This window comes from Gilvimarinus sp. DA14 (assembly GCF_024204685.1).
Lineage (GTDB): Bacteria > Pseudomonadota > Gammaproteobacteria > Pseudomonadales > Cellvibrionaceae > Gilvimarinus.
In genome coordinates, this window is record NZ_CP100350.1 from 3,635,753 (window position 1) to 3,693,423 (window position 57,671).

49 protein-coding genes, 1 tRNA gene and 1 other RNA gene (2 of these 51 running past the window's edge) are annotated in these 57,671 nt (G+C 54.7%); 22 read left to right on the forward strand and 29 right to left on the reverse strand.

Translation table 11 applies throughout. The annotated features are described in order from the left end of the window. From NHM04_RS15920 to NHM04_RS17410, 3 genes are all read left to right on the forward strand, one after another. Nucleotides 1–1,110 carry the 3' portion of a hypothetical protein gene (locus NHM04_RS15920; protein WP_254264744.1) on the forward strand. The gene continues 306 nt to the left of window position 1, outside the view, so only the last 1,110 of its 1,416 coding nucleotides appear in the window; the start codon falls outside the window, past its left edge; its stop codon occupies nt 1,108–1,110. A 381-nt stretch (nt 1,111–1,491) separates the two neighbouring features. Next, nucleotides 1,492–2,520, forward strand: a complete 1,029-nt coding sequence (locus NHM04_RS15925; RefSeq protein ID WP_254264745.1) for a family 43 glycosylhydrolase — start codon at nt 1,492–1,494, stop codon at nt 2,518–2,520. Nucleotides 2,521–2,860: 340 nt separating this feature from the next. After that, a complete protein-coding gene (locus NHM04_RS17410; RefSeq protein ID WP_371872604.1) occupies nt 2,861–3,070 on the forward strand; it encodes a nucleotidyltransferase family protein in 210 nt (69 codons plus the stop codon). A 26-nt stretch (nt 3,071–3,096) separates the two neighbouring features. Here NHM04_RS17410 and NHM04_RS15930 read toward each other — a convergent pair whose 3' ends face one another. The 4 genes from NHM04_RS15930 to NHM04_RS15945 form a co-directional block, all read right to left on the reverse strand. Continuing rightward, on the reverse strand, nt 3,097–3,468 hold the full coding sequence (locus NHM04_RS15930; RefSeq protein WP_254264746.1) for a type II toxin-antitoxin system HigA family antitoxin: 372 nt from the start codon (nt 3,466–3,468) through the stop codon (nt 3,097–3,099). Nucleotides 3,469–3,501: 33 nt separating this feature from the next. After that, nucleotides 3,502–3,804: a type II toxin-antitoxin system HigB family toxin gene (locus tag NHM04_RS15935; protein ID WP_254264747.1), complete on the reverse strand. Its 303-nt coding sequence runs from the start codon at nt 3,802–3,804 to the stop codon at nt 3,502–3,504. Between the two features lie 743 nt (nt 3,805–4,547). Next, nucleotides 4,548–4,938: a transfer-messenger RNA gene (gene ssrA / locus NHM04_RS15940) on the reverse strand. A gap of 202 nt (nt 4,939–5,140) precedes the next feature. Next, nucleotides 5,141–5,710, reverse strand: a complete 570-nt coding sequence (locus NHM04_RS15945) for a hypothetical protein (RefSeq protein WP_254264748.1) — start codon at nt 5,708–5,710, stop codon at nt 5,141–5,143. Between the two features lie 509 nt (nt 5,711–6,219). On the opposite strand from NHM04_RS15945, the gene NHM04_RS15950 reads away from it, so the two are divergent. The 4 genes from NHM04_RS15950 (at nt 6,220) to NHM04_RS15965 (ending at nt 12,312) form a co-directional block, all read left to right on the forward strand. After that, nucleotides 6,220–7,050 (forward strand): class I SAM-dependent methyltransferase, encoded by an 831-nt coding sequence (locus tag NHM04_RS15950; protein ID WP_254264749.1) that lies wholly within the window; start codon nt 6,220–6,222, stop codon nt 7,048–7,050. Between the two features lie 364 nt (nt 7,051–7,414). Next, nucleotides 7,415–7,759, forward strand: a complete 345-nt coding sequence (locus tag NHM04_RS15955) for a CopL family metal-binding regulatory protein (protein WP_254264750.1) — start codon at nt 7,415–7,417, stop codon at nt 7,757–7,759. Nucleotides 7,760–7,817: 58 nt separating this feature from the next. Then, a complete protein-coding gene (locus NHM04_RS15960) occupies nt 7,818–9,209 on the forward strand; it encodes an efflux RND transporter periplasmic adaptor subunit (protein ID WP_254264751.1) in 1,392 nt (463 codons plus the stop codon). Further along, nucleotides 9,202–12,312, forward strand: coding sequence for an efflux RND transporter permease subunit (locus NHM04_RS15965; protein ID WP_254266655.1), 3,111 nt, complete (start codon nt 9,202–9,204; stop codon nt 12,310–12,312). Before NHM04_RS15960 ends, NHM04_RS15965 begins: the two co-directional genes overlap by 8 nt. 140 nt (nt 12,313–12,452) lie before the next feature. Here the strand turns inward: NHM04_RS15965 and NHM04_RS15970 are convergent, their stop codons facing one another. Further along, complete coding sequence (locus NHM04_RS15970; protein WP_254264752.1) at nt 12,453–15,596, reverse strand: TonB-dependent receptor; 3,144 nt, start codon at nt 15,594–15,596, stop codon at nt 12,453–12,455. A gap of 305 nt (nt 15,597–15,901) precedes the next feature. Here NHM04_RS15970 and NHM04_RS15975 point away from each other — a divergent pair, with 305 nt between their 5' ends. Beyond that, nucleotides 15,902–17,089, forward strand: coding sequence for an endonuclease/exonuclease/phosphatase family protein (locus NHM04_RS15975; RefSeq protein ID WP_254264753.1), 1,188 nt, complete (start codon nt 15,902–15,904; stop codon nt 17,087–17,089). Nucleotides 17,090–17,155: 66 nt separating this feature from the next. Here the strand turns inward: NHM04_RS15975 and NHM04_RS15980 are convergent, their stop codons facing one another. After that, nucleotides 17,156–21,178: a CBM35 domain-containing protein gene (locus tag NHM04_RS15980; protein WP_254264754.1), complete on the reverse strand. Its 4,023-nt coding sequence runs from the start codon at nt 21,176–21,178 to the stop codon at nt 17,156–17,158. Nucleotides 21,179–21,986: 808 nt separating this feature from the next. Here NHM04_RS15980 and NHM04_RS15985 point away from each other — a divergent pair. Both NHM04_RS15985 and NHM04_RS15990 read left to right on the forward strand, forming a co-directional pair. After that, nucleotides 21,987–22,063: transfer RNA gene (locus tag NHM04_RS15985), tRNA-Pro, on the forward strand. A gap of 27 nt (nt 22,064–22,090) precedes the next feature. Continuing rightward, nucleotides 22,091–23,503, forward strand: a complete 1,413-nt coding sequence (locus NHM04_RS15990) for a lipopolysaccharide assembly protein LapB (RefSeq protein WP_254264755.1) — start codon at nt 22,091–22,093, stop codon at nt 23,501–23,503. 10 nt (nt 23,504–23,513) lie between these two features. Here NHM04_RS15990 and panB read toward each other — a convergent pair whose 3' ends face one another. The 9 genes from panB to dksA all read right to left on the reverse strand — a co-directional run bounded on the left by panB (nt 23,514) and on the right by dksA (nt 33,740). Next, nucleotides 23,514–24,338: a 3-methyl-2-oxobutanoate hydroxymethyltransferase gene (panB, locus tag NHM04_RS15995; RefSeq protein ID WP_254264756.1), complete on the reverse strand. Its 825-nt coding sequence runs from the start codon at nt 24,336–24,338 to the stop codon at nt 23,514–23,516. 18 nt (nt 24,339–24,356) lie between these two features. Next, nucleotides 24,357–25,040, reverse strand: a complete 684-nt coding sequence (locus NHM04_RS16000; protein ID WP_254264757.1) for a deoxynucleoside kinase — start codon at nt 25,038–25,040, stop codon at nt 24,357–24,359. Nucleotides 25,041–25,078: 38 nt separating this feature from the next. After that, nucleotides 25,079–25,576 (reverse strand): 2-amino-4-hydroxy-6-hydroxymethyldihydropteridine diphosphokinase, encoded by a 498-nt coding sequence (gene folK / locus NHM04_RS16005; RefSeq protein WP_256526853.1) that lies wholly within the window; start codon nt 25,574–25,576, stop codon nt 25,079–25,081. A gap of 2 nt (nt 25,577–25,578) precedes the next feature. Next, on the reverse strand, nt 25,579–26,910 hold the full coding sequence (gene pcnB / locus NHM04_RS16010) for a polynucleotide adenylyltransferase PcnB (protein ID WP_254264758.1): 1,332 nt from the start codon (nt 26,908–26,910) through the stop codon (nt 25,579–25,581). Between the two features lie 840 nt (nt 26,911–27,750). Then, a complete protein-coding gene (locus tag NHM04_RS16015) occupies nt 27,751–29,148 on the reverse strand; it encodes a sigma-54 dependent transcriptional regulator (protein ID WP_254264759.1) in 1,398 nt (465 codons plus the stop codon). Nucleotides 29,149–29,154: 6 nt separating this feature from the next. Beyond that, nucleotides 29,155–32,169: an ATP-binding protein gene (locus NHM04_RS16020; RefSeq protein ID WP_254264760.1), complete on the reverse strand. Its 3,015-nt coding sequence runs from the start codon at nt 32,167–32,169 to the stop codon at nt 29,155–29,157. Then, nucleotides 32,166–32,336 carry a hypothetical protein gene (locus NHM04_RS16025; protein ID WP_020208309.1) on the reverse strand — a complete coding sequence of 57 codons (171 nt, stop codon included), beginning with the start codon at nt 32,334–32,336 and terminating at the stop codon, nt 32,166–32,168. The genes NHM04_RS16020 and NHM04_RS16025 overlap by 4 nt, the downstream gene beginning before the upstream one ends. Beyond that, on the reverse strand, nt 32,333–33,253 hold the full coding sequence (gene gluQRS / locus NHM04_RS16030) for a tRNA glutamyl-Q(34) synthetase GluQRS (protein WP_254264761.1): 921 nt from the start codon (nt 33,251–33,253) through the stop codon (nt 32,333–32,335). Before gluQRS ends, NHM04_RS16025 begins: the two co-directional genes overlap by 4 nt. Before the next feature lie 43 nt (nt 33,254–33,296). Then, nucleotides 33,297–33,740: an RNA polymerase-binding protein DksA gene (gene dksA / locus NHM04_RS16035; RefSeq protein WP_254264762.1), complete on the reverse strand. Its 444-nt coding sequence runs from the start codon at nt 33,738–33,740 to the stop codon at nt 33,297–33,299. Between the two features lie 236 nt (nt 33,741–33,976). On the opposite strand from dksA, the gene sfsA reads away from it, so the two are divergent. Then, nucleotides 33,977–34,687: a DNA/RNA nuclease SfsA gene (gene sfsA, locus NHM04_RS16040; RefSeq protein ID WP_254264763.1), complete on the forward strand. Its 711-nt coding sequence runs from the start codon at nt 33,977–33,979 to the stop codon at nt 34,685–34,687. 2 nt (nt 34,688–34,689) lie between these two features. Here the strand turns inward: sfsA and NHM04_RS16045 are convergent, their stop codons facing one another. The 5 genes from NHM04_RS16045 to NHM04_RS16065 form a co-directional block, all read right to left on the reverse strand. Then, entirely contained in the window at nt 34,690–35,028 is a 339-nt protein-coding gene (locus NHM04_RS16045; protein WP_254264764.1) for a Rieske (2Fe-2S) protein, read from the reverse strand. Then, the gene (locus NHM04_RS16050) at nt 35,025–36,083 is read right to left on the reverse strand and encodes a S1C family serine protease (RefSeq protein ID WP_254264765.1); all 1,059 of its coding nucleotides are present in this window, start codon (nt 36,081–36,083) and stop codon (nt 35,025–35,027) included. Before NHM04_RS16050 ends, NHM04_RS16045 begins: the two co-directional genes overlap by 4 nt. Continuing rightward, nucleotides 36,080–36,973 carry a protease HtpX gene (htpX, locus tag NHM04_RS16055; protein ID WP_254264766.1) on the reverse strand — a complete coding sequence of 298 codons (894 nt, stop codon included), beginning with the start codon at nt 36,971–36,973 and terminating at the stop codon, nt 36,080–36,082. The genes NHM04_RS16050 and htpX overlap by 4 nt, the downstream gene beginning before the upstream one ends. Nucleotides 36,974–37,650: 677 nt before the next feature. Continuing rightward, a complete protein-coding gene (locus NHM04_RS16060) occupies nt 37,651–38,436 on the reverse strand; it encodes a Crp/Fnr family transcriptional regulator (protein WP_254264767.1) in 786 nt (261 codons plus the stop codon). An 81-nt stretch (nt 38,437–38,517) separates the two neighbouring features. Further along, entirely contained in the window at nt 38,518–38,796 is a 279-nt protein-coding gene (locus NHM04_RS16065) for a TfoX/Sxy family protein (protein ID WP_254264768.1), read from the reverse strand. 187 nt (nt 38,797–38,983) lie between these two features. On the opposite strand from NHM04_RS16065, the gene NHM04_RS16070 reads away from it, so the two are divergent. Genes NHM04_RS16070 through cysE form a run of 4 tightly spaced genes read left to right on the forward strand, consistent with a single transcriptional unit; the run spans nt 38,984 to nt 42,538 of the window. Then, entirely contained in the window at nt 38,984–39,682 is a 699-nt protein-coding gene (locus NHM04_RS16070) for a M15 family metallopeptidase (RefSeq protein WP_254264769.1), read from the forward strand. Beyond that, nucleotides 39,669–41,009 carry an MFS transporter gene (locus tag NHM04_RS16075; RefSeq protein WP_254264770.1) on the forward strand — a complete coding sequence of 447 codons (1,341 nt, stop codon included), beginning with the start codon at nt 39,669–39,671 and terminating at the stop codon, nt 41,007–41,009. The genes NHM04_RS16070 and NHM04_RS16075 overlap by 14 nt, the downstream gene beginning before the upstream one ends. A 14-nt stretch (nt 41,010–41,023) precedes the next feature. Further along, nucleotides 41,024–41,707 (forward strand): HAD family phosphatase, encoded by a 684-nt coding sequence (locus NHM04_RS16080; RefSeq protein ID WP_254264771.1) that lies wholly within the window; start codon nt 41,024–41,026, stop codon nt 41,705–41,707. 36 nt (nt 41,708–41,743) lie between these two features. Beyond that, entirely contained in the window at nt 41,744–42,538 is a 795-nt protein-coding gene (cysE, locus tag NHM04_RS16085; RefSeq protein ID WP_254264772.1) for a serine O-acetyltransferase, read from the forward strand. Here the strand turns inward: cysE and NHM04_RS16090 are convergent. Continuing rightward, nucleotides 42,524–42,748, reverse strand: a complete 225-nt coding sequence (locus NHM04_RS16090) for a hypothetical protein (RefSeq protein WP_254264773.1) — start codon at nt 42,746–42,748, stop codon at nt 42,524–42,526. The two genes, cysE and NHM04_RS16090, sit on opposite strands and share 15 nt — an antisense overlap. 205 nt (nt 42,749–42,953) lie before the next feature. Between NHM04_RS16090 and NHM04_RS16095 the strand changes: the two genes are divergently transcribed. Further along, on the forward strand, nt 42,954–43,667 hold the full coding sequence (locus NHM04_RS16095; RefSeq protein WP_254264774.1) for a hypothetical protein: 714 nt from the start codon (nt 42,954–42,956) through the stop codon (nt 43,665–43,667). Between the two features lie 92 nt (nt 43,668–43,759). On the opposite strand, the gene ppa is transcribed toward NHM04_RS16095, so the two are convergent. Further along, the gene (gene ppa / locus NHM04_RS16100; protein ID WP_254264775.1) at nt 43,760–44,290 is read right to left on the reverse strand and encodes an inorganic diphosphatase; all 531 of its coding nucleotides are present in this window, start codon (nt 44,288–44,290) and stop codon (nt 43,760–43,762) included. 155 nt (nt 44,291–44,445) lie between these two features. Continuing rightward, nucleotides 44,446–45,270 carry an FHA domain-containing protein gene (locus tag NHM04_RS16105; RefSeq protein WP_254264776.1) on the reverse strand — a complete coding sequence of 275 codons (825 nt, stop codon included), beginning with the start codon at nt 45,268–45,270 and terminating at the stop codon, nt 44,446–44,448. 108 nt (nt 45,271–45,378) lie between these two features. Between NHM04_RS16105 and NHM04_RS16110 the strand changes: the two genes are divergently transcribed. The 3 genes from NHM04_RS16110 (at nt 45,379) to NHM04_RS17415 (ending at nt 48,821) form a co-directional block, all read left to right on the forward strand. Next, nucleotides 45,379–45,684, forward strand: a complete 306-nt coding sequence (locus tag NHM04_RS16110) for a SelT/SelW/SelH family protein (protein WP_254264777.1) — start codon at nt 45,379–45,381, stop codon at nt 45,682–45,684. Nucleotides 45,685–45,750: 66 nt separating this feature from the next. Next, nucleotides 45,751–48,327 (forward strand): RND family transporter, encoded by a 2,577-nt coding sequence (locus NHM04_RS16115; RefSeq protein WP_254264778.1) that lies wholly within the window; start codon nt 45,751–45,753, stop codon nt 48,325–48,327. A 98-nt stretch (nt 48,328–48,425) separates the two neighbouring features. Beyond that, on the forward strand, nt 48,426–48,821 hold the full coding sequence (locus NHM04_RS17415) for a GNAT family N-acetyltransferase (RefSeq protein ID WP_371872557.1): 396 nt from the start codon (nt 48,426–48,428) through the stop codon (nt 48,819–48,821). A 213-nt stretch (nt 48,822–49,034) separates the two neighbouring features. Here the strand turns inward: NHM04_RS17415 and NHM04_RS16120 are convergent, their stop codons facing one another. From NHM04_RS16120 to leuS, 6 genes are all read right to left on the reverse strand, one after another. Continuing rightward, the gene (locus NHM04_RS16120; RefSeq protein WP_254264779.1) at nt 49,035–49,901 is read right to left on the reverse strand and encodes a DUF3014 domain-containing protein; all 867 of its coding nucleotides are present in this window, start codon (nt 49,899–49,901) and stop codon (nt 49,035–49,037) included. A 164-nt stretch (nt 49,902–50,065) separates the two neighbouring features. Beyond that, nucleotides 50,066–51,148 carry an SGNH/GDSL hydrolase family protein gene (locus tag NHM04_RS16125; protein ID WP_254264780.1) on the reverse strand — a complete coding sequence of 361 codons (1,083 nt, stop codon included), beginning with the start codon at nt 51,146–51,148 and terminating at the stop codon, nt 50,066–50,068. A 3-nt stretch (nt 51,149–51,151) separates the two neighbouring features. Further along, a complete protein-coding gene (locus NHM04_RS16130) occupies nt 51,152–51,889 on the reverse strand; it encodes a GDSL-type esterase/lipase family protein (RefSeq protein ID WP_254264781.1) in 738 nt (245 codons plus the stop codon). Between the two features lie 62 nt (nt 51,890–51,951). Beyond that, nucleotides 51,952–53,001 carry a DNA polymerase III subunit delta gene (holA, locus tag NHM04_RS16135; RefSeq protein ID WP_254264782.1) on the reverse strand — a complete coding sequence of 350 codons (1,050 nt, stop codon included), beginning with the start codon at nt 52,999–53,001 and terminating at the stop codon, nt 51,952–51,954. 3 nt (nt 53,002–53,004) lie between these two features. Then, nucleotides 53,005–53,499 carry an LPS assembly lipoprotein LptE gene (gene lptE, locus NHM04_RS16140; RefSeq protein ID WP_254264783.1) on the reverse strand — a complete coding sequence of 165 codons (495 nt, stop codon included), beginning with the start codon at nt 53,497–53,499 and terminating at the stop codon, nt 53,005–53,007. Further along, nucleotides 53,499–55,961 carry a leucine--tRNA ligase gene (leuS, locus tag NHM04_RS16145; RefSeq protein WP_254264784.1) on the reverse strand — a complete coding sequence of 821 codons (2,463 nt, stop codon included), beginning with the start codon at nt 55,959–55,961 and terminating at the stop codon, nt 53,499–53,501. The genes lptE and leuS overlap by 1 nt, the downstream gene beginning before the upstream one ends. Before the next feature lie 234 nt (nt 55,962–56,195). Here leuS and rplU point away from each other — a divergent pair, with 234 nt between their 5' ends. From rplU to cgtA, 3 genes are all read left to right on the forward strand, one after another. Beyond that, nucleotides 56,196–56,507 (forward strand): 50S ribosomal protein L21, encoded by a 312-nt coding sequence (gene rplU, locus NHM04_RS16150; protein WP_253966224.1) that lies wholly within the window; start codon nt 56,196–56,198, stop codon nt 56,505–56,507. Nucleotides 56,508–56,521: 14 nt separating this feature from the next. Then, entirely contained in the window at nt 56,522–56,779 is a 258-nt protein-coding gene (gene rpmA, locus NHM04_RS16155; RefSeq protein ID WP_254264785.1) for a 50S ribosomal protein L27, read from the forward strand. Nucleotides 56,780–56,902: 123 nt separating this feature from the next. After that, on the forward strand, nt 56,903–57,671 hold the 5' portion of the coding sequence (cgtA, locus tag NHM04_RS16160; protein WP_254264786.1) for an Obg family GTPase CgtA. It continues 422 nt past the right edge of the window; only the first 769 of its 1,191 coding nucleotides appear in the window; it begins with the start codon at nt 56,903–56,905; its stop codon lies off the right edge, out of view.

A 57,671-nucleotide genomic window follows, 5' to 3' on the forward strand; every position in this document is an offset into this window, starting at 1 on the left:
TCGTTTGCCGATACCGTATCAGCCCGCAACTTTCACGGTACCAATGAGTGCCATGGTTGGTTGGGTATTCGTTTTCAGGCGAGTCCGCTCGCGCCGCCCAGTGAAATCATTATTCATGTGCGCATGCTGGATAACGAAAACTCATTACAGCAGGAAGCCCTGGGTATTGTGGGCGTTAATTTAATATACGGTGCCTGTTTTTTAAGTGACGACCCGGAAAAGTTAGTGAAGTCTCTGCTAGATGGCTTAAGTACCGACCGCATTGAAATTGACATGGTGGAGTTTGTGGGCGATGCGTTTGCGGAGGTGGATAATAGAATTATCAGTTTGCGCTTAGTGCAGCTGGGCTTAAGCGGCGCGGCCATGTTTGCCGCCGATGGCAGTGTTTTACAGCCGTCTGAGCACTTGCGTAAGCGGCCGCTATTGGTTGAGCGCGGGCGCTTTAGGCCAGTGACCCACGTAAACCTGGATATGCTAAACGCCGCGCTTCAAGATTTTGAGAATGAAGAGGACATAGAGCCCGGCGAGACTTTGGCGATTATGGAAATCACCATGAATAACTTGCACACCGGCGATGAAATTGACCTGCAAGACTTTATCAGTCGCGCCGAGGTGTTAGAGGCGACGGGCTACACCGTGCTGATATCTGATTTTCCCGAATATTATCGCCTGGCGGCGTATTTAGCTCGCTACACCAATCGCCGTATTGGCTTAACCATGGGCGCGCATAGCTTGTGTGAGCTATTCCAGGAGCACTACTACGACCACTTGGCCGGTGGCATTTTAGAAGGCTTTGGCCGACTGTTTAAAAACAATCTTAAATTGTATATATATCCCTTCAAAGACCCGGAAACCGGCACGCTGGCTAAGGTAAACAACTTGCGAGTCCCAGAGAAGCAGAGCCCTTTGTATGACTACCTGGTCAATCGAGGTTGCATAGCCCAGATTGAGGGTTACAACGAGGAATACCTGTCGATTTTCTCGCCCGATGTGCTTAAGAAAATTGTGTGTCACCAGCCCGGTTGGGAAACCATGGTGCCTAAGGTAGTGGCGAAAAAGATTCAGGACAACAATCTGTTCCAGCACGCGGTAAAGTGCGATACGGATTAGCTGAAAACTCTTTTGAATGAAACCCTCGGTTAGGCGGGCCAGCGTAACGCTTTTGCGCCGTACTTGTGCTGTGATTCTGAGGACGGCTTAGTTAATTGCGCTTCAATACCATCGCGTTAAAGTTGAATAAGCTTTCCTCAGTATTCCGGCAGTATATAGCCGACCTGGCTTAATTCGCACTGCGCCCTCCCTAATTGCACTTTCAGCACATACGTTCTGCGGCGCACAGCATTGTCCTACCCTTCAAATCCTTATTCTTCAAAATAGTGGCTTAGGTAATCTCCTGAGTTTTGGCCTTATGGACGAAAAAGTGTCAATTTTCGATTAATTTCGTTACAATCATGAGTGGTCACATTCGGTCAATAATAAACATGAGCTGCCATGAATAAAACTATCTGCCTAGTCATCTGGATTTTCCTACTTTCTGCCTGTGCCCAAGTAACGCCTTCCGGCACCGATAAAATCGCTGATAAGCCTCTGTATCGCGATGCGACTTACGATGGCGCCGCTGATCCTTTGGTCATTTGGAATCATCAGGAAGAAAGGTGGTTTATGTTTTACACCAACCGCCGCGCGAGCATTTTGCAAGACAGCTCGGCTGAAGATAATAGCGTGGCCTGGGTGCATGGCACGCCCATTGGTATTGCCGAATCCACAGATGGTGGCGCCACTTGGAGCTATCGTGCCGACGCCAATATTAACTACGGTGGCGATGAGGTGACTTACTGGGCACCCGAGGTGATTCACCATGACGGTACTTACCATATGTACCTAACCATAGTGCCGGGCATTTTTAACGACTGGAATCACCCTCGCAACATCGTGCACCTTACCAGTCAAAACTTACTTGATTGGGAGTTTCAATCCGAACTGCCGTTGGTCCATAACAAGGTTATCGATGCGTCGGTTTACCAGCTGCCCAACGGCCATTGGCGCCTGTGGTACAACAATGAGAAAGACGGAAAATCCATTTACTACGCAGACAGCCCGGACCTTTACCAGTGGCAGGACAAGGGCAAAATAGGCGCGGATGTGGTGAGCCGAGGAGAGGGCCCCACGGTTTTCGAATGGCAAGACCGCTATTTTATGATTATCGACGAATGGAAAGGGCTGGCAGTCTATCACTCAACGAATTTGGTTGACTGGCAACGTCAACCGCAGCGCATTTTGGCGACCCCAGGTACGGGCCCTGAAGATGGCGTAAAAGGGCAACATGCCCATGTTGTCGTCAATAATGATCGCGCTTATATTTTCTACTTTGTACATGCCGGGCAAGCCGCTGATAACAAGAATGCGAGCGCGTATGAACAGGCGCGCACGTTAATTCAGGTGGCCGAGCTGCAATATGTCGACGGGGAAATAGTGGTCGATCGCAATGCGCCCGTAAAAATTAATTTAACGGCGCCTTAGGGGCTGTCTGTACGGTGGACGTGCATGGATGCAGGAGGTAGAGCAAAGCAGGAGCAGTTGCCGAGGCGGGGGAGTGCATGGCGCACGTCTGTGTGCGCCGCCCTTCGGGCAGCCTCATCGGCTGTGCAAAATGGCTGTCCTACCACTTTGTGACCGAAAATTGCTCCATGCATTTTCGGCATTTCCGCCATCCTTGGCGGTCAACCCCCGTCCTATTCAAAATACTATAGTTATTTGAAGAGACTTGTCGAAATCACTCTATGAACCGTGGAAAAGCCCTGAAATTGCTTGAATCTTGCAAAGCTGAGCTTAAAAGTCAGTTTGGCGTGAGTGGCTTTATCTGTTTGGCTCTACCGCCCGCGATGATGCTCACGAGAACAGCGACATTGATATTTTGGTCAACTTCGATGGACCGGCGACCGCTAAACGCTATTTCGGGGTCCAGTTCTTCTTAGAGGATTTATTTGGTTGTTCAGTAGATTTGGTCACGCAAAAGGCATTGCGTGCAGAACTGCGGCCTTATGTTGAACGCGAGCGAATTCATGTCTAGGTACGTTCCGGTTCGATTCGTATCAACTAAGACGCTCGTGCCTGCGGTGGCTTAATCAAAGATTCTGCCGGAATGCCCAATCCTTCATGCAATTTCCATATCATTTTTAGTGTGAGGGAGCGCTTATGATTGAGAATTTCGTAAACGCGATTGCTCTTACCAATCATGGGCTCGAGATCTTTCACAGTTAGCCCTTTGCGCTCCATTTCAAATTTAATTGCCTCCACAGGGTCGGGCAATTCCATAGGAAAGTGCCTGGCTTCATAGGCCTCAACAAGCGTCACCAGTACATCCAGTTTTTCACCTTCTGGCGTGTCTTGGTCTGCCATCATCAGACTTTCAATCTCTTTCAACGCCGCATGGTAGTCGGCATCAGTTTTAATTGGTTTGATGTCCATCGTGATTACCTTTGTTTCTACCGTTTAGGGCGGTTAGATCGTTTGTACGTCAATTTTGTCATACTGCTCATGGGTGCCGATAAATCGAATATATACGACTCGGTAGGCATAATTGATCCAGGCGACCAGTCGATACTTGTTTCCGGCAATATTGAATACTACGCGTCCATCTTTGAGGATGCTGGCATTACCAAATTCTTGCTTCAGATCTGCCGGGCTACTCCAGTCAGCCGCTAGCGTATGCCGGTACCAGGCAAGCGTTGGCTCTTTGGCATCCATGCACTCTGGGTAGTCTTCCCAAAATGCCCTTAGTGTGGAGAGGGCGATTATTCTCATAATATGAGTTTAGTCCCATTTTGGGACTATGGCAACAATAAGGATGGCACAGGTTGGATTAATCATGCCGATAGTAGACAAGCCGGGAGGCGGGGGGTGTACTTGGGTGCTCAGCCTAGGCTGCCCTCTCTGCCGCGGCGCGGCATTCACCTTGTCCTTGGCCCCAACCCTTCGGGCGTGTTCGCGGTACAAAATGTTTGACCACCAGGGACTAATCCGTCCGGAGCGGATGAGTGCAGCTTTAGCTGGCCGAAGGCTGAACCACATGGATGTGGTGAATACCCGTGGAAATGCAGATATTGCAGGAGCAAATCTCTGTCCGGCATTTTGTGGTCGCTCCTGCGCCCTTCGGGGTCGGCCCGCTAGCGTAGCTAGTGGTCGTTCGGCGGCGCAAAATGCGGCGCATATTAAACACTTGCCTCACCCTGCGCCCGCGACAAAGCTGGCTCCGCGAGCGTGCGAGTGTTTTGGGTCTTAGTGCTTCCATGCACGTCAAACACTCTTCGGGGGACACTCTTTACTCGCACCACAAACAAAAAAGGCCACCCAGTTGGGTGACCTTGTTTGTTTGGTGGAGGCGGGGGGAGCTCATAACGCACATCCATGTGCGTTACCCTTCGGGCAGCCTGTCCGGCTGTGCAAAATGGCTATCCTGCCATTTTGTGAACCCCCTACGGGGGTGCGTTTACCTTCCCCGCGACCAATAAAAAACCCCCAGATCTCTCGATCTGAGGGTTGTTTATTGGTGGAGGCGGGGGGAGTTGAACCCCCGTCCGCCGGCACTCCGCTCGCGGATCTACATGCTTAGGTTCCGTTAATTAATTTAACTCATCCGCGACCCAACGGGCAGGGTGCAGTGAGCGAGTTCGCTTTAGGTTTCGCAGTACTGCCACGATCCGAACAGTAAAGCTATCCAGTTCTATCTGACAGTCTGCAACGCGGTACTGGCACCTTGTTACAGACCGCTAGCGGCGTACCGCTAGAAGTGCTTCATCAACTGCTTACGCAGCTAATTGGGCACCGTAGTTGTCGTCGTTGGCAACTAATAAAATGCAGCTTGGGATTTACGTGATTCGCTACCATCACGACATGCACCTTGAGTTTTGTCACCGGCGTCGAATCCAAATCGCCCCCGTAACCGGGTGCGGCGGTAGCCGCGAAACTCGTTTGTGTGACAAGGCTGTGACAGCCAAGTTCCACACGGCCGGCTATTGTAGGGCCGGGGCGGGTTGGATACAAGGGGTGAAAATGGTCTGACGTTAGATGTCTGAAGTCTGATGCAAAAAGCGTCGGACGTCCGACTTCAGACATCCGACGGCTCTTTGATCTTATACGATCAAAGAGCTTCCAAATTCAGCGCTTCCCCATAGGCTTTCAGCTCATCCACGCTGGCGCCGCTGGCATGCAGTGTAAACATGGCGTTGGAGTCGACAATCAGGATGATCTCTGGGTCTTCCTCCTGGTCGTTAAGGATGGCTTTGTGCCCCTGGATTTTGATCAGCTTGCCGCCGTTCATGGTGATGAGCGAGGGGTTGTTGAGCATGCCCATCATGCTTTGCAGCATGGGTGAGTCGGTGACCAGGTCGATAGTGATGTAGGCGTCGCCTTTGCTGTACTCGCGCTCGGCGCTAATGCCGCCGCCCATCATCATGCCGCCTGCAGCTTCGCTGTCTATTTCACTCGCTTGCCAGCCGCTGAGTGGTTTGGGGAAGACGGCTTTGATGGCTTCGGCTTTTTGCTGGCGAATCAGGCCGGCGGCGTAGTCGAGTTGGCTCACGGCCTCTGATAGTTCGCCCTCTTTATAAGCGCTCATGGCTTCATCTACGGCGTCGGTAATGTCGTCGGCCTGGCTGAAAGGTGAAACCAGAATGGCGCTCAGGGCCAGTGCATAGCGTGTCTTGATCATGGGAGTCTCCTTCTCAAAAGTTAGGGAGCCTCTGATTAAGTCCCCAGTGGTCTCTGTGCGAGTCAAAACGTTCACTCCGCAAGGCGCGCTTCGCAGGCAATGGCCATAGTCCTTGGCAAGAAGTGCAACACAGCGGATGGACGTTTTGGCCGCACCCTTCGGGGCTTACAGAGCTTTTCGATCTCTGTGTTGGCTCTCCTCACCGGGCCTCGGCACGCCATCGGTTCGCCGCCTTGATCTCGAAGAGCTCTGTAAGCCAGAGGTCGCTGAGGACTTAATCAGAGGCTCCTTAGATTATGGCGCTTAGTTTGTGACTTTCTCAAGTCGGTCGCGGGCACCGGAGTAAAGTTATTGTGGCTTCAGTTTTAATCTGGCTATTTGCCCCCACATATGGACTTGGAATTTTGCGTCTACACAGGCGAAAATTTAACCATTATTCACCCAAAACATCTTCGCCGCCTGCGGACTGTGTGGTAGGTTATCGGCACGATTGATTTAAAGGAGTCATCATGGGTATAGCAACTGGGATCAAAACGGCTTTGGCCGTGTTAACCGTGACTGCCAGCAGTTGGGCGGCCGCCGACGACGAAGCTTTGCAGGAAGTGCTGGCCGGTGAGCACCGCGCCGAAAGCAGTGCCCGCGACGAATACCGCCACCCGGGTGAAACCCTGGCGTTTTTTGGTATTGAGCCGGATATGACCGTGGTGGAAATTTGGCCGGGCGGTGGTTGGTATACCGAAATTCTGGCCCCTTATTTACGCGATGAGGGCGTTTTTTACGCCGCCCACTTTAATCCCGACAGTGAGGTGGAATACTTTAAACGCTCGCGGGACAATTATGGCGAGAAACTGGCCGCTAACCCCGAGCTTTACGATGCCACCAAGGTATCGGTTTTTAATCCGCCAGATGAGTACGACATAGCCCCGGCTGGCAGTGCCGATATGGTGCTGACCTTCCGCAATGCTCACAACTGGTATATGCGCGGTGGCGGTGAGGAAAAGCTGCTGTCGGCTTTCTCGGCCTTCTACCGTGCCCTTAAGCCCGGCGGTATTTTGGGTCTAGTAGACCATCGGTTGCCCGAAAATCGCGACGATGAAGAGCAAGACACCAGTGGCTACATTAAACAGAGTACCGTTATCAGCGCCGCCGAAAAGGCCGGTTTTGTGCTCGCGGCAGAGAGCGAGGTAAACGCCAACCCGAAAGACAAAGCCAAATACCAGCACGGAGTGTGGACCTTGCCACCTTCGCTGCGCGGTGGGGATAAAAACCGCGATAAGTATATGGGGATTGGTGAAAGCGACCGCATGACGCTAAAGTTTGTAAAGCCTGAGCAAGACTAGGTTTACACTGAAACGCAGAACGCAGAACGCAGAACGCAGAACGCAGAACGCAGAACGCAGAACGCAGAACGCAGAACGCAGAACGCAGAACGCAGAACGCAGAACGCAGAACGCAGAACGCAGAACGCAGAACGCAGAACGCCGAACGCCGAACGCCGAACGCCGAACGCCGAACGCCGAACGCCGAACGCCGAACGCCGAACGCCGAACGCCGAACGCCGAACGCCGAACGCCGAACGCCGAACGCCGAACGCCGAACGCCGAACGCCGAACGCCGAACGCCGAACGCCGAACGCCGAACGCCGAACGCCGAACGCCGAACGCAGAACGCAGAACGCAGAACGCAGAACGCAGAAGTTAAAAAATGATTTTTCGGGTTTTAATTATTCTGGTATTGGTGGCGCAGGGGCTGGTTAGCTTTGCGGCGCCTGTGCCTGCGTCCGAAATATCTCAATCCTCTGCGCCTATGCCTGCTATGACAATGCAAGACTGCCATGGTCAGATGGACATGGCAGCTGCCAACACGAAGAAGGCTGATACTCACTGCACCGAAAACTGCTGTTGCCCGGGCGTGTGTAACGCCGCTGCCGCGTTACCCGGTGAAGCTTTCTCTGTTGTTTATCAGCAAGCTACAGCGGTCAGTTTTCTGCTGCCGCAATCATTGCCCAATCCCATTTCTCGCCTGTATCGCCCGCCCATTTTTGCCTGACACAAGACAGTTGCGCCCGTTAAACGGGTAAAAATTTTTGTGCACAGGTATCAATATCATGAAAACATTAATTGCCGTTGCGCTGGCAACGGTTTTGGGTTTGCTCAGCGGATGGCTTTTATTCGCGCAGCCCGAACATTCGGCTGCAGCAAAGCAGGTTGAAACGACTGCGAAGCAGCCCTTGTACTGGGTTGCGCCAATGGATTCCAGCTACCGCCGCGACGGGCCCGGAAAGTCTCCCATGGGGATGGACCTGGTGCCCGTCTATGCCGATAGCGAGCAAACACAGGCGGGCGAAGTCACTGTAGCTCCTAACGTGGTGCAGCAGTTGGGGGTAAGCACCTACGTTGTAGAGCGCCGGGCGCTTACACCGGCGTTGGACACAGTGGGTTTTGTCAGTTTCGATGAGCAGGCACTGGTGCACTTGCATTTGCGTGCAACCGGCTGGGTGTCTGGGCTTACGGTAAACTCGCTGGGTGATCCGGTGCGTAAAGGGCAAAAGCTATTCGACTTTTACTCGCCGGATATTCGCAATACTCAGCAGGAGTTTTTGCAGGCCCTGGCAGGGGATAACCCGCGCCTGGTCAAAGCATCGCGCGAGAAACTGCGCGCCCAGGGAGTGCCCGAAGCAGAGATTGCGGCGATTGAGAAATCCCGCCAGATTAAATCTGAAATTTCCTATTACGCGCAAAAGTCGGGGGTAGTGGCCAGCCTAAGTGTGGCCAATGGCAGTTACGTGACCCTGCAGGAAAATGCACTCTCTATTGGTCCTTTGGAACAGGTGTGGGTTATTGCCGAGGTGTTCGAAAGACAGGCCGGCCTGCTGGCTGAGGGGCAAGCGGTAACCTTGAGTACTCGCGCCCACCCGGGCGCAACCTGGCAGGGCCAGGTGGACTATGTGTACCCGGTGCTAAACCCGGCCAACCGCACCACCCGTGCTCGCATCGTGGTCGGCAATAAAGATGAACGCCTAAAGCCCAATATGCTGATGGACGTTCGCATTCAAGCCCAGCCGTTTGTCGCAGAGAACCTGGTGCCCGACAGCGCTGTTATTCGCACCGGCGCGGGCGTCAGAGTGGTGCGCGAACTGCGCCATGGCGTGTTTCGCTCGCAGGCGGTGACAACCGGTGCCAGTGCTCAGGGGTTTACCCAAATTCTCGAAGGGTTAAGCGAGGGGGATCGCGTTGTTACGCGAGCGCAATTTTTAATTGATTCTGAATCCAATGTTGCCGCTGAACTTGACCGTTTAGATGCGGGGGAAGCGCAGCCTTCCAGTCAGCACCAGAACCACAGCGAAATGGATCATCACGACATGGGTCATCACCACATCAACCATAGCGGAATGAATCACAGTGAGATGAACCACTCTGGCGAGCAGAAATCGTCGGCTCACAATCATGCCGTTCACTCATCCGGTGCTAACCAACCCGGGGGGCACGATCATGATTAACGCTGTGATTCTCTGGTCGATCAATAACCGAGTGTTAGTGTTGTTGCTCAGCGTTTTGCTGCTGGGCGGTGGGCTTTATTCCTTAAAACACACACCTGTCGATGCGATACCGGATTTATCCGATGTGCAGGTCATTGTGAAAACCCGCTATCCAGGCCAGGCCCCGCAAGTTGTGCAGGATCAAATCACCTATCCAATCACCACCGCCATGCTGGCGGTGCCTGCGGCGAAAACCGTGCGCGGGTTTTCTTTCTTTGGCGATTCCTATGTGTACGTGCTGTTTGATGAAGGCACAGACTTGTATTGGGCGCGCTCAAGAGTGCTGGAATACCTGAACCAAGTGAGTAGTCGCCTGCCGGATTCGGCCGAAATCGAATTGGGCCCGGATGCCACCGGGGTGGGTTGGGTTTTTAACTACGCGCTGGTTGATCGCACCGGCGCCAACGATTTGGAGGCCTTAACCCGGTTGCAAAACTGGTTTTTAAAATACGAGTTGCAAGCGGTTAGCGGTGTCAGCGAGGTGGCAACTATTGGCGGGATGGAGCGGCAATACCAGGTAGAAGTCAGCCCGCAGCGCTTGCGTGTCTATGGTGTTCCCCTGGCGCAGGTGCACACCGCTATTGCCCGTGCCAATGGCGAGACCGGCGCTTCGGTGGTGGAAATGGCCGAGGCCGAGTATATGGTGCGCACCACAGGTTACGTGCAGTCTTTGCAAGACTTGCGCGAGGTGCCGCTAGGGGTGAGCGATACGGGCACAGCGCTCACGCTCGCCGATGTGGCTGAGGTGAAATTGATGCCGAGCCCGCGCCGCGGTATTGCCGAGCTTAACGGCGAGGGCGAAGTGGTGGGCGGTATTGTGGTTATGCGCAGTGGTGAAAATGCCGCGCGGGTTATCGAGCGGGTAAAAACGCGTTTAGATGAACTATCCGTCAGCCTGCCGCCGGGTGTCGGGGTGGTCACCACCTACGACCGCTCGGCGCTTATCTACCGTGCCGTCAATAACCTGTACCAAAAACTGGGTGAAGAGTTTCTGGTAGTGGTCTTAGTGTGCGCGCTGTTTCTGTTTCATTTGCGCTCGGCATTGGTGGTGCTGGTCAGCTTGCCGTTGGGGCTGCTCGCGGCGTTTATTGTTATGCATGCCCAGGGTATTAACGCCAACATTATGTCATTGGGCGGGGTGGCTATAGCGATTGGGGCGATGGTCGATGGCGCTGTGGTGATGATTGAAAACCTGCATCGGCATTTAGCGGGGCAAAACCCAAAGGGGGAAAAACGCTGGCAGTTGGTGGCGCGTGCGGCGAGTGAAGTAGGGCCGGCGCTGTTTTTTTCCCTGCTGATTATTACCGTGAGCTTTTTACCGGTGTTTGCGCTCGAGGCCCAAGAGGGCAAGTTATTCAGTCCGCTGGCGTTTACCAAAACCTATGCCATGGCGGCCGCCGCTGGCCTTGCGATTACTCTGGTGCCGGTTTTACTTGGGTATTTTGTGCGCGGAAAAATTATCAGCGACGAAAAAAACCCGCTTAACCGAATGTTGATGAGTGGGTATCGGCCCGTGCTTGGCTTGGTATTGCGCTTTCCAAAAACTACCGTGTTGCTCGCAGCGGCCTCGATGTTGCTGGGTTTGTACCCGGCCAAATTTATCGGCAGCGAATTTATGCCGCCTTTGGATGAAGGCGATTTAATGTACATGCCCACCACCTATGCGGGGTTATCCGTGGGCGAGGCGCGCCGGGTGTTGCAGCAGACAGATAAACTGATCAAAACCATCCCCGAGGTAGAGACCGTATTCGGTAAAGTTGGGCGCGCCGATACCGCTACCGACCCCGCGCCGCTAACCATGATAGAAACGGTGATTCAGTTTAAACCGCAAAGCGAGTGGCGAGCAGGCATTACAATGGAGGACATTAAACGCGAGTTGAATCAGCGCATACAGTTTCCGGGTTTAACCAACGCCTGGGTAATGCCGATTAAAACGCGTATCGATATGCTGTCCACGGGTATTAAAACTCCCGTGGGAATTAAAATTGCCGGGCCGGATTTAAGTGTTATCAACCAGCTGGGTGAGCAGGTTGAAACTTTGCTTAAACCGCTAGCCGGCACCGCCTCGGTTTATGCCGAACGAGTGGCTGGGGGCCGCTATATTACCGTGGATATCAACCGCAGCCAGGCGGCGCGTTTCGGTTTGAATATTGCCGATGTGCAGCAGGTGGTAAGCACCGCCATTGGCGGTGCGCAAATTACCGAAACCGTGCAGGGCGAGGCTCGCTATCCGATCAGTTTGAGGTTTCCCGAGCGCTATCGCGATTCGGTTGAGGCCATTGCGCGCCTGCCTCTGGTGGCGGCCAATGGGGCGACCATTGCGCTTGCCGATGTGGCGGACGTCCGTATCGAAGACGGCCCGCCCATGATCAAAAGTGAAAATGCCCGCTTAAATGGTTGGGTATTTGTGGATACCCAAAGCGCCGATTTGGGCGGCTATGTCAGCCGTGCGAAAGCCGTGCTGGATGAGCAGCTAAGCTTGCCGCCTGGGTACTCCATGAGTTGGGGCGGGCAGTATGAGTATATGCAGCGCGCTGCCGAGCGCTTAACTGTGGTGGTGCCGCTCACGCTGATGATTATTGTGCTGTTGCTTTATCTTAACTTTCGCCGCTTTATACCGGTGCTATTTATTCTCGCGAGCTTGCCGTTTGGTTTGCTGGGCGGGGTCTGGCTGATGCTGGCACTGGACTTTAATTGGTCTGTCGCGGTGGCGATGGGCTTTATCGCGCTGGCCGGGGTGGCGGTAGAAATTGGTGTATTAATGCTGGTGTATTTAGAGCAAGGCTGGCAACAGCTGTTGAGGCAAACGCCCAAACCTAACAAAGCGCAACTGCGCGATGCAGTACACGACAGTGCCGGAAGACGTTTAAGGCCTATTGTGATGACCGCGTGCACACTGTTCGCAGGCTTGCTGCCAATTATGCAAACAGGTGGAGCAGGCTCCGAGATTATGCAGCGCATTGCCGCGCCCATGATTGGTGGAGCGATTTCGACTTTGGTGTTAACGCTTTTAGTATTACCGGCGTTGTACCTAATGTGGCGGGGTAGAAAGTCTGATGTCTGACGACTGAGGTCTGATGCAAATAAAAGCCCGCCCCATAAGAGTGATAGCACTCTTATGGGGCGGGCAACTTTCTAGCTTTTGAGTCTTTTGCGTCAGACGTCCGACCTCAGACGTCTGACGAGCCAAACATTTGGCGATTATTAAAACTCGTAACGCAAACCTACACGCAGCTGCCACAGTGAGGGGCTGCCCTCACGAGTTTGGCCGGTGGGGTCCTGGAACTCGTTAAAGACGTAACGGCCCTGGTCATCCACACTCATATCCACAGCCGATTGCGAACGCGGGAAGCTGGTTTCGTACTGTACGCCCCAATCGTCGTTGAGCATGTTGCCGATGTTCTCAAACACCATGTACAGCGATGATTTGTGACCGTCCATAATGCCCGGCAGTTGCTGCTCGATCTTCAAATCGAACTTCACCCACCAGTCGCTGTTGAGTTCGTTGCGCTCCATGATTTCACCGCGATCAAGACCTTCGGCATCGACCCAGTCGTAAAAGGCATCAACGTCAAAGTTATCGCCAAAGACAACATTCGGATCATCTACACCCGTGGGGACATACAGCAGGTGACGCGATACCCAGCCGGTAGAATCGCCGAACGCAAAGCCTTCGTTAAAGGTATAGCTGTAGGGACGACCTTCGTTGGCGCTGCCAAACAGCGTGAAGCGGGTGTTGTAGTCGCCGAAGAAGGCGTGCTCGTAGGCCAGTTTCAGGGTAAAGCGATGCGGAATATTGTAGTTAGAGGTGGCGGCACCGGGGTTTTCCGGGTCGGCCGTGGCCAGGTTGGTGTAGTTGGAGTAAGCCACCGAGCTGGTCATGGGGTTAACATCTTCGGCGTCGGAGTAGGCGTAGCCAAATGCTGCTTCCAAACCAAAGTCCCAGTACTTGCTCACACCCATAGACAGGGTTAGTGCGTCGTAGGAGTCTTTAACGTTGGTTAGCATAAAGTCCTGACTGCGACCGTCAATGCTGCCGTAAATCGGGCGACCATCGATAGCGGTGCCGGTTTGTACGCGCGAGATATCTGAGATAATCGCGGCATCTTCAAACTGGCTGTACAGCACATCGGCCGACAGCACTAAGTCGTTATCAAACGCGTAGCTGGTACCCAGGGCGTACTTCCAAGAGGATGGAATTTCAAAATCCGGATCCAGCAGGTTTACGCCGCCGTTCGACCCTTCATTATTGGCGACCGCGTCGTACAAATCTTGTGGAATGTCGTAAATGGGGCGACCTTCACCATTAAAGTCCATATCGAACAGCGAGGTGCCGCTGGTGTCCTGAACTTCAATTTGGGTGACGCCATCGTTGGAGTAGTTGTTGGAAACCCAGACGTTGGGGTTGCCGCCCGAGTACAGGCCTACACCACCGTGAATTTCAAAAGCGTCGGTCAAATTCCAGTTAAAACCTAAGCGCGGCTGGATCAAATCCAGGCCATCCAGGTTTTGACGGTTGTCGATGTTGTAGCTCGCCAGAATGTCGTAATTTTGCGCGGGCTCGTCATCACTTTCGTACCAGTCGTAGCGCAAGCCGGCCACGATTTGCAAGTCACCACCTTGGAGGAAAATTTCGTCCTGCAGGTATAGAGTGTTAATGGCGTACTCAAACGAAGCGGCGGCGTCGGCTTTTACGTTCGTGCCAGCGGCGTTTTCGTAAATAATGGTGTTGGGGGTGCCGGCGGCAAAGTCTTCAATAGAGCTGAAGCGGTACTCGCCTTCGGACTCCTGAATAAACATGTTGAATACATCAAAGCTTTCACGCTCGTAACCGAAGGTGAAGGTCTGATGATCCAAACGGTAGGTACCGGCGAACTTCAGGTTCAGGTTTTCGTAGGTCAGTTTGTTGGCGTGACGCGAGTCATCCGAGCCCAAGTAAACGGTAGCGCTGGAAGGACTGCCGTCGTTGTCATGGTCATTTTGCGTGCGGATTTGTACTTCACCGAATTCAGTGCCGCCCAGTGACAGTTGACGGTTGTCCAGCTCCTGATAGCCGATTTTCACTTCGGTAGAGAAAGCGTCGGTCCAGTCAGAGAACAGTTGCGCAACATAGGCGTTCAGCTCCGCGCCGCGCTCGTAGTAGTGGTTGGAGAACTCTAGCTCGTTAGAGTCGCCATCTGACTCAGCAATGGAGAAACCATCGTTGTAGTTGTAGGTGAAAGAGGCGCGTTGGTTGTGAGTGATGTTCCAATCCACTTTTACCAGCAGTTTTTCATCTTCTACCGGCAAGCTAGAGGGCAGGCTGCCCGGATCATAGTCGTAAACTTCGCGGGCGATACGATCAATTTCTGCCAGTTGCGCGGCGGAAACCCCTTCTACAGGAGTGGCAACATTGGCATCGGCAGTACCGCGATCAAAAGTCTCTACGCCTTCGAGTTTTTCATAGGCGGTGAAGAAGTACAGCTTGTCTTGCACGATGGGGCCGCTAAATGTGAAACCGTAGCGCTGCTCGTCGAAGGGGGCGATATCAATATTGTCGCCTTCAAGAGAGTCGCCCTGCATTGAATCGTCGGTGTAATCGTAGAAGAAAGAACCGTGGAATTCGTTATCACCGGATTTGGTCACCGCATTAATGTTACAGGCGCTAAAGCCGCCGTACTGTACATCAAATGGCGCCAGCTCTACCGCGACTTGCTCGATAGCGTCGTAAGAGAAAGGCATACGCTCGGTGGGGTAGCCGTTGCTGTTCAAACCAAAGTTGTCGTTCAGGCGCACGCCGTCAACGGTTAAGCTGTTAAAGCGTGGGTTGGCGCCGGCGCACTGAATCGAATCTCCAAACGCTTCGTCGATATAAATACGAGGGTCGATGCGAACCACGTCTTTCAAGTCGCGGTTAATCGCCGGGGCGGTTTCCAGGTCATGCAGGCTGAACTCGGCGTTAGGGCCCACTACGGCGTAGTTTTGCTCTTGCAGATTGCCCAATACCAGAATTTCTTCGGTTTGCATTTCGCCGACAATAACTTCCAGCTGATAGGCATCACCCAAGGTCAGATATAAGTCTTGTACGGTGCGGCTACCGTCTTCAGAGGTAACTTCGACGGTGTAGGGGCCGCCCACACGCAAGCCGCGCGCGCTAAAGCGACCCGAGTCGCCCGCCATCACTTCGCTGCGGCTGTTGGAGGGTTCGTGAATAATAACAACGTTGGCGTCATCGATAGGTGCGCCACTGGCATCAAGGACAATACCTTGAATGGATGAGCTGGTTTGCTGGGCAACGGCAGGCAGTGAGCCCCCCAGTGCGGCTGCGACAGCAAGCGTTAATGTGTGCTTGGTAAATATTGTTTTCATGGCATAGTTTCCCGTTTGATTGCTCCATGGTCTTTGGCCAAATCACAAACCACAAAAAAGGCGCGCAGTTAAGCCCATCGCGCAATACGATGTGACGGCGGCTGCGTCTGGAATTCTTTGGAATTATTATTAGAAGTGTTTGTCATTAGGCCCGAGGACACTAACGCAAATATGCGAAAGTTAAGTGACCGATTAGTGACGACTTGCTGACAGTAATATGACAGGAGTATCTTTACGCCAAGTTCACAAGGCCGTCATTTTCTCGCGTTAAACTGCCAGGTTTTACTTTTGCGGAGCTGATTGGCATGCACAAGCGAGTATGGGCGGGAATTTTTGTCGGAGTATGTCTATTGGCGGCTTGCCAAAACCAAACGAGTGAAATAACCGAGGCCGGGACCATGCGCATCGCCACTTTTAATGTGAGTATGGATGCTACTAATTATTTGCCCCGCGATACTAAGCCGGATTCTACCTCGGCGAGTGTATTGCAGCGCGAGCTGGAGCAAGGCGATAACCGGCAAATAAAAGCCATAGCCGAAATTCTGCAAACAGTGCGGCCAGACATCATTCTGCTTAACGAATTCGACTACAGTGCAGAATATAAGCAGGCGGCGGCTTTATTGCAGCGCCACTATTTCGCTCAGCCACAGGGCGCGCAGCGCGCGATCGATTACCCTTATGTTTATTCAGCGGCGGTGAACACCGGTGTAGTCTTCCCTTACGATCTCAATGGCGATGGTGAGATATCCGCCCCCGCCGATACCTATGGTTTTGGCTATTACCCCGGCCAATACGGCATGCTGTTGCTCAGCCGCTACCCCATTGATACTGATTCCGTGCGCACCTTCCAAACGTTTAAATGGCGGGACATGCCAGGTGCGTTGCAGCCTTTGCAAGCTGATGGAGCGGCCTACTATTCATCAAAGGCCTGGAATAAATTGCGCTTGTCTTCAAAAAGTCACTGGGATGTACCCGTACAGATAAATGGTAAAACTGTGCATGTTCTGGCCAGCCACCCCACACCACCGGTGTTCGATGGCCCTGAGGATCGCAATGGCAAGCGCAACCACGATGAAGTTCGTTTATGGGTCGATTACATTTCTAATTCTGCCAATTACCTTTATGACGATAAGGGCGAATACGGCGGCTTGAGCGAGCAGCAGAGCTTTGTTTTGGTAGGGGATTTGAACAGCTCCAGCGTTGAAGGTGATGGCCGTCGGGAGGCCATTACACGCCTATTGCAACATCCGCGAGTGACCGATCCTAAGCCTGCCAGCCGTGGCGGTGCTGAGGCTCGCGAGAGTAACCCTAACAGCGCTTATCACACGGCGCAGTGGGGGATGCGCGCCGATTATGTGTTGCCTTCGAGCGATTTAACCGTGACGGGAGCAGGTGTGTACTGGCCGGCGCAAAGCGACCCCGGTGCAGCGCTGGTTAAAAGCCGAGCGGCCAGCTCCGATCACCGCTTGGTGTGGGTGGATATAGAGCTTTAGTGGCTCGATATAAAAAAGCCGGCCCAAATGGGCCGGCTAAGTAGGTCGAGGAACAATGATGCTAGGTTATTGGCAGGCGACCTTACCCAAGCCCAGCACGTACAGAGGGTCGTAACCGAGCGGCGAGTTAAACGGCGCGCGGCCATCTTTGCCCGCAGTAGCGGTTACATAGTCGGCCAGCTCTTGGCCGGAGCCCAAGTAGTTAGCGCTGATGGTATCGCGCGATGCTTGCGAATAGTTCTGCGCAAGGTCGGGCACACTACCGGAAGAGTCTGTGATCAGGAACTCCAGTGATGGGTCCAGGTTACAGTTCGCATCCGAGAACCATACGCGGGTGTTTTCGCTGCGGAAGTTACCGCCGTCTACATCGCGGGCCAGTTCTTCAACGCGTTCTTCCAGAGCGCGGTACACATCGTCTTTTTCCTGGTGAATGCGGTTCATTAACACCATGTTGTCCTCCCACAGAACGGTGGCGCCGACACGTACACTTAAAATGTCTTTGCGGTAGTTCATAAAGAAGTTTTCAAACATGTGCGAGGTACCGCGACGGATCAGCGGAACGCGGCGCAATGTGTTACCCAGATCGTCATAGTGATCATCGGTGGTGATAAACGCGTTGTGGTGCATGGTGGTGGTGATTTGCGCGTTAATTTCGCGGCTGTCACTGGAGCCATGCAGCGCGGCGCGCTTGACGTTGATCAGCTTGTTGAACGAGATGGTGATGTCATAGGCGCCCACTTTCACATCAAACGCAGCGTCACCGGTGGTGTCGAAGGTGTTTTTGTGAATCCAGATGTCGTGCGATGCACCCGTGTTGCGGATCATGTCGGGGTCCAGACCATGGTCTTCAGTGTGGCCCGCACCGCGGAAGTCCAGGTGAGTCAGAATCACGCTCTCGGCGGTTTGCACCGGTTGACCCGAGCTGTCGCTACCAATGGCAAAACCGTTAAAGCGGAAGTAACCATTGCTCAGACGGCCGTCCAGAGTCTTGTGAGAACCGATTTTGGTGTTGCGGATCGGCAGGTCTTTATCGTTCAGGCGATTGTTGTAGAACTCAACCGCACAGTTCGCATCGGATACGCCTTTGTCATCACACCACTGACGGTAGTCGATACACTGGGCCTCGGTGCCATCAATCGCGCTCAGTACATCGGGGTTTGAGCAGTGATTGCGGTGCATGGAAATTTCCGTTTCGTTGGCGAAGTCGTACTTATCGAACACAATCCAGTTGTGATCGTCGCCGGTAACGGCATCCAGCAATTGCTGTTCAACACTGCGACCCTGGGGATCGTTTTTGGTGATTACCGTTAGCTGGCTGTTGCCGTTAGGATCGTAACCGCCCAGGGCGTTTTCACCGTAACCGACTGCGCGACCCAGCGAGTTAGACAGACACTCGACAATCTCCTGGTCACTTTGCAGTGAGGTGGAGCGCCAGTTAACGTTGGGATCGGTGGCAATGGCAACACAGTCATCGGACAACTCAGTTTCCGGCGGTGGCACGTCCGAGGAGCTCGACGATGAAGAAGAGCTGGACACCACAGACGAGCTGCTAGAGCTTTGCTCGCTGGATGAACTGGACTCAGACGAACTGCTAGAGCCATCGTAGTTGCCGCTGGCTTGGTACACCTCAATCTCACCAATTTGCGGTGCGGTAGTGGCAGAGTGAATTTCCAGGCTGACTTTGCTGGCCGAGACGTCGCCAAAACCGGTAATCACCGCTTCGCTGCCCAGGCTGCTGCCGGTGGCAAGCACTTGGCCGTTGTCGTGATTAACCAGCGACCAGCTGGTGGTGGCATTGTTTAGCTCACGCACTACCACAGTGTTAAAGCTGCCGGAAATACCTTTTACCGAGATGGTCTCGTTGCTGTTGGACGCAGGCTGCCAGTAGGAGCTGCTGTCGCCATCGACTACATTGCCATAGCTTGAGCCGTCGCCTTTACTGCTGCCGTCGGCATCGGAGGCTTTGTTGTCTCCCAGTTCTACCGGCTCGCTTGAGGCGCTGGACTCCGAAGAGCTGCTGGTTTCTGATGAGCTGGCTTCGCTGCTGGAGCTTGAGCTGCTGCCGCCTGCGCAGTTACCTGCCTGGGGGTTATTGCCGCTAACACTCAGGCTGTCGATATTGGCCAGACCTGACCCGCCGCTTGCCTGCAGACGTAGCTCGTTGTATCCCGCGTCCAGATACACCGCTACGGTGCCGCTGCCGGTGAAATCATCCCAGGCGTTGGTGGCTGGCATATCGATGCTGGCTTGGGTCTGGCCGTTAACCAAAACCTCGCCAGGGCGGTTGTCACTGCCGTTGGCGTAGCGCCAGTTCAGCTCATAGGTGCCCGCTGTGGGAACTTCAACCGACCAGTCGATACCTGCGCCTGATACGTTTTCGGTGTTGGCAAACCCACTGCCGGCAAAGCCCGCGTGGTTGCTGTCGATAGTGCCTTCAACGTTACAGAAGCCTGCGCTCTCTTCAATGGTGAGTGTGTCCACCACTGGAGTCGACGATACCGAACTGCTTGAAGATGAGCTGACTTCGCTGGAGCTTGACGAAGAGCTGATCGGGCCGTCGGCGTTATAGACTTCAAACTCGGCGATCTGCGGTGCGCTGCTGGCGCCGTCGATGTAAAGGTTTACTTTGCTGGCGGTAGTGTCGGCAAAGGTAATGACGGCTTCACCGCCCAGGCTTGTGCCCGAGGCCAGAACGTCGCCGTTGTCATCGTTCACCAGCTGCCAAGCATTAGTGGCATTGTTCAGCTCGCGAATCACCACGGTGTTAAAGCTAGTGGGGCTGTCCCATTTTACCGAGATGCGCTCGCCCGAGGTGCTTTCCGGCTGCCAGTAGCTGGACAGGTCGCCATCGCGAACATTCCCGTAGCTGCCTTCGCCTTTGCTGGAACCGTCTGAACCCGCGCCAATGGATAAGTTGGTGCCGGGATCAACAGGGTCGGTAGAGCTAGAGCTGGAAGAGCTTTGCTCCGACGAGCTGGAGCTGCTTGAACTGGGGGCGCTTGAACTGCTTGAGCTACTGCTGCTGATCTCGCAGCTACCGTTGGAAACGGCAAGGCCTGTGTGTGCACCGGCAGTGGCTTGAATAATCTGCGGTACACAGGTGGCGTCGTCCAGCGTATAGCTGTAGGGAATGCTGATACTAGTGGTTGATACCGGATTGGGGCCCGCCGGATGGTTGTCGTCACCTTCCGCGGTCCAGGTGATGTTATCCCAGATATTACCGTTGACTTCCCAGTAGCCCATGTCGTTGGTGTAAAAGGTACCCAGAGGGTTTTTGGAGTCTTGGAAGTAGTTGTGCTCGGCTTTGATTTCGCCGCCGATACGAGGGTTCATTCCCGATTTCTGCAGGCCCACGTAGTAGTTGTTGTAGGCGTGCGCTGTGGCGCCGCGCAGCAGGGGGGTACGCGAATCAATATTTTCGTACAGGTTATGGTGGAAGGTCACCGGGCCGTTGTTGGTGTCGCCGTCGCTCGAGCCGACTAAACCGCCGCGGCCGGAGTTGCGCAGAATACTGTACGAAAGCGTCACATACTTGGAGTCGGCTTTCATATCAAACAGAGCATCGTAACCTGCGCTTTCACCGCCCTGAGCCTCCAGGGTCAGGTGGTCGGCCCAAACGTTATATACGTCGCTTTCCATACCGATGGCGTCACCACCGTTAGAGGTAGGCGAGCCGGATTTTTTCACATTGCGCACGTGCAGGTTCTGCAAAATGATGTTGGAAGCGCTGCGCAGGTGGATACCAAGCTCATCGAACAGAGCGCCAGAACCCACGCCGATGATCGAGATATTACTGACTTCTTTGATCTCGATTTTATCGTCCGCGGTGTTACAGCTGTCGCCCGAGACTTTGCTGGTATTGCCGTGGTTAATGGTGCCCTCTACGTGAATAATAATAGGGGTATCGCTTGAGGCGCGGTTACACAAAGCCGCGTGAATCTCGGTACCTGTGGTGGCATAGACAATATCGCCACCGGCGCCACCGGTGGTGCCGCCGTTAAGAGTGGCAAAGCCGTCTACCGCGAGCGCTGGAGCGCTGGTTGCAGCGACTGCTAACGCCAGAGCACTGGGTGTAAGCATGTTACGCATAGAAACTTTCATTGGACATTACCGTTTTAGAGTTATGTGGGTTGATGTCGCAATCGGCTACCAACTGGTATTGGTATACCGGCCAATCGCATCTATCACTTTCTAGCGGAGAGAGTTAAAGCCCATCCGGTATGCATTACGTCCTTTTTTAATCCGCTGTAATGCAGCCAAGAACATCTGGCGTTAACTTGTGCGTACTGCGCACGTTTGAGGTACTACTTGGTTTTCCATCAGGCTGTTTATTATTTGGTAAAGCCTGATTGGTAAGGCAAAATAGCCTTTCGTTTAATTTTTGTAAAGCCAAAGTGTTGATTTTTGGAATGAATACGCAGTTTTTATAACCTTGTGGCGCATTTTTTGTTGTTTTGTTCCGTAGAGCTACTGACGTTAGCTAAATTGGTACGAACTTTGGTAACAAGACAACTATTCTGGTCAGGCAGGATTTTTATAAGGTTTTGTTATTGGCCTGATCGGATCCGGCGATTAGGGTGGCGCCGATATATCAAATAGGTATTCGCGCGCGCCGCGCTATCTCTAATCGGTTTAAATGAACGCGGCGCTGAGGTGGAAGTTTGACCAGCTTGGTTAATACTTAATTTACCGGAGAGCGAATTTCCCGATTCCTTCTCCGGATGGCCCTGAGGGTCGATAGGATCTTTCCTTTTAGTTACTCCTAGAATGGTCTTCTTTACCGACGCTTCCCCCAAGGCGTCGGTTTTTTTGTATTGGCTCTAGGGGCCTGCATTTACAACAAAAAAATCAGTGGGTTATAATCGCGCGCCCTGACGGCGTAAAGTCGTCTTTCTGTCGGAGCGTAGCGCAGCCTGGTAGCGCACCTCGTTCGGGACGAGGGGGTCGGAGGTTCGAATCCTCTCGCTCCGACCAGTTTTCACATTCGGCGTGTAACGGATTATGGCGCGAAAATCCTGCAATTTTGTCAAAGGTGCCAAGTCCGCCTGGTACTGCTCCCACTGCGATACCCACTACAGCGATATCTGTATCCCAGACGGCTATAACCCCATGTGGGGCAGGGCGGGACCTTCCTGTGTGTTGTGCCATGCACCGCTAACCCCCAGTAATGATCCGAGCCTGCAGCTGCCTTTTTGGCAGGTTTTGCCCTATTTACTGATTTACCCTTTACACCCTTATGCCTTGGCGGTATTGGCTTTGGGCGTGGTCGGTGTCTACCTGCTGGGGGGTGGTGTGCCAGCTCTGGTGTTTGCCTTCGTTTATGGAGTGATCTCGGTTAAGTATTTATTTGCCGTGGTGACCGAACGGGGCGCGGGCAGGCGTTGGCCGCCGGGTTTGCTGGTATTTGTTAGGCCCGACCCCCACTGGCTGTTTCTGCAAGCGCTGCTGGTATACATCATTTTTGCCGCTGCGATAGTGGGCGCGGCGTTTGTGCATGTCTATGCCTCTTTGGCGGTGGCTGTATTTGTGGCTGCGGCTTACCCGGCAAGCACGATTCTGCTCGCCAGTGAGAAAAATTTACTGCACGCGGTCAACCCGCTCAATCTATTGGGGCTGATGCTCAATATGGGTTTGGGGCCCTACGTGGCGCTTTGGGTGCTAACGGCCATTGTGAGCCTTGGGCCTTCGGCGGTGGGCTACTATCTGTATCCACAGATTGCCGAAAGCTGGCTCCTGCCTGCGGCCGTTGGCGTGGGCAGTTATTTTGCGATGGTGGTGCACGCGCTGATGGGCTACGCCCTGTTTCAGTATCGCGATGAGCTGGGCATGGCGGTGGGTACGGATCAGCCCCATATGGAGGAGGGTGAGTTTGTGCGTGCCCGGGGTTTGGGGGCAGTGACTGTGTTGGAGAAATCTGGCGATTACGGCCGTGCGCGGCAGGTGCTGCGGGAGCTGTTGGATGTATATCGTGACGATTTGTCGTTGCACCGACACTATCAGCGAATATTGCTTAACCTCGATGATACCGAGGCCTTGGCCAAACATACGGATTACCTCGCCGCCTTGCTATTGCAGGCTAACCAGAACAAAGAGGCGGTGGCACTGGTGGAGCAGGCGCTGGCGAAATGTTCCGAGTACCGGGTCTCGCACCTGGCTACCGCACGTGATCTGGCGCGGGCGATGGATAAGGCCGGGCGTTACGAAGCCATGGTCAGAGTAATGGCCAACTTGCATAAGCGTGTCCCCCCCGATGATGCAGTGGCAGAGGTGTATGCACGCCTGGCTCAGGCCCTCGCCGGCCCTTTGCAAAAACCGGATAAAGCCCGTGCGCTGGCCGCATTTACGGTAAAAGCCTATCCCAAGGCGCCCCAGGTGCGGCAGCTGGTTAAACTGGCGCGGCCTGCCGCAAAATAAGGTGCCTGGCTCAGGAGAATGTGTGGACCTCGCTGGGAAATACGCCGGCTTTGACGTCGTCGCGGTATTTTTGCATGGCTCCAGGTATATTGCCGGTTTCTTCGAGAAAGTTTTTCGAAAACTTGGGCGGCTGCGGCGTCAGCCCGAGAATATCGTTGATGACTAGCACCTGGGCGTCGGTATCGCTGCCCGCTCCGATACCCACCACCGGAATATCAGAGGCCTGGGTGATGGCCGTTCCTAGCCAGGCCGGGACACACTCAATCAGTAGTAGGTCGGCACCGGCTCGGTTTAGGCACTTGGCATCGCTGAGCAAGGTATCGGCGCGCTCCTGATCACGGCCCTGGACGCGAAAGCCGCCGAACTTGTGCACCGACTGCGGCGTCAGGCCGATGTGCGCACACACCGGAATGCCTCGGTCTGAGAGCATGCGTACAGTGTCGGCAAGCCAGGCGCCGCCCTCAATTTTTACCATGTGGGCACCGGCCTGCATGATTCTGGTGGCGTTGCTCAGGGCCTGCTCGGGGGTGGCGTAGGTCATAAACGGCAAGTCGCCGATAATTAGCGATTTGTTGTTGCCCCTTGCTACGGCTTCCACGTGGTAGATCATCTGCTCCATGGTGACGGGTATTACACTGTCATAGCCGAGTACGGTCATGCCCAGCGAATCGCCAATCAGCACGGCCTCTACCGAGCACTTTTGCGCCATGGCGGCCATGGGCGCATCGTAAAGTGACACCATCACGAACTTTTCCCGGCCGCGCATTTGCTGCAGGGTATGAACGGTGATTTTCTTTTCCAGTCCGCCGGAGTTATCGGCTTGTACATAGGGCATGGTCAGACTCCGCTGGTGTTACAGCACGGGGGTAGGGTTGTAGTAATGGCGGCCGCTTTTAATGGTGACGATATATTCCACCAACTGCTGGAAGTGATCGCGATTGTCGGCCAGGTTTAAATCCTGCGCATTAACAATCAGCAGAGGCGCCGCATCGTAATAATGAAAGAATTCTGTGTAGGCTTCGTTAAGCACCTGTAAGTATTCATCGCTGATGGATTGCTCGTAGCCTACGCCGCGCTGTTTGACTCTAGCCTGTAACACATCCTGCGGCGCCTGTAGATAAATAACCAGGTCCGGGCGCGGCGCATCCAGGGTCAGCTTGTCATATACCTGCTGGTAAATTGCCAGCTCGTCATCATCCAGGGTTACCTGGGCGAACAGCTGGTCCTTTTCGATCATAAAATCCGCGACGCGGGCCTGCCGGAACAGATCGTCTTGACGTAACTGCTGGATTTGCCCGGCGCGCTGGAACAAAAAGAAAAGCTGGGTCTGCAGGGCAACAGATTTAGGATCCTGGTAGAACCGCTCGAGAAAAGGGTTCTCCTGAGGTTGCTCCAGTAGCAAGTCGTAGTTAAACAAGCTAGCCAGGTTGCGGCTTAAGGTGGTTTTACCCACGCCGATGGGGCCTTCCACGGCGATATAGCGGGGAATTTCGATACTGCTGAGATCCAGCGGTAGTTTTTCAAACAGTTCGGCCACGCTGCGGCTCCTTCGGCTGCTGGTTTCCGGCGCCCATTCTATAAGCGGCTGGGTATAACCGCCAGACCATTGCGGTCACAATTAGCGGCCAGGACATCAAGGTTGGTTCCATCCGGGAGTGTTAAGCCGGGCGCGATATCCGCCAAGGGCACGAGCACAAAAGCGCGTTCGGTCAAAAAAGGATGGGGTACGCTGAGCCGTTCGGTGTGTATTTGTCGATCGCCGTACAGCAGAATGTCCAGGTCTAGGGTGCGCGGCCCCCAGTGGCGTTCGCGCACCCGCTGGTGCTGCTGCTCCAGAGCCTGCAGGGCATCCAGTAGCGGCGCTGGTTCCAGCTTGGTCTGCAGGCAGGCGACCGCATTGATAAAGTCATCCTGGTCCTGTGGGCCCACAGGCTTGGAGCAATAAAGCGGGGAGACATTAATCAACTGCGAGTGGGGCAGGTTGTCCAGTTCGGATATAGCTTGCCGCACATGTTGCTGCGGGTTGTCCATATTGCTGCCCAGACCCAGGTAGCAAAATACTCCGCCAGCCACGCTCACCCCTGCTTGGGGCCGCTTTTCTTGCGCCCGCCACGCCGGCGACGGCCTCCGCCCCCGGCGGGCTTGATGGCTGCAACCATGTTTTGGCGTTCGGCCTCATCTGCCGCCTGAAACTGAGTCCACCAGTGACCCAGACCGCCCAGCTTTTCACCGGCGTCTTCGCGCAGCAGCGTAAAGTCGTAGGCCGCGCGAAAGCGCGGGTGTTCCACAAGCGTAAAGGCGCGACCGCCGCCGCGGAGGGTCAGGCGATGCTGCATGTCCCAGATTTCGCGCATGGGAATCAAGAAGCGCTTAGGGATAGAGGTACGCGCCAACTGCTGGCCCACGGCCTGGCTGGCCGCTTCGGCAAAGGCCTGGCCCTTGGGCATAGAACCCTGTAGTTCTTTTAACTTGGCCTGCTGCACCGGCCACAGTAGGGCGGCGTAAATAAACGCGGGGGTAACGGATTTTCCGGCGCGAATACGTTTGTCGGTGTTGCACATGCACTGTTCTACCAGCGTCATGGCAACCGGGTCACCGGTAGCAAGCTGTGCTTCTGTACCGGGAAACAGCTGCCCGAATAAGTTGTATTCGCGCAGCAGATGAAAGGTTGCTGTGGCGGAGCCGGCCAGAAACAGCTTGAGTACTTCCTCAAATAAACGCGCCGGTGGAATATTGCCCAGCAGGTCGGCCAGCGGCCGAATAGGTTGCTCGGTGTCCGGCGCTATAGTGAAGCCTAATTTAGCGGCAAAGCGCACCGCGCGCAGCATGCGTACAGGGTCTTCTTGGTAGCGGGTAGTGGCGTCGCCAATGATGCGTAGGGTGCGTTTTTCCAGATCGTGAATGCCGCCGGTATAGTCGTGCACGGCAAAACCGTCGAGCGAATAGTAGAGTGCATTGACGGTAAAATCGCGACGCACTGCGTCGGAGTGCACGCTGCCGTAGACATTGTCGCGCAGCACCATGCCGTGTTCGTTGCGCGCGGCTTCGTGATGGCCCCGAAAGGTGGTTACTTCGATGATTTCCCGGCCAAAGCGCACATGCACAATCTTAAATCGACGCCCGACAATACGAGCGCCGCGAAACAGGCTCTTGACCTGCTCTGGCTTGGCGTTGGTGGCAACGTCAAAGTCTTTGGGGTGGCCGCCTAGCAGTAAATCCCGCACTCCGCCGCCTACCAGATAGGCCTCGTAGCCGTGCTGGTTTAGCTGTTTCATGACTTTGATGGCGGCGTGACTGATCAGCTTGCGCGACACATTGTGCTGATCGCGAGGAATGATAATCGGCTGTTGTTTACTATTGGAGTTGGAACCCTTAGGGGAGATCAGTTTGAACAGCCGTTTTAGCATAGAAAATTCTGCAACTTAAGTGATCGCGCTGGGTGCGTGGATAAAGTGAGTGCAGAGTTTAGCATGCTGCTTACTGGCGTGAAAGTTGCGGTAAATTCGCGTTATTGCGGATCTGTAAGGAAGTTTTCGCTCCTCAAAGCAAAACGGGAAAGCCGAAGCTTTCCCGCAGGAGTGGGCGGCACAAATAATGCCCTTGTTGTCGACGGGCACTGCGTCCTTGCCCAATCCAAATTACGTGTAATCCTTTCCGGTGCCTAGTCAGTCATTCCGCTTTGTTTTTATTATCGTCTTGTTTTTATTGTTAAGACGTCGTTCTTATTGTTTGTTGTTATTCTTCTGTTTCAGTTTCTTATTGTTTGTTGTTGTTTTTATCCAGTTTTCGTTTTTTATTATTTGTTGTTCTTATTATTGAACTTATGCGTCTTTTAATTGTTTGTTGTTATTATTAGAAAGTTTCAGTTTCTTATTGTTTGTTGTTGTTATTTTGTTCGTCTTTCTTATTGTTTGTTGTTGTTATGTACGCCCTATAAAGCACTGCCCGTGCCAAAACGTAAAAATTCAATAAAAACAATGGGTTAAGTTTTTCGCCTAGAGGTATATTCTTTTTCGTTATTTCCGAGGGTTACAGACTTTTACGGTTTTTGTTACGTCGGGTGGGGCGCGGTAACAGTTTGCCTGGGTAACGTATTTGTGCGCGCGAGTAACGCTTTGGCGCCTTAAATTCTTTTCGCTGAAAAAATAGACAAAAATTGTGATGGAGTTGTCGCTGGGCTGAGATTTGGTACTCACCCGGCGTGGCTATCGAGTCACGCCGGGTGAGTAGATAGGTGGGGTAGGGTGTTACTTGCTGGTGGATTTGCGGCGCGGGATGCCGAAACGCTGGCGCCGTTCCCAAAGGCACTTGCGACTAACCCCCAGTTTTTTTGCCAGTTCGGTTTCGCTCATGGTGTCCTGGTGCTCCAGAACAAAACGCTGAAAGTAGTCTTCCAGCGATAAATCCTCAGAAGGATCGATGTGTCGCGGTTGATTGTTGACCGATTCACGAGCAGCCTGGGCGTAGGGATTGTCGTCCACATGATCGTCTAGCAGCACCAGGTCTAGGTCGATGGCCAACAGGTCGTGGCTGATTTCGCGTTCGTCTTCACAGAGGATAACCGCTCGCTGCATGGCGTTTTCCAGCTCGCGCACATTGCCTGGCCAGGTGTAAGTGGTAATCGCCTGAATAGCTTCAGGTGAGAGTTTTAAATTAGGTTTGTTGAACTGCTGGCAATAGCGGCTAAGCAGGCTTTCCGCCAAGTTGAGGATGTCTTTACCGCGCTCGCGCAACGGTGGCAGTTCGAGTTGAACCACATTGATACGAAAGTAGAGGTCCTCGCGGAACTTGCCATCGCGGGCCAGGGCGCGTAGATCCCGGTGTGTGGCGGCGACCAGGCGCACATCGACTTTGCGCGATTCAACCGAACCCAGGGGGCGCACTTCGCCCTCCTGCAGTACCCGCAGCAGGCGCGCCTGGGCTTCCAGAGGCAGCTCGCCGATTTCGTCCAGAAACAGGGTGCCGCCATCGGCAGCGGCCACCAGCCCTTCGCGAGTGCTCGCGGCGCCGGTAAAAGCGCCTTTCTCGTGACCAAACAGCTCCGATTCAATCAAGGTTTCGGGGATGGCGGCGCAGTTGACCGAAATCATCAGTTCTTTGTGGCGCCGGCTCTGCTCGTGCAGCGAGCGGGCCACCAGCTCTTTACCGGTGCCGGTTTCGCCGTGCACCAATACAGTGGCATCGGTCGGGGCGACCTTAGCGATACGCGAGTAGAGTTTTTGCATCACATCGGATGAGCCGATCATGCCGGTCACTTTGCTATCGCTGGGGTTACTCTGGGTTTTTGCTTTCATCGACGCTTTGCCGATAACACGCTTTACCGCACTGACCATTTCATCGTGGTCGAAGGGCTTGGCGATATAGTCCACCGCGCCCATACGCATAGAATCCACCGCCGAACGCAAGCTGGCGTAGCTGGTCATGATCAGCACGGGGACATCGCCGGCGAGCTTGATCAGGTCGGTGCCCGGCGCGCCCGGTAGGCGCAAGTCGCTGATAATCAGTTGATAATCGGTCAGGTTAAACTTAGAGGTGGCTTCGCGCACCGATGGGGCTTCGCTGACTTCGTATTTGTTGCGCTCTAACAGTTTGCGCAGGGCAGTACGGATAATGGCTTCGTCTTCAACAACCAGAATTTTCGTCATAACTCGTCAATCGGCCTTCTCTGGGGCGTCGGGAGCGGTGTGCGTTAACACAGAGTCCAAGTGACGCGGCAATTTGATAACGATTTGCGCTCCGCGCTTAGTCGACGGGTTGGCGGGACTGAGAATGTCCAGACTGCCGCCGTGATCGTCGATAATGCTGTACACCATGGCAAGCCCGAGACCAGTGCCTTCGCCAGGATCTTTGGTGGTAAAAAACGGCTCGAGAATCTGGTCTAAATGCTCGGGGTCTATGCCTTCCCCTTCATCGGTGACGGTGAGGGTGATGTTGTCCTCATCTTCAAAGCTCTCTAGCATAACACGACCTTCCGGCTCGCTGGCATCCCTGGCATTGGCTAACAGGTTAATGAACACCTGAATCATCTGCTGCAGATCGCCAGCGACAATCGCGTTGGCGGCGATATCATTGCTGAAAATCACCGGGTTTTTGTCTTTTTGCAGCGATAGCAGGGCAATGGCCTCTTCGGCGCACTCGCGCAGTCGCACCGCCTCAAAGGCGCTCTTTTTATTGCGCCCGCTGTGCGAGTAGCTCACCAGTGACTGTACGATACGGGTTACGCGATCTGTCTGGCTGAGGATTTGGTCGGCCGTTTCCAGCACCTCGGGGTTCTCTGATTCGTAGCGCAAGTTTTGGCACAGGCAGGCAATACCGGTAATCGGGTTGCCAATTTCATGGGCTACTCCCGCCGCCAGGCGGCCCACCGAGGCGAGACGTTCGGAGTGAATCAGCTCTTGCTCCAGCAGCTGGGTTTCGGTGACATCCTCAAGCAAAATCACCTGATCATCCTGGCCGGCGGTGCTACCGCGGCGGCTGGTGGCGGGTCCTTCAATGGCCGCTTTATGCAGGCTGATCCAGTGCGGCCGTTTGTTGAGGGTGATCTCATGGCGGTACAAATGAGCGTCTTCGCCGCCGGAAAAGTTAACCAGCAGGTCGCACCAGGGCTGCACCAGATCATCCAGATGAGAGCCGAGAACATCGTCCGCCTCAATGCCGGTGAGCTTGGCCATGGCGCGGTTCCACATCAGAATTTCTTTATCGCGGCCCAGTGAGCAAACCGCCATAGGGAGCTCTTGTAGTGTTTTGCGATGGTACAAGCGCAGGTTATTGAGTTCGGCGGACAGGCCGGTAAGGTGGCTGCGGTATTGCGATAAACGGTTTTCAATCAGGTTGATGTCCACCGTGTCGCGCGCTTCAGCTAGTTTATAGGGCAGGTGGTTGTCCATAATTTCGCCCGCCACGTGAATACCCATCAACCCGGACAAGTTAGCCTCCAGCTGATCGCGCAGGCGGCGCAGGGCGTAGGGGCGGCGTTCGGATATCCCCAGACCCAGCTGGCGCAAAGCGAGGTCCACTTCGCGGCTGGCGGTAACTTTGCCTAAAGGTTTGGCCAGACGGGTTTTAAATTCGGCGGCCGAGTGAACGTCCAGCGCCTGGCGCACCGGGTGCGACAATTCATCGGCGGCGCAAAGCTCAGCGCTGTAAGCCTCTTCTTCGGTTTGCCGGGTCAGCAGCGATACGCCGATAAAGATCAGGGTGTTGAGGCCTAGAGAAATAACGGTAATCTCGCTCCAGTGGCTGATGCCAACACTCAGTGAGCCGTCACCGAAGGGTACACGCAATTGCTCTAAGCCTGTGAGCATCGGAATCAGCAGCCCCACCATCCACACCAGCGTGCCGACGGTCAGCCCGGCAATAACGCCGCGGCGGTTGCCGCGGGTCCAGAAAACGATGGCGAAAATGCCCGGCACAAACTGCAGGGTTTCAATAAAGGCAACCAGCGCCAGGTGGAACAGGCTCTGGCGGTTGTCGAGCATCCAATAAAAAAAGTAACCGCCTAAAAACAGTGCGGCTATGACCGCACGGCGCAGCCACACCAGCTGCGAATAGATATCTTGGCGCCGACGCAGGCGTAAAAACGGCAGCAGCCAGTGGTTCATTACCATGGTCGAGAGCGCCAGAGAGATCACCACCATGGCGCCGGTAGAAGCCGATAAGCCGCCGATAAATGCGAGAATTGTCAGGCTCGGAGACTCCGCCAGAATGGGTACACCAAGGGTGAAGTACTGCGCCGGTAGAGGTACCGAGAGTTCGAAGCCCGCCCACAAGATGGGGAATATGGGCAGAGCCAGAAACAGTAAAAACAGCGGAAATGCCCAGGTGACGGTACGAGTGTTACGTAGAATAGGGTTTTCCGCCACGCCCATGTGGAAAATATGAGGCATGGTGACGGCGGTGGCGACAAACACCAGCAGCAGCGTGTGTGAGGCGCCATCGCGGATAGGTGAGTGCAACAGGGCGAGGTTTTCGGGGTTGCGCTCAAGCCACTGGTCCAGGCCGCTAAAGCCGTCGAATACGCCATATACGGCCAGTAAACCGATGGCGCAGAGCGCAAATACCTTGAGTAGCGATTCAAATGCCATGGCGGTGATCAGGCCGCGGTGGCGCTCGCGATTGGAGCCAAACAAAATGGTAAACAGCGCCAGAATGCCGCAGTAAGTCAGCGCCATTAGGTCTTTAAAGGTTAAGCCGGTACCCACCAGTGGGATCGCCGGGTCACGGCTGACGGTAAGAATATGCATGGTATCGGCAATGGCCTGAATCTGCAGGGCCATCAAAGGCAGAATACCTAGCAGCATGCACAGCGTAGTCAGCGCGCCTATACCATGACTGTGGTAGCGAAACACCAGCAGATCGGCCAGCGAGTGTACCTGGTGGCGCCGCGCCAGTTCGGTAATCGGCTCCAGGGCTACAGGGGCAAACAGAAACAGTGCACCGGTACCCAAATAGTAGGCCAGGGCGCCATAGCCAAACTGAAAGGCCAGATCGATAACGCCGTAAAAAGCCCAGGCACTGGCGAAAATGCCCAGCGACAAAATATAGGTAACTGGGTGTTCGGTGATGCGTCGCGGCAGCCAGTCGCGCTCGGTAATGGTGGCAATGCCAAAAATCAGCAGCAGGTAGCCAAGACCAATCAGGGCAACGTGAGTGAGTTCAAATGTCATGAGGGCTTCTTACGGGCCTGCACAGCGTAGGCAATACCAATGACCAGCACCCACATGATGTAGGGCCGGTACCAGGCGCCCTCAGGGTTGACGATCCAGGTGAACAGCGTCGGTGAAAAGATATAGGCGATCAGCAGCAGCAAGATCACCAGGCGCTGGTTGTTCATGTGTTTTCCATGTTTGTGCTTAAAGGAACACCGGCCAGTGCATTAAGCCGCCAGTGCTGGGTGGCCCAGTGTAACAGGCTGGCGCAATCGCTGTGCGCCAGTTCCCGGGGGGGATTTTGCCTCAGAAACACCAGTGCCTGCCAGAGGTTTGCGCAGGCATTGCGGTTATCCAGGGCAGCTGCCTGGTTTTGCTTGCTCAGTTTACGTCCGTCGGCGCCGCAGGCGACGGGCACGTGGGCGTAAATAGGTGTGCGCTGCTGCAGAATTTCAAAAAAACGAATCTGGCGCGCCGTTACCGGCAGCAGGTCGCTGCCGCGTACCACATGGGTGATGCCCTGGTGGATATCGTCGGCTACAACCGCCAATTGATAGCCGAATAAACCATCTTTACGCACCACTACGGCATCGCCAACTTCGCGGGCCAGATTTTGCTGCTGCACACCGGCCAGGGCGTCGGTAAAGCTCAGGGTATCGGGCAGCTTGGCGAGCACACCGGGTAGATCGTAAAGTTTGAGGCGCCAGGCGGTGTTGCCGTGCCTGGGGCGTGCGTGCCGACAGTGGCCGTTGTAGATCCCGCCCATGGCTTTCACATCCTGACGGGTACAGTCGCAGGGGTAGATCAGGTCCTTTTGCTCGAGCGTGGCGAGCAGTTCTCGATAGGCCTCGCGGCGCTGGCTTTGCCAAAGTACGGTGTCGTCCCAGTGAAGGCCGTGAGCCTCCAGTGTTTGCAGAATGAGGTCGGCGGCACCGGCCTGCTCGCGCGGGGGGTCAATATCGTCGATACGAACCAGCCAGCGGCCGCAGTTGTGACGCGCGTCCAAATAGCTCGCCAGGGCGGCGACCAGAGAGCCAAAGTGCAGTGGCCCGGAGGGGGAGGGCGCGAAGCGGCCCGTATAAGAAGGGGCAATATGTGGCACGGCAAGACGGGCCGGGCGAGCCCGGCCGCTTGGTCGGCAGCGCTTAGCCGCCGATTTGCTTTTCTTTGATTTCGTCCAGCGTTTTGCAGTCGACACACAAGGTGGCAGTTGGGCGCGCTTCCAGACGACGAATACCGATTTCTACGCCACAGGCGTCGCAAAAACCATAGTCTTCGTTTTCGATCAGCTCCAAGGTGCTGTCGATTTTTCTGATCAATTTGCGCTCGCGGTCGCGGGTGCGCAACTCCAGGCTAAACTCTTCTTCCTGGCTGGCGCGGTCAGCCGGATCGGGAAAGTTGGCCGCTTCATCTTTCATGTGGCTCATGGTGCGGTCGACTTCTTCCATCAACTCTCTACGCCAGGCCAGTAACAGCTGTTGAAAGTGCTCCAGCTGTTTTTCATTCATGTACTCTTCACCCTTCTTTTCTTTGTAGGGTGCAAAGGTGCGCAGCGTATAGCTTTCGGCTTGAGCTGAACTGTTGGGCATAGGGTAACGCCTCTCATCTCCTGAAGAACCTGCCAGACTCGCGTCTGTCAGCTTATGGTTACTGTCGCGTCTTCACGACGCTTCGCCAATCTTCCCTTACCGCCAGCGGGGGTGCAAAAGCGGAAGGAAAGCGAAGCTACCAGATTCCCTGACACCGTTCCAGTATTTTTTGCACTTTTGTGTCCGTTATTCGGCCCGGTGGTTATAATGCCCGGCTTTTGCGCAAAGAGGTGGCTATGAAGGCTGAGCAGCCGTGGCAGCAGGGAACTTTAATTCGGCGCTACAAGCGTTTTTTGGCTGATGTGGTTACCGCTAAAGGTGAACACATCACTATTCATTGCCCCAATACAGGCTCTATGCGTAACTGCATCAGCGAGGGCGCGCCCTGCTGGTATTCCCGCTCCGACAGTAAAACCCGCAAGTACCCTCACACCTGGGAGGTGGCGACCACACCGGAGGGGCATTTGGCCGGCATCAATACCGGACGAGCAAATCACTTGGTGCGCGAGGCCATAGAGGCGGGGATTATCGAGTCTCTCGCCGGTTACCCGTCGCTGCGGGCGGAGGTGAAGTATGGTGCTGAAAACTCGCGCATCGATTTTCTGCTCTCTGGGGCAGGGCCTGATTGTTATGTTGAAGTGAAAAACGTCACCTTAATGGAGCGGGCCGGCGAAGGCTTGTTTCCCGATGCGGTCAGCAGTCGCGGTACCAAACATTTGCGTGAGTTGATTAGTGTAGCCCGCGAGGGGCAGCGCGCTGTTTTACTTTTCTGTGTGCAGCACTCGGGTATCGAGCATGTATCGCCCGCCGACGATATTGATCCACTGTACGCTAAGACTTTACGAGAAGCCGCTACCGCAGGGGTCGAGGTGCTTGCCTATGGGGCAGCAATCGAGCCCGAGCACAGCGAAATTCGCTTGCAGCGGGCCCTGCCGGTGCTTTTATAACATCAGTGGTGCAGGTAAATCCCGCCGTCCACCTCGCAGATCGACAATGCCCGCAGCGCTTGCCCGGCACAAGGACCGCTGACGCACTGGCCGTTTTCAATTACAAACAGTGCGCCGTGGTTGGCGCATTGAATTAAGCTGCCATCGCTGGTGAGAAACTCGTGTTCGACCCACTCCAGGGGAATGGCCACATGAGGGCAAAGGTTATGGTAGGCGTAAGCTTGGCCCCGTTTGCGGATTAGTATTACCGCCAGGTCGGCTCCGTCGCGCTCTATTTGATAGCCCCTGCTGCTGCCCTCCGGCAGATCCGCGCTGTTGCAGATAAATGTCTTTGCGTTCACAAGCGCGGCTCGGCAAGGGTGACTTGGGCCTGACGGATTTTGCCATTGCGCACGAATTGCACTGACAGAGTGTCGCCCGGCTCGTGTTGCTCAAGCAGGGTGAGAAAGTCGTCGTGATTGCGCGTGGGGGTGTCGTTTAAGGCGATGATAATATCTCCCAGCTCGACCCGGCCCCAAGCTCCGCGTCTTGCGCCTATCAAACCCGCTTTGGCGGCGGGCAAGCCGGGTGCAACATGAAGCAGTGGCACACCTTCTACGCCGGCGCGCCTGGCCCAGTAGGCGGGGGCGAACTCAACCCCAAAGACGGGGCGGATCAGGCGGCCAAACTCAATCAGCTGCGGCACGATTTCTTTGACAATATTGACCGGGATGGCAAAGCCAATGCCGGCACTGGCTCCGCTGGGGCTGTAAATCATAGTGTTTACGCCAATCAGCTCGCCCGCGGAGTTCAGCAGCGGGCCGCCGGAGTTACCTGGGTTAATGGCGGCGTCGGTCTGAATCACATTGCGAATTTTGCGCTGGTTGGGTGCTTCAATTTCGCGGCCCAGAGCACTGACTACGCCAGTGGTGAGGGTGGCATCAAGGCCGAAGGGGTTGCCGATGGCCAGTACCTTGCGACCCACCGCCAGCTCGTCCGAATCGCCGCGCGGCAGGGCGTGCAGTTTTTCTTTCGGGGCTTCGATTTTCAGCACTGCGAGGTCTTTGTCTGGCGCCAGACCCACCACTTCGGCGGGCCAGCTGGACTGATCGGGGAGGGTGATTTGCACTTGCTGCGCGCCTTCGACCACATGGTAGTTAGTGACCACGTAGCCGTCTTCGCTCCAGATAAATCCGGTGCCGGCGCCACTGGGAATGGACAGCAAGTCAAAAGAGCGCCGGTCGCGCACCACCTGCAGGCGATTGACGTACACCACCGAGGGGCTCGCATAGTCGAAAATCTCAATGGTGTTGCGCTCGTCGTCGGTGGAGAATTTGGGCGCTTCTGACCAGGCCTGGCTGGCGTGCAGCGCAACCAAGAACACAAGGGCGACGAGTTTTTTGCTGTTAAATGTCATAGTCCTTTGCGCAGAGTGTCGATTCGATCTGACAGCGGCGGGTGACTGGCAAACAGCTTGCCCAGAGATTGCTGAAAGCCGCTGGAAATACCAAAAGCCTGCATGCTCTTGGGCATGGGGGTGGGGGCGCCAGCCTGAGTTTCAGCCTGCAGGCGCTGCAGCGCGCGAATCATACCTTCGCGACTGGCCAGATGGGCGCCCGCCGCATCGGCGCGGTATTCGCGATAGCGAGAAAATGACATCACGATCATGGTGGCGAGAAAACCAAGGATAATCTCCGCCACGATGGTAACAATGTAGTAACCGATACCCACACCGCGCTCGGTTTTAAACACTACCTTGTCCACGGTGTGGCCGATGATGCGTGCCAAAAACATCACAAAAGTATTTACCACACCCTGAATCAGCGTCAGGGTCACCATATCGCCGTTGGCCACATGTCCAATCTCGTGAGCCATAACGGCGCGGGCCTCTTCGCGGTCAAAGCGCTGCAGCAGGCCGGCGCTGACCGCCACCAAAGCGTTATTTTTGTTCCAGCCAGTGGCAAAGGCATTGGCTTGGCTGGCGGGAAAGATACCCACCTCTGGCATCCCGATCCCCGCTTTTTGCGACAAATCTTTTACGGTCTCTACCAGCCAGCGCTCATCGGGTGTGCGAGGGTTGGTAATGATTTGGGTACCGGTGGTTTTCTTGGCGATAAATTTAGACAGAAACAGGGAGATAAACGCGCCGGAAAAGCCGAATACAGCGCAGAAAATAAGCAGGCTGGTTAAATCCAACCCTGTGCCCGACTCGTTCAGAATCTGGTTTACCCCGAACAGGTTCAGGGTAACGCTTGCCAGAACCAAAACGCCCAGGTTAGTCAATAAAAACAGGCCAATTCGCAACACGGTTTAGTACTCCTCAGAGGATGCGGTTATATCGACAGATATATGCCACCTGTGGGAGATTTTTCAATAGCGGGAGAAAGAAAAATGGCCGCCCGCAGGCGGCCCAAGCAACCGTGATTAGCCAAGGCACCTGGGTGCCTTTGGTTTTACCCTTGTGGGGCAAAACCGGAGGAGAAGATCAGACAATTGACTTGCAGGAAAATTGACCGACCACTGGTAACTCGCCGCAGCGAATCGAGCCAGTGGTGTAACGATAATTATTATCATTACTGTTGTCAACCATTGCGTTGCAAATATTTAGTAAAGCGGTATCTTTTCCCGGTGGAAGCCGGGAAGAGTGCACTAGGGCCTGTTCACGCTAATTAAATGCAGCCTGTTGTGACTTAAAATTCGTCAATCAAGGCGCGAGGAGAGTGGTTTGGTTATTCCAAATGAACGACGAGCAAAGCTTACCGCATCCTGCTCTCGCGCCTCACCTGCGTCCATGCAGGCGACGCAGGGTGGCGGATTTTTAGCCGCAACCCGAAGGGCTGGAGCCAGTTTTATCCCCAGTGTTGTTGCCGATCGCTTATTTGGAATAACCAAACTTCGCTCACGGCGCCTAGCTGGAAACAAAACTGGCTTCCAGCAGGCGCATTTAATTAGCGTGAACAGGCCCTAGATTGAGCCGAGGGGGATTAAGCGGTACAGCTAGCGAGTTGGCTGTTTAGGAGTTTAATTTTTTCTGCCATCTCTTCAATCAGGCCAATACAAATATGGGGTTGGTGCTCTACCAGCTCGATAAACTCGTCTTTTTTAACTGTGAGTACGGTGCAGTCTGTGCGGGCAACAATGCTGGCAATGCGCTTTTGCCCGGTAAATACAGCCAGGGCGCCAAAGATTTCATCGCTGCGGACTTCACCTACTGTCACGCCATCGCAGACGGCGTCGGCACTGCCGTCGATCAGGCTGTACACCAAATCGGCCTCGTCCCCCTGGCGGATAATGGTCTCTCCGGCGCTGTAGCGCAAAAAACCAGCGCTGGGTTGGAATTCTTTGCGAATTTCCTGCGCCAGTGCCTGTTGCAGCCAGCTAAGTTGGGCTACCAGAAAGTAGCTCCAAAGTTTTTGCAGGCTCTGCTCGCTGCAGACGTAATTGATCAGTGTGTCGCGGTCGCAGGGCTGCAGCACTACGGACTCATCGCAGTAGTAGGTGCCGCCTGGCAGACTTAACATTCGCGTGAGGCCGAGAATATCGCCACGGCTAAACATTAAAGTGGGTTTGCCCGCAAAGCGGCAATAGACCTGACCAGACTGCACAAAGTAGAGCCGGGAATTGGGCGCGTTGGAGAAAATATCGTCGCAGGCTTGCAGGGTTACTTCCGGCGCCTCCAGAACTAAACCATCGTAAAGGCTTTGTGCGATGGTGGTAATTTTTTGCCCCAGCTCTGCCAGGGTCTCGGTTTCATGCGCCGCTAAATGCATGCTTGTGAATCTCTGAAAATTTTTGTGGTAGTGCTTTGGGGGATTCACTATAGCGAATGCGTTACTTAAGCACTACAGGTGTCAGGCGTTTTCTGTGGCCAACTTCTCGGCTTCGGCTACCAGCTCGGACTTTAGCTGTGGGTCAAGATCATTCCAGTGGACGTCCATTAGAGCACCCTGCAGGGCGTAAAGCATGACCTTGGATACGTTGATGTCGCGATCTTTAATGCGCAGGTAAGCGCCCACGGCGCCCAGCTCTTGTAAGTCACTGTATGTGCTGACCCCAATGGCGCGCAAAATATTGACGGAAGCCATGCCCAGGTTCTTTAACTGTAGCAATTCGCTTTGCTCGGTCCCCATAACCTAAGACTCCTGTTGTTATAGCTGATTTGTTATTTTCGCAATGCTGTTATTAGCATCCATTTATAGCCTCGGGTTATATTACAGTCTTAACTTGCAACTGCAAATACTTAACAAGGATTCGCTGTGCCGGGGTGTTAAAGTTTGCACCAGTGCACATCCGCGCGACTCTTGGGAATGAAAACACATGTCTGGTGAAATCTTGGTGACAGAGCGACAGGCCCTGGGGCTGGATGAAGAGCACCTTGTCTCGGTGCAGGGCAGCTGCAAAATTCATCCGCTGGTCTCGGCGCCCCTGCAGTCGCTGGCGCAGCAGTGCAGTGCCCCCGGGTGTCGGCTAGCGATTGCCAGTGGGTATCGCAGCTTTGATCGTCAGCTGGCCATTTTTAATGCCAAGGCCCGCGGCGAGCGCGAGGTGCTGGATGACCGAGGGCAGGTGTTGGATATGCAGCGCCTGAGCCCGCGCGAGCAGTTGTATGCGATTTTGCGATTCTCCGCGTTACCCGGCGCCTCGCGGCATCACTGGGGCAGTGATATGGATGTCTATGATCCCGCTGCCATGCCCGCTGATTATCGAGTGCAGCTAACCTTATCGGAATGTGTCCCCGGAGGTGTTTTCGGTGACTTGCATTGCGAGCTGGATTCCCATCTGCAGGGCAGCGACTTTTATCGGCCCTACGAGCGCGACCTGGGGGCTATTGCCCCGGAACCCTGGCATTTAAGTTATCGGCCCCTTGCCGATGCCTATGTAAAAGTGCTCTCGCGGGATTTACTGGGCGATTGCCTGCAAAGCGCCGAGTTGGAGCTTAAGCCCGTGGTTATGCGCCACCTGGATGACATATATCGCCGCTATGTGCAGCTGGAGCCTGGCAGTGGATCAAATTAAACCCAAAAGCCAGCGGCAGTTGCTGATTGACGCGCGTTTTTACCCTTTATTCTGGACTCAGTTTGGGGGTGCTTTTAACGACAATTTATACAAAAGCGCATTGATGATGCTGTTCACCTACAGCGGTCTCACTCTGTGGGGACAAGGGGTAGATGTACTCAATAATGTGGTGGCTGCGGCGCTGATTATCCCGTTTTTGCTGTTCGCACCGGTGGCGGGACAGTTTGCCGACCGGCTGGATAAGGCCGCCATGGCTCGGGTGCTCAAGCTCGCCGAAATAGGCATTATGTCGCTCGGGGCTGTCGCTTTCTGGTTACAAAGTCCCGCGCTGTTGCTTCTTGTGGTGCTGGGCACGGGAATTCAATCGGCTTGTTTCAGCCCGGTTAAGTACGCCATCTTGCCCCAACAGGTTAACAGCGCCGAGCTTACCGGCGCCAATGGGGTGCTGCACACTGGTACCTCGCTGGCGGTATTTTGTGGGTTGATTGTCGGTACTCTTGCCATGCAATTCTCCCTCGGGGCTTATCTGGTAGCGACTATCGGATTGCTTATCTCACTGGCCGGATGGCTGCTGAGTCGGCGCATTGCGCCGGCGCCACCCGCGCCCAATGCGCCAGAGTATGTATTGAATCCTTTTCGCCAAATTCTGCGCAGCTTTTCTTATCTACGTCGCAATCGTTTAGTGTTTAGCAGCGTCTTGGCGTTTTCCTGGTACTGGTATTTGGGGTCGGTTTATCTAACGCAGTTACCCAATTTCAGTCGCGAGCTTATTCACGGCGAGGGTAGTGTGGTGACCGCTTTGTTGGTAACTTTTTTACTGGGTGTTTGCAGCGGTGCGCTAGCATGCAACCGTATCAGTCGTGGACAGGTGGAGCCTGCTATCGTGCCTTTGGGTGGGTTGCTGGTGTTGGTGTTTGGCGTGGACCTAGCGCTCGCCGGGCAGGCGTTTGCAGCTGGTCGCGAGTCGCTAGCTGAGCCTTTGTATGCTTTGTCTTATCTTTTGACCCAGCCCGAATTTTGGCGAATATTGATCGATGTTTTGTTTTTGGGCGTGGCCGGTGGGCTTTATTCTGTGCCCCTGCAGGCGATCATGCAGCGCGAATCCGCCAGCGAATATAGGGCGCAAATCATCGGCGCCAATAATGTTGTTAATGCGCTGTTTATGATGGCGGCATCAGTGTCGGCCATTGTTTTTCTGGGTACATTCAACTTTACAATTCCACACTTTTTTCTCCTTATCGCCGCGGTTCACTCGGTCATAATAGTTTTGCTATTGGTGTTAGAGCCTGTGTTTTTACAGCGCGTTCGACAGCGAATTCTATCCTAAGGTGATATGCCCCTATGTTGGTTATTTTTGATTGTGACGGTGTGTTGGTGGATACCGAAACTATCGGCGCCCAGGTGTTGTGTGATTGCCTGGCCCCGCTAGGGGTTAACGTCAGCGTAAGCGAAGTTTTTGCCCTGTTTCGCGGCAAATCTATCGCTGTTTGTGCGCAGCAGGTGGCGGCGTTAATTGCCGATAACGAGCCCTATTGCAGCTGGCCCGAAGCCGAGCGCGAAGATTTCGCCACTGACTTTTGGGCACGGGTGCAGGTCGAAACTCTGCGCGCTTTTGAAAAAGGCGTCGAGCCCATCGCCGGGGTGCAAGCATTGTTGCAACACTTGCAGAAAAAGCAGATTCCTTTTTGTGTGGCTTCCAACGGTAAGCACGAAAAAATGCAGTTGTCGTTGGGCATGTCGGGGCTGGCGGAGTTTTTTCCCACCAACCGTTTTAGCGCAACGGACGTAAGCGAGGGTAAGCCTGCGCCGGATTTGTTTTTACTGGCGGCCAAAACCATGGGCGCTGCGCCGTCGGAGTGTGTTGTGGTGGAGGACTCGCCCAGCGGCGCGCGTGCTGCGCGCCTGGCGGGTATGAAACTGTACGGTTATTGTCCCGCAGAAACGGATAAGCGGACTCGCGAACAGCTGTTGGTCGAGGGTGCGAGCCTGATCGGTCACATGCATGAATTGCAGCAAAAATTATGAGATTATGAGCGCCCACCGACACCGATAGGGGGCAACTTGTCTCAGCCAGCGCAACAACCGGAGTTAATTTGGCAGGGCATTCGCCTGGAGGCGCAGGAGCTTGCCGAGCGTGAACCGGCGTTGGCCAGTTTTTATCATGCCAGTATTTTAAATCATCAAAGTTTGGCCGATACGGTCAGCTATCATCTAGCCAGTCTGCTGGATTCGCAGGCGCTACCGGCTATGTCCCTGCGCGAAGTTTTCTCTCAGGCTATGCAGGCCGACCCATCTATCGAACTTTCACTTTGCCGCGATATAGAAGCTTACTGTGAGCGCGACCCGGCCTGTAACCAGTATTTGATGCCGCTGCTCTACTTTAAGGGGTTTCAGGCGCTGCAATCTTATCGCTTTGCGCACTGGCTTTGGCAGCGAGAAAGACGTTGCCTCGCCCTGTACCTGCAAAATCGTATCTCGCAAACTTTTGGCGTAGATATTCATCCAGCCGCGAAAATTGGCTGTGGCATCATGATTGACCATGCCACAGGCGTGGTGATTGGAGAGACGGCTGTGGTGGGGGATGAGGTGTCCATGTTGCATGCGGTAAGCCTGGGCGGCAGCGGTAATACCAAGGGGGATCGCCACCCAAAAGTGGGTCGGGGGGTGCTGATAAGTGCCGGGGCAAAAATACTGGGCAATATAACTATCGGTGACTACGCCAAAATAGGCGCCGGAAGTGTGGTGTTAGACTCTGTGCCGGCGCACTCTACCGTCGTTGGGGTGCCGGCAAAGGTGGTGGGGCGGGCTAGGTCAAGTACGCCCGCGCGAGATATGAATCACTCAATTGATGACTGAGTGATGTTTGTCTCGGTTGCTTAAGCACTGCAGGACTTCGGTGCGCGTCTGCAGCATTAAACGATAGGCAGCGAGCAGTTGGTCGTTGCGCCGGGGCTCGCTTTCCAGCAAAACGATCTTCCGATTAAGGGCGGCAATATCTTTCTCGACTCGGTTTTTGATTTCTTGCCGGGCTGGGTCTTGATGCCATTGTTGGGCGGCATATCGCATATGAATACCCTCGCTTCCTTATTGCTTTGCTTACCTGGGCCATTGAGTATGGGCCCGCTCGGTTGTCCTATCCAGATCGTTTTTTCACATAAACAGGGTGCGGGGTTGGTCTTTTGGCATGAGTCAGTTATTTCGCGGTTGCCAGATGAACGCTCGAAGTTAACGCCGTGCTAATATTTGTAAAAGTGAGTCTGGGGGGCCTGTAATGGAAGATGATGCATTGTTTGATTTAGTGTTTCGCGGCGATATTGTGTTGGGACACAATCTGGAAGACGTTAAAAAACGTTTGCAACAGTTGTTTAAGGCCGACGCCAAGCGAATCGAGGCGCTCTTTACCGGGCGCCCAGTACCTTTAAAACGCAAGCTGGATAAAGCCACGGCCCTGAAATACCAGGCTGTGTTGCAAAAGGCGGGTGCCGAGGTGAATCTTGTTGCCTCATCCGCCACGGCCTCAGGCGATAAACCCGCCGCTGCGCCCCAGCGGGGTTTATCGCTTGCTCCCGTCGGTTCCAGCCTGCTGCGGCCAACCGAGCGCCAACGCCAGGTGGTCGCAGAGGTAAATGTCGCCGCTTTTAGTCTGCGCCCCGTGGGTGACTTATTGCTTGATCAAACCGAGCGGAGGCAGGGGTCTGGCGTTGCCGCCGTGGCGCCGGATTTTGACCTGGCACCCGCTGGTGAGGCGCTGCTAAGCGAAGACGAGCGCGGGGGCTTGCCTTTACCTGAGTTGGATGTAGAGGATTGGGGGCTGTCGGAGCCGGGGGCGGATTTGCTTGAACCACAAGAGCGCAAACGCGCTGAGCCAGTTGCGGTGGCCGAGCTAGCGGTGGAGCTGGCGCCGGTGGGTAGCGATTTAGGCCAGAAGAAAGAGCGGCCGCAACCTGTGGAGCCGGATATCAGTGGCTTGCGATTACAGGACTGATCAAGTCGCGCTATCCGAAACAAAAACGGCGCCGCTGATCATCAGCGGCGCCGTTTTCGGATTAAAGCTAAGGCGTTTACCTAAACCTTTTCTTAACCCTTGTTGTAGCGTTCGACCGAGTCGTTGATCTCGGCGCGGGCGGCTTCAACGCCTTCCCAGCCGTCTACCTTAACCCATTTGCCGTCTTCGAGGTCTTTGTAGCGCTCGAAGAAGTGCTCGATTCCTTTCAGGGTGATCTCGGGTACGTCGTCTACCGATTTAACTTTGCTGTACAGGGGGGTGACCTTATCTACTGGCACCGCCAGTACCTTCGCATCTTCACCGGATTCGTCCGTCATTTTCAACACGCCAATCGGGCGGCAGCGAATCACAGAGCCGGGCATCAGGGCGTGGTTCAGCAGTACCAATACGTCAACTGGGTCGCCGTCACCGCAAAGGGTGTGCGGCACATAGCCGTAGTTGCAGGGGTAGTGCATCGAGGTGCCAAGAATACGGTCGACAAACACGCAGTCGCTGTCTTTGTCTACTTCGTATTTGATGGGCTCACCGTTCATCGGGATTTCGATAATGACGTTCATATCGTCTGGCAGATTTTTGCCAGAGGGGACCTTGTCAAAGCTCATAGCAGATTTTCCGGTGTGGTTGTCAATTTCGGCCGGATTCTAACACACTCTTACCACGGATATTCAGCAAATACCCAGATCACGCTAAGCGCTCTGGGCGCGAAAGATAAGAATGACATCTGCCACGATAGCAAGCCTGTGGTGTTAACTAGGCTCTAGGGCAACAACGCCCATGCCAGGGCAATCAGTAACAGTGTGACTATGCCCCCCCAGATCCAGTTGGCGCGCGAGCCTTGAGCTGGGTAGGTAGGCTCTGTGCGGTTGCCTGGGCTGGTGGGTTTGGTCTTCCAGCGCTTGGGGCCGCTGGTCGCTTGGGGCGCTTTGCTATTATTTTCCGGCAGTTGAGGGCGCGAGCGGGCAGCGGCAATCTCCCGCTCCGGGTTAACGATGCGAAAGCTGTACACATCCACCCGCAGATGATCGCCGTGGTGAGCCAAATCGTCGCTGATGGGCTTTTCATTCACGAAGGTGCCGTTAGTTGAGTTTAAATCGCGGATACGCAGCGATCCGCCCAACAGTGCTACTTCGGTGTGGCGGCGCGACAGGTGCGAGCCTTTGATGGGGATGTCGCAGTCGCTGGCACGGCCAATCACATAGCGCTTGTCTGGCTCGATGGTAAAAATTTGACCGGTGAGCCAGCTGCCGTCAGCAATCAGTTGCCAGCCCGGGTTAACTGCTGGCAGGCGCGTGTCGGTAGCCGACAGCGGCAGTACCTTAAACTCGGCTTTGCCCAGGCGCAGCTTATCGCCTGCCTGCAGCACTTTTTGTGTTACTCGCTGGCCATTGACAAAGCAGCCGCCTTGGCTGTCATTGTCTTTTAGGGTGACCTGGCTGTCAGTGTGAACTAACTTGGCGTGCTGGGGGTCAATGTCCGCTGCGTCGATAACAATATCGTTTTGCGCGGCACTGCCCAGAGTGTAGAGTTTTTCAACGATGACAATCGGGCTTTGCTGCTTGTCCTCGCGCTGCAATTTCAGCATGATCCTAACCGCTTTAAAAGTAATGAAACGATATTAGCACTATTGCTCATTATGTCAGATTACACGCGCTAACAGCTGTACCGGGCGCCGCCCAGAGTGAGACCTACTATGCCTTTTGACGATTTTAGCGCGCCGCCCACGGCGCACAACCAAGTGATTATCCACTACTGTAACCTGTGCCGCTGGATGCTGCGCGCCGCCTGGCTGGGCCAGGAGCTTTTGAGCACCTTTCCCGATGAGTTGCAGCGGGTCAGCTTGCAACCGGGTGACGGCGGGGTGTTCGCCATCTGGCTGAACGACACCCTGGTGTGGGAGCGCCAGCGCGATGGCGGTTTTCCCGAGGCCAAGGAGCTGAAACAGCGAATCCGCGACCTGGTAAGCCCCGAGCGCGATCTCGGGCATTCGGATCGATAAAAGCCCGCAATTCCCCCATAATAGCGCCTGATTTAAGGCCGGGACTCAAGGAGCCGCAAGACCACCATGAAGGTACTGACTTCGCTTTACCAAACGCTGATCACCCGATTTCCCCGCTGGGTTTTGCTGGCACTGTTAGCGCTTACGGTGCTGGCCGCTTTCGGCTTGCCCAACTTTAAGTTGGATGCCTCGGCCGATTCACTCACCTTGGAAAGCGATACCTCGCTGGACTACTTTCGCCAAATTAATAAACGTTACCAGAGTGGCGATTTTTTGGTCGTGACTTACACGCCCCACGCCCCGATGCTCTCGGAGCAATCTCTGCAAACACTGCAAGAGCTGCAAAATGAGTTGGCTGAAGTACAGGGAGTAAAGAGCATTAACTCTATACTGACCGTACCTTTACTCTACAGTCCGATACGCACACTGGCCGAGCAACAGGAGTCCACCCGAACTTTGCTAACGCCCGGGGTGGACAAGCAAATGGCCAAGCAGGAGTTTCTGCAAAGCCCCATTTATCGTGACACCTTGCTCTCGCCCGATGAGAAAACCACCGCCTTGCAGCTAAACCTTGAGGTTAATAATCGCTACATTGAAATGGTGCGCGAGCGTGACGCGCTGCGTGCTAAGCGCAACAGTGAAGGCTTAAGTGATGAGGAAGCACAGAAGCTGGAACAAATAAGTGCCGATTTTCTCGCCTATCGCACCGAGCTGATGGCTAAAGATCATCAGCGCGTCGAAACCATTCGTGAGATTCTCAGCCGCTACGATGATAATGCCGAAGTGTTTTTAGGCGGAGTAAGCATGATTACCGCCGATATGATCGAGTTTATTCGCAGCGACCTGGTGGTATTTGGCAGTGCGATTATCGTGTTTATTATCCTGATGCTGGCGTTTATTTTCCGCCAGTGGCGCTTTGTGATTCTGCCTTTAACCGTGTGCGTGATGGCGGTGGTATCGGTGCTGGGGCTGTTAAGCTGGATCGATTGGCGCCTTACCGTTATTTCCTCTAATTTTGTCGCGCTACTGTTAATTATGACGCTCGCCATCACTATTCATCTGGTGGTGCGCTATCGCGAGTTGCACGCCCGTCATCCGCAGTGGTCGCAGCGCGAGCTGGTGCTGGCAACGGCCGGGCAGATGGCCAAACCCTGTTTGTACACCGCGCTCACTACCATTGTGGCTTTTGTCTCTTTGGTGGTCAGTGATATTCGACCGGTGATCGACTTCGGCTGGATGATGACCATTGGTCTTAGCTACGCCCTGGTATTGGCCTTTTTAATTCTGCCGGCCGCGCTGATGTTATTGCCGAAAGGTGAACCCAAAGATAAGGGCGATCAATCGGCCGCTACAACCTTGCGGTTTTCACGGGTCGCAGAACGCCATGGCAATCTGGTCGTGGGGTTTGCGGCTGTAATCGCGTTGGTTGCCGTTTACGGTATGAGCCAGCTAAAAGTCGAGAATAAGTTTATCGATTATTTCCACAAAGATACGGAAATCTATCAGGGCATGTCGGTTATCGACCAGCAACTGGGCGGCACCATCAGCTTGGATATCGTCTTGGATGCGCCGACACAAACGCCTGCACAGACAGAAGAGCCTGTGAATACTGAAGCCGCCCCGGTAGAGGATGATGAGTTTGGTTTTGATGAGCCGTTTGCCAGCACCCCCGCTAGCGATAGCGGCGATGAGTTTGACGATCCGTTTGGTGGCGACCCCTTCTCTGATTCCGAAAGTTCTGCGGCGGCGACTGAAAGCGCCTGGTTTAATCCAGTGGGTTTACAAACCGTATGCGAGCTGCATCAGTATTTGGAGTCTCTGCCTGAGGTAGGCAAAGTACAGTCACTGTGCACCATGTATCAGGTGGCCGAAGATATTAACGGCGGAAAATTGAATAACTTTGAGCTGGGCGTGATGCGCAATATGTTATCCGACGATATTCGTGGCTTTTTGCTCAACCCCTATTTGGATGACGCCAATAGCCAAACGCGAATTACTTTGCGGGTGATTGAGACAAGCCCAAACTTAAAGCGCGCCGAGTTGGTAGAACAGATTCGCGCCTATGCGCAAGAAGAGGTTGATCTGGCGCCAGAGCAGGTTAACTTTACTGGTATGTTGGTGCTTTATAACAATATGCTGCAAAGCCTGTTCAAGTCGCAAATTGTCACTTTGGGCGCGGTGTTTCTTGGCATTATGCTGATGTTCCTGATTTTGTTCCGCTCGCTGACCATCGCCATTATCTCATTGCTGCCCAACTTGTTGGCCGCCGGGGTGGTACTTGGTGGCATGGGCCTCGCGGGTATTCCACTGGATATGATGACCATCACCATCGCCGCTATCACCGTAGGCGTGGGGGTGGATCATGCGATTCATTACCTGTATCGCTTTCGCGATGAGTTTTCTCGCTGCGGCAACTATGTCGAGGCCATGCACAGCTCCCACGCCTCAATCGGCCGCGCCATGTACTACACGGCCGTTATTATTATTGTTGGGTTTTTGATTTTGACTCTCTCGCAGTTTATACCGTCAATTTACTTTGGTGCACTGACGGCCTTGGCGATGTTTGCGGCGATTTTGGGCTCGTTAACTTTGTTGCCCAAGTTGGTTCTGATTTCAAAGCCGTTTGGGAAGGAGGGCAGTTAACAGGCACTGGGGCAATGTGATTTTTTGTCAGTTTAAAGGAGTTTAAACGGTTGGATGTGCGGCGGATCCTAACGCTCTCTGAAGAGCTCTATTCACTGATGCACGAAAGTCATGAGGAAGGATATCGATTTCTCGAACGACTGGTTGCTGACTTTAGGTCCGGAGCCAATTGTTTCTCTTCGTCTGGCGAAGCCCTGTTTGGCGTTTTCCATGGCTCTGGTTTGATTGGCGTCGGTGGAGTGAATCAATGCCCTTATAGTTCGATGTCCAATGCCCGAATAAGACGAATGTATATCGCCAAAAAATATCGGCGAGTTGGGGTTGGTGCACTGCTACTCGAAACCATCGAGGGGTATGCGTCTGGCCATTTTCAAAGGGCGGTTTTATTCACCGATTCTAGGGCTGCAGCTAAGTTTTATGAGCTTTGTGGTTATTGTCCGACAAGCTCATATAAAATTTCACACGCTAAAAGTTTAAAGGCTGCTGTGAAATAGCATTGCGGTAGATCTTCTGCATGCAAGCGATGAAAAATATTGTGTTCACAAAAATAAAAAGGGCCAAATCAAAATCCGGCCCTTAAAATTGTGTTCAGCGTTCAGCGTTCAGCGTTCAGCGTTCAGCGTTCAGCGTTCAGCGTTCAGCGTTCAGCGTTCAGCGTTCAGCGTTCAGCGTTCAGCGTTCAGCGTTCAGCGTTCAGCGTTCAACGTTCACTCCTCCAAAGCCTGCTTAAACTCCCGCAAATAAGCCTTAACCCGTTCACGGTTCTCCGGTCCAATCCGCAGCATTAACTTCTGCGGCTCGGGCAGCGCCTCAATTTCTGGGTCGGCGTATTTGTACATGACAGTGGGGCGCTTCAGTGTCAGTGGCTCGTCGATATCGGGAGTCGCTAGCAGGGTGTTCACCGCCTCTAGCACTACATCGCGAAAATCGCCCTCTAAGCCCTGCTCGGCATAGGCTTCATTGAACATCGGCGCCATGCTGGTGTACATATTGGCCAAGTTTTCTGGGGGGATAGATTCCATTAGGGCAATATGTTGCTCGTAGCGCGCGAAGTTCTGCTCGGTCAGTTGATACTCCGGGTCAGCGCCGGCGGCGGTTTGGGTTACACCCATGGTGGGCAGTGGAGACATTACCGGACGGTATTGATTGACCAAGCGGCCCTCGGACACGCCAATCACGGCACGCACGGTTTTGCGCACGGTCTCCTCGGGTACCACCAGTTTCACTAGCTCGGGCGGCGCAGCCTCGCCCAGTTCAGCGGAAACAAAGTCGTCGCTCTCGTTGAGTGGCGGCAGCTCGACTGCAGGCTCGGGCTCAGGCTCCGGGGGCGGCTCAGGTGTTGGCGCGGGTTCAGGCTCCGGTTCAGGTTCGGGCTCAGGCTCAGGCTCAGGTGCCGGTGGTGCAACCGGCTGCGGTGCTGGCGTCACCGGTTGTGGCATGGGTGTGGGCGTCACGGGGGTTTCTGGCTCGGCTTCGCGGGTGCTATTCCAATAAATAAACCCACCTAAAAGCAGAATTAGAATCAGTACTACGACAATCACCAAGGTGTTGCTGGGCGACTTGCTGCTACTCATAACGGCACCTGATTTGGCTGGACATTCCTTGAAATCGTAATGGGCATTTCTTCCACATTACTAACGTTAGTGTTTTTTTGCTTGTAATACCAGACTTTGCTTAACACTGTCAGGTATTACAAGCGTTGGAATGTTATTTATCGTTATGGTTCAACCACGCAGGGCTAGGGATAGCCAGCCTTAAGCTGCTGCAGTAATGCCTCGGCCATTTTTTTGTGTTGTTCCCCAGTGGGATGCGCATCACAGTGGTCGCCTGGGTAGTAGGGTGAGTCAATGGCTGTTAGGCGCGGGTTATCAACGCGCTTAACAGTGGCGCTGATATAGTCGCGCAGCACGGTTTTCTGCGGCCTCTCAGGGTCGTCATTGTCGTTGACGATAGAGCCTTCGGTGAGGGCTATTTGCGCCTTGGGGTAGAGTGCGAGCAGGCGCTGGGCAAATGCGGTATAAGCGTCGACAAACTCTGCTTTTTCTGGCAGTGGGCCAATTCCCAGGCTGAAATCGTTGGTGCCCAGGGACACGACAATTAAGTCCGGTACAAACGCTTGTAAATCGGCTTTGGGTTGGCCGGGCTCGGGAATACTCAGGTCAAAAAATTGGGGTGCCTGCAACTCCTCGGTATTGCCGTTCCAGCTGCGGATCACGCCGCGGCCACCGTAACACACCAGCTGTGTCTCGGCGTTTAGTGCTTCACCCAGTAGCATGCCGTAGCTGTGGTCGGAGTCCGGTTGACGCGGGTTATTGTCGCAGTCGAGCTCGCGCGGAGTGTAAACGCCTTCGCCACAGGTGACCGAATCGCCAATCACCAGCAGCTTGCGAGCCGGGGCAGTGGGCGGTGCGAGAAACTCGCCGCCGCGCAATTGGAAACCCTCCACCGAGACCATACCTCGCCAGGTTTCGCCCACGTGGCTGACGCGAATATCCTGCTCTGCGCGGGCATTTTTTGTGAGGGTGTAGGAGGTCGGCTCGCTGGTAATCTGCAGACGCACTGGTGGCTGGTCGTTAATACTCACGGCCATCCAGCTTTTTCCGGAATTGCTGTGCGCCCGCATGGTGAGCGTGCCGCCGGAAATACGCAGGTTGGCACTGACGCTAGGATAGCCGAAAGTTACCTGAGCGTTCTCTGCTACGTGGCGTCCACTCCAGCGGATGTGCTCATCCGTTGCCGCTATGCTGGTGCTGCGGGGCGCGCTGGCGCAGCCAGCGAACAGTGCCACACACAGAACCGTTGCTACCAATTTCAGTGACATGGGTTACTCCTCTCCCAGAGTGCTTTGGACCACTGGCAGGAGAGATGTAATCCACAAGCTGTAGCCGTTGGCGTTGGGGTGCAGGTAATCACCCATTACCTCTTTGCTGATGCGCCCGTCTGGCTGTAAAAACACCTCGCCAAAGTCATAAAAACTGACTCGATTATTCTCGGCCAGGGTTTGCAATAACGTGTTTGTGTCCTTTACCCATTGGCGCTCGGCAGTGCCAGGTTGTTCGCCGAAAGGCAGTATTGCCTGCAGTATCACTTTGGCATTGGGGTAGGCTGACAGAGCTTCATCTAACAGCTTTTTTACACCAGTAAAAGTGTCTTCGGGGGTGGCTTTGTTGTGCAGGTAGTTGTTTACCCCGGCCATCATCACCACCAGCTCGGGGTCTAGTTGCTCCACATTGCCATGGGCAAAGCGCCATAGCATGTTTTGCGTTAAATCACCGCCGATGGCGAAGTTGACCGCTTGCAGTGGGGCGAAATGCTCTTGCCAGATTTGGTGATCCCAGCCCTCGGTGATGGAATCACCGAGAAACACAATGCGCGCTTCGCCTTGTTCAGCCAGGGCGACATCGGCGGCGTGGCGTTGGTACCAGCCTGATACGCTCATCCAGTCGAATTGTTTGGTGCGCGGTACGGGTTGCACCGATAGCGGGGCAGCGCACGCAGTTAACGAAAAGAAACCGGTTACAGTGGCAAGGCTTAGGGCGGTTAGGGTTTGGCTCAGTTTCATATGGGTTCTCTTTGGTTGGTGCTTGTTAAATTATTGCTTTTCGGGGCGGCGCTGAAGTCAGGTTAAAGCTTCAGGCCCAGGCGGATGTTAGCAGGTTGCAGGCTTGATGTGCCCGCCAGCGCTAGTACTAAGTCCAGCAAATCATCCCAAGGATCGGCATTGCGCATACCTTTTATGGCGCGATCAACGCCGCCTGCCTGGCGCAGCAGAAGTTCCAGCTGCGGACGTTTGAGACGACGCAGAGCCGCGCCAAATAAGTTCTGGCGTTTGGCCCATACGCCGGCCTGCTTCATTGCCCAATCCGGGTGCTTACCCTGCTCGGTTTGGCTGGCCACCTGCAGCAGTTGGCGGATATCCCGGGTGAGTGCCCAGAGCACGGCAGGGGCTTCGGTGCCCTCGGTTTTCAAACCTTGTAGGCTTTTTACGGCCGCCCGTGCGTCACCGGCCAAAGCCCGGTCGGCAAGGCCGAACACATCGTAGCGGGCGCTGTCGGCAACCACTGAGGCCATCAGTTCGGTGCTGATCTGACCGTCCGGGGCAAGTAATTTTAGCTTTTCGATTTCCTGGGTGGCGGCGAGCAGGTTGCCTTCAATGCGCGACACCAGAAGCTCAATCGCGCCTCGGTCCGCATTCAGGCCGGCCTGCTGCAGCCTTTGCCCGATCCACCGCGGCAGTTGCGGTGGATCTATGGGCCAGATGGGAATATGCGCGCCTACACTGTCCAGCGCTTTGTACCACTTGCTGCGGGTGGCGGCGCTGTCCAGCTTGCCGGATACGATAAGCAGTAAGTTGTCCTCGCTAGGGGTCGCGGCATATTCGCTCAGGGCGCGGCTGCCCTTGTCACCCGGCTTGCCGTTGGGAAGACGCACTTCTATCAGTTTTTTGCTGGCAAACAGCGACATACTGGCGGCTGCGTCGTGCAGCTGGCCCCAGTCAAATCCCGGGTCTACATGGTGCAGTTCGCGCTCGCTAAAGCCCTGCTGACGCGCGGCTTGGCGAATCGCGTCGCAGGCCTCTTGCACCAACAGGGGTTCATCGCCACTGACCAGATAAACCGGCGCCAGGCGATCCTGGAGCGCACGGGGTAGCTGGTCGGGTCGAATTCTGGCCACGGCTTAAGGGGTATTTTCCTGGAGAATAAAATAAGTGCGGCGCAGAATCTGCCGCGCCAGGTCGCGCCGCATTTCACCGAGCAGTAAATCCTGCTCGCGCTCTAAACCGGTGGTATCCGTGGCATCGTAAGAACGGCTAATGCTCGCCTGTTCTTGTTGGCTGATCAGCGCGCCATTGGCGTCTAACAATTGGTAGTTGATGCTCAGACGCAACTCGAAAGCCGCAGCCAAACTGTCAGCGCCCACACCCACCGTGCGCCGGCGCAGCTCCTCTTCAGCCAGCGCCAGGGTGTAGTCGGCGTCTTGCTCGACGACCTGGATGTCCTGATCGAGCAGGGCCTCTTCCAGCTCGCGCAGCAATTGCGTGTGCTGCTCAGCCGACACAATGCGGATGTTGTCGATGTCCAGTGGCGGCATTAAAGAGCCGCGCAAATGCCAGCCGCAACCTGCGAGCAGGGCCAGCATCAGTGCTGCCAGGCACAAGGGCAAGGGCTTCATCAGTTGGCCACTATGTTAACGAGCTTGTTGGGTACCACGATCACCTTGCGCACGGTTACGCCCTCAAGAAAGCGCTGCACATTTTGCTGGTCCATGGCCATGGCTTCGATGTCGGAGCGCTCGGCGTCTACCGGCACTTGCATTTTATCGCGCACCTTGCCGTTAACCTGCACCACAATTTCAATCGCCGAGCGCTTCAGAGCCGCTTCGTCCAAAGTGGGCCAGGGGGTGTCCAGCGGAATTTCACTGTGCCCCAGTTGTTGCCACAATGCTTGTGAAATATGCGGCACGATAGGCGCCAGCATTAGCACGCTGGCCTCCAGTGCTTCGCGCTCCACGGCAAGACCCAGCTCATTACTACGATCGGCCAGTTTGCCCACGTCATTCATCAGCTCCATCACGGCGGCGATGGCGGTATTGAAGGTTTGCCGGCGGCCGTAGTCGTCGCTGACCTTGGCAATGGTTTCGTGAGTCTTGCGGCGCAAATCGCGCTGCTGCTCGCTCAGATCATCCAGGTTCAGCTCGCCAGGCGTGCCGGCGGCCAGATGGGCGTGAATGGTCTTCCACAAACGGCGCAAAAAGCGGTTGGCGCCTTCCACACCCGAGTCGCTCCACTCCATGCTCTGCTCGGGCGGGGCGGCGAACATTGAGAACAGGCGCACAGTGTCGGCGCCGTACTCTTCGATCAGCTCGGCCGGGTCGACTGTGTTGCCCTTGGATTTACTCATCTTGGCGCCGTCTTTAAGCACCATGCCCTGACACAGCAAGCGGTCGAAAGGCTCGTCCGACTCCACCAAACCTTCGTCGCGCATCAGCTTGTGGAAAAAGCGCGCGTACAACAGGTGCAAAATAGCGTGCTCAATACCGCCCACATATTGATCCACTGGCAGCCAGTAATTGGCGGCGTCGGAGTCCAGCATGCCATCGGCAAAATTAGGACAGGTGTAGCGGGCGTAATACCAAGACGACTCCATAAAGGTGTCGAAAGTGTCGGTTTCGCGCTCGACCTGCTTGCCGTCGAATTCGGCTTTGCGCCATTCTGGGTCGGCCTTAATGGGCGATTGCACGCCGTCCATCACCACGTCTTCTGGCAGCAGCACGGGCAGCTTGTCTGCCGGTACTGGAATCTCGCCGCCGCCAGGCAAGTTGAACATGGGGATGGGAGCGCCCCAGTAGCGCTGTCGGGATACACCCCAGTCGCGCAGGCGATAGTTGGTTTGCACCTTGCCTTTTTTCGCGGTTTTTAACGTTTGTGCGATAGCGTCAAAGGCGGCTTTAAAGTCCAGGCCGTCGTATTCTCCCGAGTTCACCAGAACGCCTTTCTCTACAAAGGCTTCTTTATTCAGATCGATCTCGCCGCCGTCTTTGGGGGCGATAACCTGTTGCACTGGCAGATCGTATTTCTGCGCAAACTCAAAATCGCGCTGATCGTGTGCAGGTACGGCCATTACCGCACCTGAGCCGTAATCCATCAGCACATAGTTGGCGATCCACACCGGCACTTCTTCATTGGTTATGGGGTGCAGCGCTTTCAGGCCGGTGTCCATGCCTTTCTTTTCCATGTTGGCCATATCGGCCTCGGCCACGGATTGCTCTTTGCACTCGGCCACGAACTTGGCGATCTCTTTGTTCTCTGCGGCCAGCGACTGCGCGATCGGGTGCTCCGCCGCGAGGCTCACGTAGCTGACACCCATTAAGGTGTCCGGGCGGGTGGTGTAGACCTCAAAGCCCGTGTGCTCGGCGAACTTGGCCGACAGGTCAAAGCGCATCTCGATGCCGCGGCTCTTGCCAATCCAGTTGCGCTGCATGGTTTTGACCTGCTCAGGCCAGTGCGGCAACTTATTTAAGTCCTGCAGCAGTTCGTCGGCGTAGGCCGTAATGCGGATAAACCACTGGGGGATCTCTTTGCGCTCGACCACCGCGCCGGAGCGCCAGCCGCGCCCATCAATGACTTGCTCGTTGGCCAGTACGGTTTGGTCCTCTGGGTCCCAGTTAACGGTGGCCATTTTTTTATACACCAGGCCCTTTTCATAAAGGCGGGTAAAAAACCACTGCTCCCAGCGGTAGTAATCGCTCTGGCAGGTGGCCAGTTCGCGGCTCCAGTCAAAGCCAAAGCCGAGTTGCTTAAGCTGGCCTTTCATATACTCGACGTTGGAGTAGGTCCACTTGGCTGGAGCTGTGCTGTTCTTGATTGCGGCGTTTTCCGCCGGCAGGCCGAAGGCATCCCAACCCATGGGGTGCAATACGTTTTTACCCTGCATACGCTGAAAGCGGGCGATAACATCAGAGATGGTGTAGTTACGCACATGTCCCATGTGCAGCTTGCCGCTGGGGTAGGGGAACATGGCCAGGCAGTAAAACTTCTCCCGGCTGGTGTCTTCGGTCACGGCGAAACTCTGGTTTTCTTCCCAGTACTGTTGGGCCTGGGTTTCCACCTCGGCGGGGTGATATTGCTCTTGCATTGTGGGCTGAGATTCCCTGCGGTTGTTGGATGAAAATAAAGATGCGGCATTATAGGGGGTAGCCCGCGCCAGACCAAGGGGCGCAAGCCGCACAATTGCCGAAATAATGCGCAAAAGGAGTTGATTTGGTCGGGGGTTTCCCCTAAAATCGCGGCCCCTGTAAACGGCGCAAGTCCTCGAAACCCACGGCAAGGCTGTGTTACTTCGTGCCGTCCAAGACTATTTGGAGCAAATATGTACGCAATTTTTGAAAGCGGTGGCAAGCAACATCGTGTAGTGGAAGGTGAAACCCTGAAGCTCGAAAAAATCGAAGTGGCCACCGGCGAGAAAATCGAATTCGATAAAGTGTACCTGGTAGCCAACGGCGACGACGTTAAAATCGGTGCGCCAGTAGTAGACGGTGCTAAAGTGACTGCCGAGGTGGTAAACCACGGTCGCGCGGATAAGGTGAAAATCATCAAGTTCCGTCGTCGTAAGCACTCTATGAAGCGTCAGGGCCACCGTCAGTGGTACACTGAAGTTAAAATCACCGGTATCAAAGGTTAAGCAGGAGTTTACTCATGGCTCACAAAAAAGCAGGCGGTAGTACACGTAACGGCCGCGATTCGGAAAGTAAACGCCTTGGTGTTAAGCGCTTTGGCGGTGAAGCTGTTTCAGCTGGCTCTATCATTGTTCGTCAGCGTGGCACCAAGTTCCACGCCGGTGTAAACGTAGGTATTGGTAAAGACCACACCTTGTTTGCCAAGGCAGACGGCACTGTAAAATTTGAAACCAAAGGCGAGCACAGCCGTCGTTTCGTATCGATCGAAACCGCGTAACTCCCGAAGGTTTGGCTGCCAGGCAGCCACTCGGCCCAGGCCGAATGCAAAAGAGCCCCGTCGATCAGCGATGGGGCTTTTTTTGTTGTTACACTTACATTTTTTCTTTATCGGGGTCAGACCGTGAAATTTGTTGATGAGGCACCAATATTTGTAGAAGCCGGCCGCGGCGGTAATGGCTGCCTGAGTTTTCGGCGGGAGAAATTTATTGCCAAAGGTGGCCCCGATGGCGGCGACGGCGGCGATGGCGGCAGTGTGTTTCTGCGTGCCGACGAAAACCTCAACACCCTGGTGGACTATCGCTACACCCGCCGCTTTCGCGCCGAGAGTGGTGAGTCTGGCCGGGGTAAAGACTGTCGCGGTAAAAGCGGCGAAGACTTAACCCTGCCCGTGCCTGTAGGCACCACGGTAATCGATGTCGATACCGGAGAAACACTGGGCGATATGACCGAGGCGGGGCAAATATTAAAAGTCGCTCAGGGTGGCTTCCACGGCCTGGGCAATACCCGTTTTAAATCCAGTACCAATCGCGCCCCGCGCCAGACCACTCCCGGGAGTGAAGGTGAAGTGCGGCAGATTAAGTTGGAAATGAAAGTGCTGGCGGATGTGGGGCTGCTGGGCCTGCCGAACGCCGGTAAAAGTACGTTTATCCGCTCGGTGAGCTCGGCCAAGCCAAAGGTGGCCGATTACCCCTTTACCACTCTGGTGCCTAACCTGGGGGTGGTAAAAGTGCAGGATCACCGCAGCTTCGTGGTGGCGGATATTCCCGGTGTGATTGAGGGTGCGGCCGAAGGTGCCGGCCTTGGGATTCGCTTTTTGAAACATTTGACTCGCTGCCGGGTGTTATTGCATGTGGTAGATGTCGCACCGCCAGATGGCAGTAACCCGGCAG

Bases quoted from the DNA above. Each gene is read 5' to 3' on its own strand.
- NHM04_RS15925 (WP_254264745.1), top strand. From the start codon at position 1,492: ATGAATAAAACTATCTGCCTAGTCATCTGGATTTTCCTACTTTCTGCC.
- NHM04_RS15930 (WP_254264746.1), bottom strand. From the start codon at position 3,468: ATGGACATCAAACCAATTAAAACTGATGCCGACTACCATGCGGCGTTG.
- NHM04_RS15935 (WP_254264747.1), bottom strand. From the start codon at position 3,804: ATGAGAATAATCGCCCTCTCCACACTAAGGGCATTTTGGGAAGACTAC.
- NHM04_RS15945 (WP_254264748.1), bottom strand. From the start codon at position 5,710: ATGATCAAGACACGCTATGCACTGGCCCTGAGCGCCATTCTGGTTTCA.
- NHM04_RS15950 (WP_254264749.1), top strand. From the start codon at position 6,220: ATGGGTATAGCAACTGGGATCAAAACGGCTTTGGCCGTGTTAACCGTG.
- NHM04_RS15955 (WP_254264750.1), top strand. From the start codon at position 7,415: ATGATTTTTCGGGTTTTAATTATTCTGGTATTGGTGGCGCAGGGGCTG.
- NHM04_RS15960 (WP_254264751.1), top strand. From the start codon at position 7,818: ATGAAAACATTAATTGCCGTTGCGCTGGCAACGGTTTTGGGTTTGCTC.
- NHM04_RS15965 (WP_254266655.1), top strand. From the start codon at position 9,202: ATGATTAACGCTGTGATTCTCTGGTCGATCAATAACCGAGTGTTAGTG.
- NHM04_RS15970 (WP_254264752.1), bottom strand. From the start codon at position 15,596: ATGAAAACAATATTTACCAAGCACACATTAACGCTTGCTGTCGCAGCC.
- NHM04_RS15975 (WP_254264753.1), top strand. From the start codon at position 15,902: ATGCACAAGCGAGTATGGGCGGGAATTTTTGTCGGAGTATGTCTATTG.
- NHM04_RS15980 (WP_254264754.1), bottom strand. From the start codon at position 21,178: ATGCGTAACATGCTTACACCCAGTGCTCTGGCGTTAGCAGTCGCTGCA.
- NHM04_RS15990 (WP_254264755.1), top strand. From the start codon at position 22,091: ATGGCGCGAAAATCCTGCAATTTTGTCAAAGGTGCCAAGTCCGCCTGG.
- panB (WP_254264756.1), bottom strand. From the start codon at position 24,338: ATGCCCTATGTACAAGCCGATAACTCCGGCGGACTGGAAAAGAAAATC.
- pcnB (WP_254264758.1), bottom strand. From the start codon at position 26,910: ATGCTAAAACGGCTGTTCAAACTGATCTCCCCTAAGGGTTCCAACTCC.
- NHM04_RS16015 (WP_254264759.1), bottom strand. From the start codon at position 29,148: ATGACGAAAATTCTGGTTGTTGAAGACGAAGCCATTATCCGTACTGCC.
- NHM04_RS16020 (WP_254264760.1), bottom strand. From the start codon at position 32,169: ATGACATTTGAACTCACTCACGTTGCCCTGATTGGTCTTGGCTACCTG.
- NHM04_RS16025 (WP_020208309.1), bottom strand. From the start codon at position 32,336: ATGAACAACCAGCGCCTGGTGATCTTGCTGCTGCTGATCGCCTATATC.
- dksA (WP_254264762.1), bottom strand. From the start codon at position 33,740: ATGCCCAACAGTTCAGCTCAAGCCGAAAGCTATACGCTGCGCACCTTT.
- sfsA (WP_254264763.1), top strand. From the start codon at position 33,977: ATGAAGGCTGAGCAGCCGTGGCAGCAGGGAACTTTAATTCGGCGCTAC.
- NHM04_RS16050 (WP_254264765.1), bottom strand. From the start codon at position 36,083: ATGACATTTAACAGCAAAAAACTCGTCGCCCTTGTGTTCTTGGTTGCG.
- NHM04_RS16060 (WP_254264767.1), bottom strand. From the start codon at position 38,436: ATGCATTTAGCGGCGCATGAAACCGAGACCCTGGCAGAGCTGGGGCAA.
- NHM04_RS16065 (WP_254264768.1), bottom strand. From the start codon at position 38,796: ATGGGGACCGAGCAAAGCGAATTGCTACAGTTAAAGAACCTGGGCATG.
- NHM04_RS16070 (WP_254264769.1), top strand. From the start codon at position 38,984: ATGTCTGGTGAAATCTTGGTGACAGAGCGACAGGCCCTGGGGCTGGAT.
- NHM04_RS16080 (WP_254264771.1), top strand. From the start codon at position 41,024: ATGTTGGTTATTTTTGATTGTGACGGTGTGTTGGTGGATACCGAAACT.
- NHM04_RS16090 (WP_254264773.1), bottom strand. From the start codon at position 42,748: ATGCGATATGCCGCCCAACAATGGCATCAAGACCCAGCCCGGCAAGAA.
- NHM04_RS16095 (WP_254264774.1), top strand. From the start codon at position 42,954: ATGGAAGATGATGCATTGTTTGATTTAGTGTTTCGCGGCGATATTGTG.
- ppa (WP_254264775.1), bottom strand. From the start codon at position 44,290: ATGAGCTTTGACAAGGTCCCCTCTGGCAAAAATCTGCCAGACGATATG.
- NHM04_RS16105 (WP_254264776.1), bottom strand. From the start codon at position 45,270: ATGCTGAAATTGCAGCGCGAGGACAAGCAGCAAAGCCCGATTGTCATC.
- NHM04_RS16110 (WP_254264777.1), top strand. From the start codon at position 45,379: ATGCCTTTTGACGATTTTAGCGCGCCGCCCACGGCGCACAACCAAGTG.
- NHM04_RS16115 (WP_254264778.1), top strand. From the start codon at position 45,751: ATGAAGGTACTGACTTCGCTTTACCAAACGCTGATCACCCGATTTCCC.
- NHM04_RS17415 (WP_371872557.1), top strand. From the start codon at position 48,426: ATGCACGAAAGTCATGAGGAAGGATATCGATTTCTCGAACGACTGGTT.
- NHM04_RS16120 (WP_254264779.1), bottom strand. From the start codon at position 49,901: ATGAGTAGCAGCAAGTCGCCCAGCAACACCTTGGTGATTGTCGTAGTA.
- NHM04_RS16125 (WP_254264780.1), bottom strand. From the start codon at position 51,148: ATGTCACTGAAATTGGTAGCAACGGTTCTGTGTGTGGCACTGTTCGCT.
- NHM04_RS16130 (WP_254264781.1), bottom strand. From the start codon at position 51,889: ATGAAACTGAGCCAAACCCTAACCGCCCTAAGCCTTGCCACTGTAACC.
- lptE (WP_254264783.1), bottom strand. From the start codon at position 53,499: ATGAAGCCCTTGCCCTTGTGCCTGGCAGCACTGATGCTGGCCCTGCTC.
- leuS (WP_254264784.1), bottom strand. From the start codon at position 55,961: ATGCAAGAGCAATATCACCCCGCCGAGGTGGAAACCCAGGCCCAACAG.
- rplU (WP_253966224.1), top strand. From the start codon at position 56,196: ATGTACGCAATTTTTGAAAGCGGTGGCAAGCAACATCGTGTAGTGGAA.
- rpmA (WP_254264785.1), top strand. From the start codon at position 56,522: ATGGCTCACAAAAAAGCAGGCGGTAGTACACGTAACGGCCGCGATTCG.